54 protein-coding genes and 2 pseudogenes (2 of these 56 cut by a window edge) are annotated in these 55,966 nt (G+C 70.6%); 27 read left to right on the forward strand and 29 right to left on the reverse strand.

The annotated features are described in order from the left end of the window. Window positions 1-236 carry the 5' portion of a PPOX class F420-dependent oxidoreductase gene (locus AB0D31_RS03735; RefSeq protein ID WP_362716484.1) on the reverse strand. It extends 232 nt beyond the left edge of the window, so 236 of the gene's 468 nt are visible here — the first part of the coding sequence; it begins with the start codon at window positions 234-236; the stop codon falls past the left edge of the window. 209 nt (window positions 237-445) lie between these two features. Here AB0D31_RS03735 and AB0D31_RS03740 point away from each other — a divergent pair, with 209 nt between their 5' ends. Both AB0D31_RS03740 and AB0D31_RS03745 read left to right on the forward strand, forming a co-directional pair. Continuing rightward, window positions 446-658 carry a hypothetical protein gene (locus AB0D31_RS03740; protein WP_362716486.1) on the forward strand — a complete coding sequence of 71 codons (213 nt, stop codon included), beginning with the start codon at window positions 446-448 and terminating at the stop codon, window positions 656-658. Between the two features lie 153 nt (window positions 659-811). Beyond that, on the forward strand, window positions 812-1,645 hold the full coding sequence (locus tag AB0D31_RS03745; RefSeq protein ID WP_362716489.1) for a PIG-L family deacetylase: 834 nt from the start codon (window positions 812-814) through the stop codon (window positions 1,643-1,645). 170 nt (window positions 1,646-1,815) lie between these two features. Here the strand turns inward: AB0D31_RS03745 and AB0D31_RS03750 are convergent, their stop codons facing one another. Both AB0D31_RS03750 and AB0D31_RS03755 read right to left on the reverse strand, forming a co-directional pair. After that, window positions 1,816-2,421 (reverse strand): hypothetical protein, encoded by a 606-nt coding sequence (locus AB0D31_RS03750; RefSeq protein WP_362716492.1) that lies wholly within the window; start codon window positions 2,419-2,421, stop codon window positions 1,816-1,818. Window positions 2,422-2,796: 375 nt separating this feature from the next. Further along, window positions 2,797-3,375: a helix-turn-helix domain-containing protein gene (locus AB0D31_RS03755; protein ID WP_362716495.1), complete on the reverse strand. Its 579-nt coding sequence runs from the start codon at window positions 3,373-3,375 to the stop codon at window positions 2,797-2,799. Window positions 3,376-3,461: 86 nt separating this feature from the next. Here AB0D31_RS03755 and AB0D31_RS03760 point away from each other — a divergent pair, with 86 nt between their 5' ends. After that, window positions 3,462-4,343 carry an SDR family oxidoreductase gene (locus AB0D31_RS03760; protein ID WP_362716498.1) on the forward strand — a complete coding sequence of 294 codons (882 nt, stop codon included), beginning with the start codon at window positions 3,462-3,464 and terminating at the stop codon, window positions 4,341-4,343. Window positions 4,344-4,453: 110 nt separating this feature from the next. Here the strand turns inward: AB0D31_RS03760 and AB0D31_RS03765 are convergent, their stop codons facing one another. The 3 genes from AB0D31_RS03765 to AB0D31_RS03775 form a co-directional block, all read right to left on the reverse strand. Then, window positions 4,454-4,690 (reverse strand): chaplin, encoded by a 237-nt coding sequence (locus AB0D31_RS03765; RefSeq protein WP_362716501.1) that lies wholly within the window; start codon window positions 4,688-4,690, stop codon window positions 4,454-4,456. Window positions 4,691-4,829: 139 nt separating this feature from the next. Next, window positions 4,830-6,257: a HAMP domain-containing sensor histidine kinase gene (locus tag AB0D31_RS03770; RefSeq protein WP_362716696.1), complete on the reverse strand. Its 1,428-nt coding sequence runs from the start codon at window positions 6,255-6,257 to the stop codon at window positions 4,830-4,832. A 23-nt stretch (window positions 6,258-6,280) separates the two neighbouring features. Then, window positions 6,281-7,015, reverse strand: coding sequence for a response regulator transcription factor (locus tag AB0D31_RS03775; protein WP_362716503.1), 735 nt, complete (start codon window positions 7,013-7,015; stop codon window positions 6,281-6,283). 191 nt (window positions 7,016-7,206) lie between these two features. Here AB0D31_RS03775 and AB0D31_RS03780 point away from each other — a divergent pair, with 191 nt between their 5' ends. The 4 genes from AB0D31_RS03780 to AB0D31_RS03795 all read left to right on the forward strand — a co-directional run bounded on the left by AB0D31_RS03780 (window position 7,207) and on the right by AB0D31_RS03795 (window position 11,142). Then, window positions 7,207-8,571, forward strand: coding sequence for a ferredoxin reductase family protein (locus AB0D31_RS03780; RefSeq protein WP_362716506.1), 1,365 nt, complete (start codon window positions 7,207-7,209; stop codon window positions 8,569-8,571). Window positions 8,572-8,600: 29 nt separating this feature from the next. Next, entirely contained in the window at window positions 8,601-9,023 is a 423-nt protein-coding gene (locus AB0D31_RS03785; RefSeq protein WP_362716509.1) for an FMN-binding protein, read from the forward strand. Window positions 9,024-9,201: 178 nt separating this feature from the next. Beyond that, window positions 9,202-9,927, forward strand: coding sequence for an FAD:protein FMN transferase (locus AB0D31_RS03790; RefSeq protein WP_362716512.1), 726 nt, complete (start codon window positions 9,202-9,204; stop codon window positions 9,925-9,927). 222 nt (window positions 9,928-10,149) lie between these two features. Continuing rightward, window positions 10,150-11,142: a phospholipase gene (locus AB0D31_RS03795; protein WP_362716515.1), complete on the forward strand. Its 993-nt coding sequence runs from the start codon at window positions 10,150-10,152 to the stop codon at window positions 11,140-11,142. Window positions 11,143-11,332: 190 nt separating this feature from the next. On the opposite strand, the gene AB0D31_RS03800 is transcribed toward AB0D31_RS03795, so the two are convergent. Beyond that, complete coding sequence (locus tag AB0D31_RS03800) at window positions 11,333-12,442, reverse strand: glutamate--cysteine ligase (protein ID WP_362716517.1); 1,110 nt, start codon at window positions 12,440-12,442, stop codon at window positions 11,333-11,335. Window positions 12,443-12,669: 227 nt separating this feature from the next. Here AB0D31_RS03800 and AB0D31_RS03805 point away from each other — a divergent pair, with 227 nt between their 5' ends. Next, window positions 12,670-14,055 (forward strand): HEAT repeat domain-containing protein, encoded by a 1,386-nt coding sequence (locus tag AB0D31_RS03805; protein WP_362716519.1) that lies wholly within the window; start codon window positions 12,670-12,672, stop codon window positions 14,053-14,055. A 21-nt stretch (window positions 14,056-14,076) separates the two neighbouring features. Here the strand turns inward: AB0D31_RS03805 and AB0D31_RS03810 are convergent, their stop codons facing one another. Together AB0D31_RS03810 and AB0D31_RS03815 are read right to left on the reverse strand one after the other, a co-directional pair. Further along, the gene (locus tag AB0D31_RS03810; protein ID WP_362716522.1) at window positions 14,077-15,330 is read right to left on the reverse strand and encodes a DSD1 family PLP-dependent enzyme; all 1,254 of its coding nucleotides are present in this window, start codon (window positions 15,328-15,330) and stop codon (window positions 14,077-14,079) included. 156 nt (window positions 15,331-15,486) lie between these two features. Further along, complete coding sequence (locus AB0D31_RS03815) at window positions 15,487-16,194, reverse strand: PAS domain-containing protein (RefSeq protein ID WP_362716525.1); 708 nt, start codon at window positions 16,192-16,194, stop codon at window positions 15,487-15,489. 114 nt (window positions 16,195-16,308) lie between these two features. On the opposite strand from AB0D31_RS03815, the gene AB0D31_RS03820 reads away from it, so the two are divergent. Next, on the forward strand, window positions 16,309-17,238 hold the full coding sequence (locus tag AB0D31_RS03820) for an aldo/keto reductase (RefSeq protein ID WP_362716528.1): 930 nt from the start codon (window positions 16,309-16,311) through the stop codon (window positions 17,236-17,238). Between the two features lie 130 nt (window positions 17,239-17,368). On the opposite strand, the gene AB0D31_RS03825 is transcribed toward AB0D31_RS03820, so the two are convergent. The 13 genes from AB0D31_RS03825 to AB0D31_RS03885 form a co-directional block, all read right to left on the reverse strand. Further along, entirely contained in the window at window positions 17,369-18,196 is an 828-nt protein-coding gene (locus AB0D31_RS03825; RefSeq protein WP_362716530.1) for a 2-phosphosulfolactate phosphatase, read from the reverse strand. A 6-nt stretch (window positions 18,197-18,202) separates the two neighbouring features. Continuing rightward, the gene (locus AB0D31_RS03830; protein WP_362716533.1) at window positions 18,203-19,117 is read right to left on the reverse strand and encodes a putative PEP-binding protein; all 915 of its coding nucleotides are present in this window, start codon (window positions 19,115-19,117) and stop codon (window positions 18,203-18,205) included. Window positions 19,118-19,204: 87 nt separating this feature from the next. Further along, the gene (locus AB0D31_RS03835; protein WP_362716536.1) at window positions 19,205-19,936 is read right to left on the reverse strand and encodes a GNAT family N-acetyltransferase; all 732 of its coding nucleotides are present in this window, start codon (window positions 19,934-19,936) and stop codon (window positions 19,205-19,207) included. Window positions 19,937-20,003: 67 nt separating this feature from the next. Further along, entirely contained in the window at window positions 20,004-21,320 is a 1,317-nt protein-coding gene (locus tag AB0D31_RS03840) for a hypothetical protein (RefSeq protein WP_362716538.1), read from the reverse strand. Next, entirely contained in the window at window positions 21,317-22,678 is a 1,362-nt protein-coding gene (locus AB0D31_RS03845) for a PLP-dependent transferase (protein WP_362716541.1), read from the reverse strand. The genes AB0D31_RS03840 and AB0D31_RS03845 overlap by 4 nt, the downstream gene beginning before the upstream one ends. Further along, a complete protein-coding gene (locus AB0D31_RS03850) occupies window positions 22,675-23,457 on the reverse strand; it encodes a hypothetical protein (protein WP_362716544.1) in 783 nt (260 codons plus the stop codon). The genes AB0D31_RS03845 and AB0D31_RS03850 overlap by 4 nt, the downstream gene beginning before the upstream one ends. Before the next feature lie 2 nt (window positions 23,458-23,459). Further along, complete coding sequence (locus AB0D31_RS03855) at window positions 23,460-24,275, reverse strand: hypothetical protein (RefSeq protein WP_362716546.1); 816 nt, start codon at window positions 24,273-24,275, stop codon at window positions 23,460-23,462. 24 nt (window positions 24,276-24,299) lie between these two features. Further along, entirely contained in the window at window positions 24,300-25,175 is an 876-nt protein-coding gene (locus AB0D31_RS03860; protein WP_362716549.1) for a hypothetical protein, read from the reverse strand. Continuing rightward, a complete protein-coding gene (locus tag AB0D31_RS03865) occupies window positions 25,172-26,173 on the reverse strand; it encodes a cysteine synthase family protein (RefSeq protein ID WP_362716551.1) in 1,002 nt (333 codons plus the stop codon). Before AB0D31_RS03865 ends, AB0D31_RS03860 begins: the two co-directional genes overlap by 4 nt. A gap of 2 nt (window positions 26,174-26,175) precedes the next feature. Continuing rightward, a complete protein-coding gene (locus AB0D31_RS03870; protein WP_362716553.1) occupies window positions 26,176-27,228 on the reverse strand; it encodes a phytanoyl-CoA dioxygenase family protein in 1,053 nt (350 codons plus the stop codon). Further along, window positions 27,221-28,099, reverse strand: coding sequence for a hypothetical protein (locus AB0D31_RS03875; RefSeq protein ID WP_362716556.1), 879 nt, complete (start codon window positions 28,097-28,099; stop codon window positions 27,221-27,223). The genes AB0D31_RS03870 and AB0D31_RS03875 overlap by 8 nt, the downstream gene beginning before the upstream one ends. A gap of 1 nt (window position 28,100) precedes the next feature. Continuing rightward, window positions 28,101-29,732: a hypothetical protein gene (locus AB0D31_RS03880; RefSeq protein ID WP_362716558.1), complete on the reverse strand. Its 1,632-nt coding sequence runs from the start codon at window positions 29,730-29,732 to the stop codon at window positions 28,101-28,103. Continuing rightward, window positions 29,729-31,009: an MFS transporter gene (locus AB0D31_RS03885; RefSeq protein WP_362716560.1), complete on the reverse strand. Its 1,281-nt coding sequence runs from the start codon at window positions 31,007-31,009 to the stop codon at window positions 29,729-29,731. The genes AB0D31_RS03880 and AB0D31_RS03885 overlap by 4 nt, the downstream gene beginning before the upstream one ends. 450 nt (window positions 31,010-31,459) lie before the next feature. Between AB0D31_RS03885 and AB0D31_RS03890 the strand changes: the two genes are divergently transcribed. The 10 genes from AB0D31_RS03890 to AB0D31_RS03935 all read left to right on the forward strand — a co-directional run bounded on the left by AB0D31_RS03890 (window position 31,460) and on the right by AB0D31_RS03935 (window position 42,908). After that, window positions 31,460-32,419, forward strand: coding sequence for a hypothetical protein (locus tag AB0D31_RS03890; RefSeq protein WP_362716563.1), 960 nt, complete (start codon window positions 31,460-31,462; stop codon window positions 32,417-32,419). After that, window positions 32,416-33,432: an aminotransferase class I/II-fold pyridoxal phosphate-dependent enzyme gene (locus AB0D31_RS03895; RefSeq protein WP_362716566.1), complete on the forward strand. Its 1,017-nt coding sequence runs from the start codon at window positions 32,416-32,418 to the stop codon at window positions 33,430-33,432. Before AB0D31_RS03890 ends, AB0D31_RS03895 begins: the two co-directional genes overlap by 4 nt. Next, window positions 33,429-34,715, forward strand: a complete 1,287-nt coding sequence (locus AB0D31_RS03900; RefSeq protein WP_362716569.1) for a nucleotidyltransferase family protein — start codon at window positions 33,429-33,431, stop codon at window positions 34,713-34,715. The genes AB0D31_RS03895 and AB0D31_RS03900 overlap by 4 nt, the downstream gene beginning before the upstream one ends. Beyond that, complete coding sequence (locus AB0D31_RS03905) at window positions 34,712-35,362, forward strand: class I SAM-dependent methyltransferase (protein WP_362716572.1); 651 nt, start codon at window positions 34,712-34,714, stop codon at window positions 35,360-35,362. The genes AB0D31_RS03900 and AB0D31_RS03905 overlap by 4 nt, the downstream gene beginning before the upstream one ends. A 161-nt stretch (window positions 35,363-35,523) precedes the next feature. Beyond that, window positions 35,524-36,411: a nucleotidyltransferase domain-containing protein gene (locus AB0D31_RS03910; protein ID WP_362716574.1), complete on the forward strand. Its 888-nt coding sequence runs from the start codon at window positions 35,524-35,526 to the stop codon at window positions 36,409-36,411. Continuing rightward, window positions 36,408-37,880 (forward strand): condensation domain-containing protein, encoded by a 1,473-nt coding sequence (locus AB0D31_RS03915; protein WP_362716577.1) that lies wholly within the window; start codon window positions 36,408-36,410, stop codon window positions 37,878-37,880. The genes AB0D31_RS03910 and AB0D31_RS03915 overlap by 4 nt, the downstream gene beginning before the upstream one ends. Continuing rightward, window positions 37,877-39,202 carry an ATP-grasp domain-containing protein gene (locus AB0D31_RS03920; RefSeq protein WP_362716580.1) on the forward strand — a complete coding sequence of 442 codons (1,326 nt, stop codon included), beginning with the start codon at window positions 37,877-37,879 and terminating at the stop codon, window positions 39,200-39,202. Before AB0D31_RS03915 ends, AB0D31_RS03920 begins: the two co-directional genes overlap by 4 nt. Further along, entirely contained in the window at window positions 39,199-39,471 is a 273-nt protein-coding gene (locus AB0D31_RS03925; RefSeq protein ID WP_362716583.1) for an acyl carrier protein, read from the forward strand. The genes AB0D31_RS03920 and AB0D31_RS03925 overlap by 4 nt, the downstream gene beginning before the upstream one ends. Continuing rightward, entirely contained in the window at window positions 39,471-40,931 is a 1,461-nt protein-coding gene (locus tag AB0D31_RS03930) for an amino acid adenylation domain-containing protein (RefSeq protein WP_362716586.1), read from the forward strand. The genes AB0D31_RS03925 and AB0D31_RS03930 overlap by 1 nt, the downstream gene beginning before the upstream one ends. An 84-nt stretch (window positions 40,932-41,015) precedes the next feature. Next, on the forward strand, window positions 41,016-42,908 hold the full coding sequence (locus tag AB0D31_RS03935) for an FAD/NAD(P)-binding protein (RefSeq protein ID WP_362716589.1): 1,893 nt from the start codon (window positions 41,016-41,018) through the stop codon (window positions 42,906-42,908). Between the two features lies 1 nt (window position 42,909). Here the strand turns inward: AB0D31_RS03935 and AB0D31_RS03940 are convergent, their stop codons facing one another. After that, window positions 42,910-43,770, reverse strand: a complete 861-nt coding sequence (locus AB0D31_RS03940; protein ID WP_362716592.1) for an NAD(P)H-binding protein — start codon at window positions 43,768-43,770, stop codon at window positions 42,910-42,912. Between the two features lie 107 nt (window positions 43,771-43,877). Between AB0D31_RS03940 and AB0D31_RS03945 the strand changes: the two genes are divergently transcribed. From AB0D31_RS03945 to AB0D31_RS03955, 3 genes are all read left to right on the forward strand, one after another. Continuing rightward, window positions 43,878-44,249, forward strand: a complete 372-nt coding sequence (locus AB0D31_RS03945; protein WP_362716595.1) for a helix-turn-helix domain-containing protein — start codon at window positions 43,878-43,880, stop codon at window positions 44,247-44,249. Between the two features lie 280 nt (window positions 44,250-44,529). Beyond that, window positions 44,530-44,760 (forward strand): hypothetical protein, encoded by a 231-nt coding sequence (locus AB0D31_RS03950; RefSeq protein WP_362716598.1) that lies wholly within the window; start codon window positions 44,530-44,532, stop codon window positions 44,758-44,760. Between the two features lie 138 nt (window positions 44,761-44,898). Beyond that, window positions 44,899-45,642 (forward strand): class I SAM-dependent methyltransferase, encoded by a 744-nt coding sequence (locus AB0D31_RS03955; protein WP_362716601.1) that lies wholly within the window; start codon window positions 44,899-44,901, stop codon window positions 45,640-45,642. Between the two features lie 13 nt (window positions 45,643-45,655). On the opposite strand, the gene AB0D31_RS03960 is transcribed toward AB0D31_RS03955, so the two are convergent. From AB0D31_RS03960 to AB0D31_RS03975, 4 genes and pseudogenes are all read right to left on the reverse strand, one after another. Beyond that, window positions 45,656-46,306: a class I SAM-dependent methyltransferase gene (locus AB0D31_RS03960; RefSeq protein WP_362716603.1), complete on the reverse strand. Its 651-nt coding sequence runs from the start codon at window positions 46,304-46,306 to the stop codon at window positions 45,656-45,658. 154 nt (window positions 46,307-46,460) lie between these two features. Beyond that, the gene (locus tag AB0D31_RS03965) at window positions 46,461-46,967 is read right to left on the reverse strand and encodes a cytochrome P450 (protein WP_362716606.1); all 507 of its coding nucleotides are present in this window, start codon (window positions 46,965-46,967) and stop codon (window positions 46,461-46,463) included. A 46-nt stretch (window positions 46,968-47,013) separates the two neighbouring features. Then, window positions 47,014-47,676 (reverse strand): annotated as a pseudogene (locus tag AB0D31_RS03970) (cytochrome P450); the annotation flags it as partial. Window positions 47,677-47,702: 26 nt separating this feature from the next. Then, window positions 47,703-48,164: a UbiA family prenyltransferase gene (locus AB0D31_RS03975; protein ID WP_362716608.1), complete on the reverse strand. Its 462-nt coding sequence runs from the start codon at window positions 48,162-48,164 to the stop codon at window positions 47,703-47,705. Window positions 48,165-48,979: 815 nt separating this feature from the next. On the opposite strand from AB0D31_RS03975, the gene AB0D31_RS03980 reads away from it, so the two are divergent. Continuing rightward, entirely contained in the window at window positions 48,980-49,657 is a 678-nt protein-coding gene (locus AB0D31_RS03980) for an SUMF1/EgtB/PvdO family nonheme iron enzyme (protein ID WP_362716610.1), read from the forward strand. A gap of 214 nt (window positions 49,658-49,871) precedes the next feature. Beyond that, on the forward strand, window positions 49,872-51,050 hold the full coding sequence (locus AB0D31_RS03985) for an IS701 family transposase (protein ID WP_362716699.1): 1,179 nt from the start codon (window positions 49,872-49,874) through the stop codon (window positions 51,048-51,050). Between the two features lie 203 nt (window positions 51,051-51,253). Here AB0D31_RS03985 and AB0D31_RS03990 read toward each other — a convergent pair. Next, window positions 51,254-52,489: pseudogene (locus AB0D31_RS03990) on the reverse strand (IS701 family transposase). Between the two features lie 413 nt (window positions 52,490-52,902). On the opposite strand from AB0D31_RS03990, the gene AB0D31_RS03995 reads away from it, so the two are divergent. Together AB0D31_RS03995 and AB0D31_RS04000 are read left to right on the forward strand one after the other, a co-directional pair. Next, complete coding sequence (locus AB0D31_RS03995) at window positions 52,903-53,802, forward strand: GNAT family N-acetyltransferase (RefSeq protein WP_362716613.1); 900 nt, start codon at window positions 52,903-52,905, stop codon at window positions 53,800-53,802. A gap of 858 nt (window positions 53,803-54,660) precedes the next feature. After that, window positions 54,661-54,903: a hypothetical protein gene (locus tag AB0D31_RS04000; RefSeq protein ID WP_362716616.1), complete on the forward strand. Its 243-nt coding sequence runs from the start codon at window positions 54,661-54,663 to the stop codon at window positions 54,901-54,903. 290 nt (window positions 54,904-55,193) lie between these two features. Here AB0D31_RS04000 and AB0D31_RS04005 read toward each other — a convergent pair whose 3' ends face one another. Then, on the reverse strand, window positions 55,194-55,355 hold the full coding sequence (locus AB0D31_RS04005) for a hydrophobic protein (RefSeq protein ID WP_161252934.1): 162 nt from the start codon (window positions 55,353-55,355) through the stop codon (window positions 55,194-55,196). Between the two features lie 441 nt (window positions 55,356-55,796). On the opposite strand from AB0D31_RS04005, the gene AB0D31_RS04010 reads away from it, so the two are divergent. After that, a protein-coding gene (locus AB0D31_RS04010; protein ID WP_362716619.1) for a DUF5133 domain-containing protein crosses the window boundary here: on the forward strand, window positions 55,797-55,966 show its 5' portion. The gene runs 58 nt beyond the window's last position; the window shows 170 of its 228 coding nt (coding positions 1-170); the start codon lies at window positions 55,797-55,799; its stop codon lies off the right edge, out of view.

The following is a 55,966-nucleotide window of genomic DNA, read 5'->3' on the forward strand; positions in this document are numbered from 1 at the left end:
TCCGAGAGCACGATGACGCTGACGCGCCGGTCCCTGCGGGCGTTGCGCGTCTTGGCGCGTTGGGGGTACGTGGACATGACCAGGCGGCCCGCTTCGTCGACGCCGCATGTCAGCGGCGAGCCCTGCGGGCTGCCGTCGGTACGTCGGGTCAGCAGGATCGCCCGGTGTCGCGGGCGGACGAAATCCAGCAACTGGGCACGTTCGGCAGGGGTGTTGGAAGCGATTCGAGGGCTCATGCATCGCACCCTACGACAGGCCGCCGCCACCCCGGGGTGGCGGCGCGCACTCCCGCGGCCCGTTGATGGCGCAACACCCGAGCCCGACACCCGAGCCCGACACGCCAGCCCGACACGCCAGACCCGATGCGCGGCGGGCCCCCAAGTGACCAAGCCAGGAGAACGGGTAGGTAAGACGAACCCACCCGTTAGAGATGGAGAAGCCCCCTGTGACCAGCGACGAGATCATCACCCGGATCACCCGGGTCGAGACCGGACTCGCGCAGCCGACACCGGCTCCGCTGAGCGGCCAGGTCAGCATCCCCCTCGACCCCATTCGCCACCATGCCTACACCGGCGACGGCGGGCCCTGCACCACCATGATCTTCGGCGAACAGTGCGCCGAACCCGCCGACCAGCACGACCCGTCGCTGTCGTCGTAGCCCCCGCCCCCCCCGGTAACGGCGATCAGAGGGCCGGCCGCAGCACGCCCCTGGGGCTTCCAGTAACAATGGGCGGGGAAGACTGAGTCCGTTCCGGCGGTTCAGCCCAGTGGACGGACAGCTGGAAACCCCTTAGCACAGGAGACACGCGTCGTGAACGATCGCCCTTTGACCATCATGGCTGTGCACGCTCACCCCGATGACGAGGCCACCAGCACGGGTGGGATTCTCGCCCGGTACGCGGCGGACGGCATTCGCACGGTCCTCGTGACGTGTACCGACGGCGGATGCGGGGACGGGCCCGGAGGAGCGAAGCCGGGCGACCCCGGACACGACCCGGCGGCCGTCGCCTCGATGCGGCGGGACGAACTCAAGGCGAGCTGCGCGGTCCTGAAGATCAGCCACCTGGAAATGCTGGACTACGCCGACTCCGGGATGATGGGCTGGGCCACCAATGACGCCCCCGGCTCGTTCTGGCGAACTCCTGTGGAGGAAGGCGCTGCGCGCCTCGCGGAGCTCATGCGGCGGTACGAGCCCGATGTGGTCGTCACCTACGACGAGAACGGCTTCTACGGGCACCCCGACCACATCCAGGCGAACCGCATCACGATGGCGGCTCTGGCGATGATCGAGCAGACGCCGAAGGTGTACTGGACGACGGCGCCCCGCATGATGATGCAGCGCTTCGGTGAGGTCATGCGCGAGTTCCATCCGGACGCTCCGGAGCCGGACCCCGCCGAGGCCGCCGCGATGGCGAAGATCGGTCTTCCGGACGAGGAGATCACCACCTGGGTGGACACTTCGGCCTTTGGCGCCCAGAAGTTCGACGCGCTGGCCGCGCACGCGAGCCAGGGGGAGAACATCTTCTTCCTGCGCATGGGTGTGGAACGGTTCACGGAGTTGATGGGCATGGAGACCTTCGTACGCGTCCAGGACACCACCGGCGCGGAGCTCCCCGAGAACGACCTGTTCGCCGGCCTGCGCTGAGCGACACCTCTCACCGGCGGTTGACGGGAGGGTTCGGGGTAGCGAGCGGCGGCCGCGCCTCGCCACGCAGCTGACGGTGCGCCGCGGGACCGGCCGGTCCGGGGCGCACCGTCAGCGGCGTGAGGCCGAGGTCGAGGGGACGGGTACGGCAGGGTCCCCTCGGCCGTTCGTCACGGCCTGAGGCCCGCACGACGGAGCGTGAGTGCCGAAAGGTCGGCGATGACGTCGGGGTCCCCGCGTCGCCAGGCGTCGGCCAGGCCGCCCGGCGGAGTGGGAAGTGCTGCCAGCGGTCGCTGCGGGCCGGTGAGCGCCCGCAGGGCGAGGAGGTCGGCGCCCCCGGGAGAGTCCAGAAGGTGCTGGGTGGTTGCGGTGCGCCGGATCCACCGCACCCTGGGCACGAGCCACAGCAGCAGGATGAACGCGGTCGGGAGCACGATCAGGGCGACCGTGGTCAGCGTGGCGACGTGTCCCACGGTGTCCTGCAGCGACCGCCCGGCATCGGAGAGACTGGTGCCGGCGTGGGCGGCGGACTGGAGCGGTTTCTTCAACGAGCCGCCCACGAAGGGGACCTTGGACGCCGCGTTGCCTGCGTCGTCGAGACTGGAGGCGAGGCTGTCGCCCGCGCTCTGGGCCTTTCGCCCGGGCTCGGCGAGTGTCAGGATCGCGTCCCGCACGACCAGGGCGAACGCCACCGTGACCGCGATCAGAAACAGACCGATCAGATCCGCGATGAGCTGACGGCTTCGGCGCGCTGGGGTCTGGGCGTAGAGACGCATGGACGTGCTCTCCTGTTCCGATGACGACATCGACTCGGCCCGCCGGCCGTGCGGTGGTGTGGAGACGGAGCTCGTGGGAGCAACAGCAGGGCGCGGTAGGTGACTTGACGGTACGGGGGGCGCGGGGGAATGACGAGGTACCCGCGCGCACGGCCTGTCGCGTCCCGCGCCCGGCGGGCGACGGGGCTGTGCCTGACGGCGCGGAACAGCCTGATCGCGATGCAGCCGTGCCGCGCCGACGCGGCCACCAGGCCCGGCCCGACCACCACGGCCAACCCGGCTACCGGGGTCCGACCCGGCCACCAGGATCGGCCCCGACCACCGCGGTCAACCCGGCTACCGGGGTCGGTCCCGGCCACCAGGATCGGCCCCGGCTCAGCCCAGCGACGCGCTCACCGCGCGCAGCTCGTCCAGCGCCGCCAGAACGTATCCGGCCAGTTCGTCCTTGCCGTCGTGCTCAGCCCCGGACCATTGGGCGAACCCGCGCTTGAAGGCGAGGATGCCCAGCTCGCTCGCGAGGGCCGCCGTCGGGTCGGGCAGACCGCGCTCGACCAGGGCGGCCGTCATCGCGGCGGTGAGGCTGATGGTCTTGAGGGCGTCCCGCTCCTGCAACTCGGTGCAGGCCGCGATGGCCGCCTGCACACGCGGGGCGAGGTCGCGGTTCATCGGGCCCATCGCACTTGACGCCCGCACGAGGCCGGCGGCGACCGCCTCCAGTGGGGTGGCGCCACCGGGGGCCTCGGTGATCCCCTCGGAAAGCAGCCGGCTCAGCGTCTCCTGTCCGGCCACCAACAGCTCGCGCTTGTCGGGGAAGTGCCGGAAGAACGTGCTCTTCGTGACCCCGGCACGCTCGGCGATCTGCGCGACCGTCGTGGCGTCGTAGCCCTGCTCCGTGAAGAGATCGACCGCGGCCACGACGAGGCGCTCACGCGCACCCGGTTCCCATCTGCCCATGGGCCCAGCATAAGCGATGGGACTCTTGTCCCATCACCCTGCTACTGTGATGGGACAAGAGTCCCATCACTTGGTGGAGGATTTCCATGCGCGTTTTCGTCACCGGTGCCACCGGCCTGATCGGGTCCGCCGTCGTCGCCGAACTGCTCGGCAGCGGCCATACGGTCCTGGCCCTCGCACGTTCGGACGGCTCTGCCCGCGCCGCCGAGGCTGCGGGCGCCGAGCCTCTGCGGGGAGCCCTCGCCGATCTGGACGTCCTGCGGTCCGGCGTCGCCCAGGCCGACGGGGTGGTCCACCTGGCCTTCGGCAATGACTTCAGCAGCCCCGAAGCTCTCGCGAGAAACGTGTCCGAGGAGAGCGCCGCCCTCGCGGCCCTCGGCGACGAACTCGTCGGCAGCGACCGCCCGTTCGTGACCGTCTCGGGTACGCCCTGGACTCCGGGCCGTGTCTCCACCGAAGCCGATCCGTTGCCCACCGACGGGCCGGTCGGCGGTCGCGGCCGGGCGGTCACGGCGGTTCTCGGCCTCGCCGCGCGCGGGGTCCGCAGTACGGCCGTACGCCTGCCGCGCACGGTGCACAACCAGGGAGCCGGCGGATTCGCGGGTCTGCTAACCGACATCGCACGCCGGTCGGGGGTGTCCGGCTACCCGGGTGACGGCACCCAGCGCTGGCCGGCCGTCCACGCGCTCGACGCGGCGGTCCTCTTCCGGCTCGCACTGGAAAAAGCAGACCCCGGCAGCGTCTGGCACGCCGTAGCCGACGAGGGGGACCGCGTTCGGGACATCGCCGACGTCATCGGCCGCCGCCTCGGGCTGCCGGTCGAGTCGGTTCCGGCGCAGACGTACGGCCCCATCGGTCCGATCTTCGCGAGCGACCAGCCGTCGTCCAGCGCCCATACCCGGCAGTCCCTCGGCTGGGAGCCGAAGCACCCCGGGCTCCTGGAGGACCTGGAGAACATCCAGCCCTGAGCGACCACTGGAGGAACCACCCGGGGCGGAGCACTCGCGTCCCGCGACTCGGTCCGCGCCGCTCGGCCGAGCGGGCCGCCACCAGGACGGCCCGCTCGTTCACCGTTGCGTCAGCCGTTGACGCAGGTGTTGCCGAACGCCGGGTTCAGCGCCGCGGCGGCGCCGATCGAGTTGCCGCAGAAGTTGACCTGAACGTGGACCGGAATCTGGACCACGTTGCCCGACCCCACTCCGGGGGAGCCAACGGCAACGCCCTCGGCGTGCGAGTCGGCCAGGGCCGTGCCCGCGCCGCCCAGCGTCGCGCCGGCCACGAGGGCTGCCATCACGGCAAGAGTGCGGATCTTCATATGTGATCTCCCATCAATAGACGGTGTGACCGCCTATACGACCGCAGGGCAGCCGATATGCCCGGTATTAACCCATCCAGGGGCGAGGCTCCCCGTCGGACGTGCACACACCCGGACGTGCACACACCCGGACGTGCACTCACCGCGGCAGGGTGACACGGAAGGACGTGTGGCCGGGCCGGCTGGTGACGTCCACGGTTCCCTGATGGGCCTCGATCACTGCCGAGACGATGGCCAGTCCGAGGCCGGTGCCGCCGGCCGTTCTCGCTCGGTGGTGGTCGGCCCGGGTGAAGCGCTGGAAGAGCTCGGGCATGAGATCGTCGGGGATGCCGGGGCCGGTGTCCGTGACGCTCAACTCCGTTGTGCCGTCCGGGATTTCGGCGAGCGTCAAGGTTACTTCGGTGCCGGCCGGGGTGTGGGTTCGGGCATTGGCCAGCAGGTTGGCGATGACCTGGTGGAGACGGTGTTCGTCGCCGGTCACCGTGACGGGCTGCTCCGGCACGTCGAGCAGCCAGCGATGGCCGGGGGCCGCGGCCCGGGCGTCACTGATCGCGTCGAGCGCCAGCCGCGTCAGATCGACGGGCTCACGCGCGAGCGGCCGACCCGCGTCGAGACGGGCGAGCAGAAGCAGATCGTCGACGAGGCCGGTCATGCGCTGCGTCTCGGACTGGATCCGCTCCAGCGAGTGGCGCACCGCGCCCGGCACGGGGCCGGGGTGGCGCAGGGCCAGTTCGGCGTGGGCCCGCACGGTGGACACGGGCGTACGCAGTTCGTGGCTGGCGTCGGCGGCGAAGTGGCGCAGCCTCTCCTCACCCGCCTGCCGCCGGGCGAGGGCATCCCCCACGTGCCCCAGCATGCGGTTGAGGGCCGCCCCCACCTGACCGATCTCCGTGCGCGGATCGGTGTCGGGGACGGGGGCCGGCATCTCGATCTCGCCGCTGGCCAGGGGCAGTTGCGTAACCTCCGTGGCGGTGGCGGCGACGCGTTGCAGGGGCCGCAGCGACAGGCGTACCCACAGGGCTCCGGCGACCCCGGTGGCCGCGAGGGTCGCGCCGAACACGATGGCCTCGACCATCTCAAGGCGGTGCACGGTCTCCTCCACCGGCTCCAGCGGAAGACCCGTGATCAGTACGTCACCATCGTCGCCCGCGACCGCCACGACCCGGTAGCGGCGCAGCGTGGACAGCCGGATGTCGTGGCCACGCCCGTCCACCGGCACCCCGGCCAGGGCCGCCCGGTCCCGGGCCGTGAGCGGCACCGGGGCGTCGGCCTGCGCGCGGACCACGGCCGCCTGGGTGGCCTCGCCGCGCAACAGCCGGGCGCCGAACGTGCCGTTCGACTGACCGCGGGTGTCGGGCCGGTTGTCGGCGTCGGGCTTCTCGTCGTGTTCGAGACTGGCCGCGAACCGGCCGCCGGATGCGCTGAGTTGCTGGTCGAGGCGGTTGACGAGGAACCCTTCGAGCGCGAGTACGGTCGTCACACCCACCGCGAGGCAGGCCAGGGCCAGGAGCAGCACGAGGCCCGCCGTCAGCCGGGAACGCAGGGTGCGGGGCAGTCGGGAACGCAGGGTGCGGGGCAGTCGCGGCCGCTTCATGAGGGATCGGGCTTGAGCACATAGCCCGCGCCGCGCACCGTGTGGATCAGCTGCGGCCGGTCGGCGTCGATCTTCTTGCGCAGATAGCTGATGTACAGCTCGACGATGTGGGCGCGGCCCCCGAAGTCGTACGACCAGACCCGGTCGAGGATCTGGTCCTTGGACAGTACGCGCCGCGGATTGCGCATGAGGAAGCGCAGAAGCTCGAACTCCGTGCGTGACAGGTCCACGATCCGGCCCGCCCGGGTGACCTCCATCGCGTCCTCGTCCATCACCAGATCGCCGACGACCAGGCGGTTTCCGCCGGGCTCGCGGGCCATGCCGGCCCGGCGCAGCAGCCCGCGCAGCCGGGCCAGCACCTCTTCGAGGCTGAACGGTTTGGTGACGTAGTCGTCGCCGCCCGCCGTGATGCCCGCTACGCGGTCCTCGACGGAGTCGCGCGCGGTGAGGAACAGGACGCAGACGTCCGGCAGGCCGGCCCGCATCCGGCGCAGCACGGCCAGCCCGTCCAGGTCGGGCAGCATCCAGTCCAGGATCACGGCGTCGGGACGGAACGCGGTCGCTGTCCCGAGCGCGCTCGTGCCGTCGGCGGCGGTGCGGACGTCCCAGCCCTCCGAGCGCAGCGCGTCGGACAGCACCTCGGTCAGGTCCGGCTCGTCGTCGACGACGAGGACACGGACGGGAGTGCCATCGGGTCTGCGGAGCACGGCGGGCGCTGAAGGGTTTTCCATGATGGCTCCAGCATCCCCCAGGCTCCCCGCCTGCGTGGACGGCAGGGCTCTGAGTTTGCTCTGAATCACCTGTGGATCGGGCGCGGGGCCGCTCTTTCAGAGGGAACTCAGAGGTACCGGTGTGAGGCTGGCCGCGCATCATCCGACATGGTGGCGGCCCTCATGGGTCCGTCCCCTGGGAAGGGGGCCACATGGCTGCCGGCACCTATGACACCCGCTCCGTGACACGCGTCCCCCACGCCGCGCCGCGGGGCACCGCCTGGATACCCGTCGCCGCGCAGGTCCTCGTGTGGGGCGGAGCCGCCGCGGTGGTCGCGCTGTGGTGGAGCGACACCACAGCGGTCGTCGGGCTCGAGGGGTGGCTGACGGACGGCGGCCGCATCACCGGCCTGCTCGCCGGGTACGCATGTGCGGTGCTGCTGGCCCTCATGGCGCGGCTCCCGGTGCTCGACCGGGGTGTCGGCACCGACCGGCTGGCCCGCTGGCACGCCATGGGCGGCCGCTACACCCTCTCGCTGGCCCTCGCCCACACTCTGCTCATCATCTGGGGTTACGCCGTCACGTCGCACGCGGACGTGGTGAGCCAGACCACCACCCTCGTACTGCACTATCCGGACCTGTTGAAGGGCACCATCGGATTCCTCCTCCTGGTGGGCACCGGGATCGTCTCCGCGCGCGCCGCGCGCCGCAGACTTCGCTACGAGACCTGGCACTACCTCCACTTCGCGACGTACCTGGCGGTCTTCCTGGTCTTCGGGCACCAGCTCTCCAACGGCGCGGACTTCGTCGGCAACGGTTCGGCGCAGCTCGCCTGGTACGCCTTGTATCTCGGGGTGGCCGCGCTCCTCGTATGGTTCCGGTTCGCCGTCCCCGTCCGCCGCGGGATACGCCACCGGATGCGCGTCGCCGAGGTCCGCGCCGAGTCGCCCGGCGTCGTGTCCGTGTACCTCACCGGCGAACATCTCGATGAACTCGGCGCGGAACCAGGGCAGTTCTTCCGCTGGCGCTTCCTGACCCCGGGGTTGTGGTGGGCCGCCAACCCGTACTCGCTCTCCGCTCCCGCCCACCCCCGCTATCTGCGCATCACCGTCAAGGCCGCAGGCGACCACAGCACCGCACTCGCCCGGCTGGCTCCCGGCACCCGCGTCTGGGCCGAAGGCCCCTACGGCGGCTTCACGGCGGCGCGCCGCACCACGAGCAAGACCCTGCTCCTGGGCGGAGGCGTCGGCATCACCCCGCTGCGGGCGCTCCTGGAGACACTGCCGGGTGACATCACCCTCATCTACCGCGCCCGCCGCCCCGAAGACCTCGCGCTGCGCGGCGAACTCGACGCCGTCGCGGCCGCTCGCGGCGCCCGTGTCCTGTACTCGGTCGACGAGCCCGCCACGCACTGCATGCCGCTGACGGCGGCGGCGCTGCTCCGTTACGTACCCGACCTGCGGGAGCGGGACGTGTACCTGTGCGGCCCGCCCGGTATGGCCGACGCGGCCCTGCACGCCCTGAGCGGCGCGGGTGTGCACCGCCGCCGCGTCCACCACGAGTCCTTCGCGTTCTGAGCGCGGCCCCAAATCCGAGGAGACCTGTCGTGCGCCGAGTCGCCGTCACCACCCTGTCGACCGCCGCGGGCGTCATCCTGCTGCTCGCGCTCAAGCCCCACCAGAGCCACCCGCCGGCCGTGTCCGCGCCCAGGCCCGCCGCCTCGACCTCGGATACGCCGGCCGACGGCACCCGGACCGGAGACTTCACCGGTGACGTGATCGACACGCGGTACGGTCCGGTGCAGGTGTCCGTCACCCTCGCCAAGGGACGCCTCACCGCCGTCCACGTCCTTCAGGTGCCCTCGGAGCGCGGTCGCGACCAGGAGATAGCCGCCCGCGCCGTGCCCCGCCTCACCGAGGAGGCACTCGGCGCGCAGAACGCCCAGATCGACGCCGTGTCCGGCGCGAGCTACACCAGCGAGGGCTACATCCAGTCCCTGCAGAGCGCACTGGACAAGGCCGGTGCCTGACATGGCTCGTACCGACGAGGGACCACACGCGGCTCGTACGGACCAGGGACCACAGGCGGGTCGTACGGGACAAGGACCACACGCGGCTGCGGCGGGGCACGGGCCGCGCCCGGCTCCTTCGGGGGCCGGGCCGCAGACGGCGCTTCGGGCCGACGGGCTGCGCCACGCCGAACAGGTCATGGGCACCGTGTTCTCCTTCGACATCCGTGACCGACCCACCCCCGCCATCCACCGAGCCCTCGCCCAGGCCGTGCGCCACCTTCACCGGGTCGACGCCGTCTTCTCCACCTACCGGGCCGACAGCCACATCAGCCGTCTCGACCGCGGTGAGATCCGCCTCGCCGACTGTCCGCCCGAAGTCCACGAAGTCCTGTCCCTGTGTGCGCAGGCGATCCACGACTGCGACGGCTACTTCAGCGTCGTCCCCGCCGGCCTCCTCGACCCGTCCGGACTCGTCAAAGGGTGGGCCACGGAGGCCGCGTCGCAGCTCCTGTACGAGGCCGGCGCACGCAACACCTGCGTCAACGGCGGCGGCGACCTCCAGCTGCGCGGCCGGACAGCCGGCTGTGCCCCGTGGCGCGTCGGCATCGCCCACCCCCTGCGCCCCGGGACACTCGCCACCGTCGTCACCGCCCACGACGATCTGGCCATCGCCACCTCCGGTACCGCCGAACGCGGCGCCCACATCCTCGACCCGCACACCGGCACGCCCGTCACCGCGTACGCCTCCCTCACTGTCGTCGGCCCACGCCTGACCATGACCGACACCTACGCCACGGCCGCCGTCGCCCGGGGCCATGGAGCCCGGGACTGGCTGGAAGGGCTCGACGGCTACGAGGCCCTCGCCATCCTGCCTGACGGGCGGCAGTGGCGGACCTCGGGCTTCGGCAAGTACGGCTCATAAGGCCGATGCGGTGCCGGCGCACGTGCGGCCCCGGCCGCGCCTCCCCCGGACCCGCGCACCGAACCGCACAACTCCCTTTCGGCCAAAGGTCGTTGCCGAGGGAATGTGGGTCCCCGCACGAGCAACGTAGGGAGCACGTACTTCATCTAGTGGTTCGGCACGTCACCTCGGGTGCCGTGCCGACGGGGGACACTCCCACCACCATGTGAAGGGGTACGTTTCTTGACCGCTCATCTTTACAAGAGCACCGGACTGCGGGGGCTGCTGGCGCTGTTGACCGCGTTGTGCGCGATCACCGGAGTCGCCGTGCTCGGCGCGGCGTCGCCGGCGTCGGCGGCCGACCAGCGGCACGCCATCTACGCCATCGCGCACCGCGTCGACACCCTGGACGGCGTCGATGCCGCGCTCAAGCACGGCGCCAACGGCATCGAGATCGACGTCTGCTCCTGGTACAACCCGAACGAATGGCGCGCCTACCACGACTGTTCCTCGGCCGGCGAGACCCGGCACGGCCCGAGCTTCGACAGCATGATCGACCGGATCGTCTCCAACGCCAAGGCAGGCCGCAAACTCGCGTTGGTCTGGCTGGACATCAAGGACCCCAACTACTGCGGCGAAGCGCCCAACCGGGCATGCAGCGTCGCCGGTCTGCGCGACAAGGCACAGTGGCTGACGGCTGCCGGAATCCAGGTGCTGTACGGGTTCTACGAGTACCACGGCGGTAGCACCCCGGATGTGGGCGGTAGGGGCTGGCAGAGTCTCCAGGGCAAGCTCGGCCCGCTGGAGGGCATCACGACCACCGGGACCCGCGACCAGGTCCTGGGTGCCTTCAACCGGTCCGGCTCCGGTTTCCCCAACGGCCGCCGGGTCATGGACTACGGCGACACCGACATCACCAACGGCTTCGGCAACTGCACGGAGCCCGACCGCAAGACGTGCGCGGAGCTGAAGAAGGGCGCCGGGGACCGTTCGGCCAAGCGGCTCGCGGCAACGTTGTCGTGGACGACCACGTACAACGACCCCTGGTACGTGGACAAGCTGCTCGGTGACGCCCGGGTCGACGGGATCATCGCGGGCTACGGCGCCTTCACGGGTGTGCGTGAGTACGACGACACCTGGAAGTGTGCCAACGCCATCGGCCTCATCCGTGACTGGGTGGGCAAGCACAGCTCCACCCACCGCATGGCCACCAGCGCGGACCGCCTCTTCACGTAACCGGCACACGGCGGAACCCGCGCCGTACGGGTCGTCGTCCCGCAGACCGCCGGCCGGGGTTTCCGGCCGGCGGCCCCTGCACTCGCGTACGACTGGGCGACTGCTCACGCCCGCGGACGACTGCGTACGGTGCGTACTCCTGCGTACTCCTGCGTACTCCTGCGCCGTATTACCGGAGGCGCCGCGTCGTTCAGTCGCTGTCCTGGCCGGTGCCGACGGCGGTTTCCTCCGTGATGAAGTCGATCAGCGAAGCCATGCCCCCGCGCTCCAGGACGTGGCGCTGCCGGTCGGCTCCCGTGCCCTCGCGCAGGAGGCGGTGGATGAGGGGCTCGACGTGGCGGCTGTCGCCGTGTTCGTCGAGGGCGTGCCTGATGTGTTCGGCGAGTTGGTACAGGACGTCGCCAGCGGCGTGGGGCCGGCCCTTGATGTCGAGGAGCGTGGTGTTGAGGCCGTGGCGTGCGGCGTGCCACATGGCGGCCTGGAGGAGTTCGGGCTGGCACTGGGGCTCGGGCGCGGCGTCCTTGTGTTCCCGCAGCGCGGTCGCGGCCAGGGCGCGGACGATGCCGGCGAGCATGACGGCGTCGTCGACGCGGAGCTGGACATCCATGCAGCGCACTTCCAGCGTGGGGAAGCGCTCGGAGAGCCGGGCCTGCCAGTACAGCTGTCCGGTGTCGGCGATGGTCTCCGACGCGAGCAGCGCGTCGATGCGCTGCTCGTAGTCGCCGAGGTCCGCGAAGTGCGGCGGCGGGCCGCTGACCGCCCACCGGCTGAAGACCGGTGTGCGCCAGCTCGCGAACGCGGTGTCGTGCCCTTCCCAGAACGGGGAGTTCGCCGACATCGCGAGGAGCGTGGGCAGCCACAGCCGGATGCGGTTCAACACCGCCACACCGGTGTCCCTGTCCGGCATCCCGACGTGTACGTGCATCCCGTTGATGAACAAGTCCTCGGCGAGGCGGCCGCCCTGATCGCGCAGTTGCATGTAGCGGCGCTCGCCCGTCACGGGCACCTGGGGCCCGGTCACCGGAGCCGCGCCGGTCGCGGCGAGCCGGCAGCCGGCGCGCTCGGCGGCGGTACTCAGCGCATGGCGCAGCCGCAGGAGGTGGCCGGCCGCCTCCGTCAGCTCCTCGCACACCGGAGTGGCGACCTCCACCTGGGCCTGTAGCAGTTCCGGCTGCACCTCCCCCTCCTCGGCCAGCTCCCCCAGCCCTGCGGACCGACGCACCTCCTCGGACATCGGCACGGGGTGCCCGGTGGCCGGATCCAGCAACAGGTACTCCTCTTCGACCCCAATTGTGATCATGGATCCTGCCTACCCGTCCTGAGCCCTGCCCTATCGGTTCACTGCACAAGTCGGCGGCGGGGCGCTGCGCCCGCCCCCAAGCTTCGATGGTGCCTCGAAATTCAGGTGCCCGCCGCTTCCGGCTTCTATACGGTCGGGCCGAGGATCACCCGGGGGGACGGATGGGGGTGGATCACCCAGGGGGGCGGATGGCGGTGGCAGCGCGACCTGAACGGACCGACGGGCTCGTGGCAGCCCTGTATGCCAAGGACGCCGGGTCGGTCCGTGATCTTCTGCGCGCCGGCGCCGACCCGAATGCCCGGACCTCCGACGGCCTCCCCCTGCTGTGCATCGCCGTGGCGGGTTTCGACCACGAAAGCGCCGAAGCCCTGGCCAACGGCGACGCCGACCCCGATGCGGCGCTCCCCGACGGCACCACACCGCTGCTGCGCGCCGTCGACCTCGGCTCACCCGCGCTGGTCAGCGCCCTGTTCATCAATGACATACAGCCTCGGCACGGCGAAGACGCCCGTCGGCGGCTGCTCGACCTCGCGCGGCACTGGTGCGAGACGGGCGTGGAGGAAGAACTGCGCCGGCGCACCGGAGCCGTGGGCGCGGCCACCCGCCGTCTCGTTTCCGATGAGTACTCCCTGGTCGAGGAGGTGAGTCTGGGAGGCCACACGGTCCGGGCCGGCCACAGTGCCATCCTCACCACCCTGGAGCAACGGTTCGGCATCCGGACGCCGGTCGCGGAGCTGGTGGCACGCGCCGTGCCGTACCACGTTGCCGAGGGGCTCCATGCCAACTGGTTCGATTGCCACTACGCCCTGGCCGGGCGCCGTGACCCGCAGGACTGGTCCGAGCTGAAGACCCTTCGTCACCACCCCGACCCCGTACACCGCGTCCTCCTGGCCGATGTCATACACAGCCGGTGGCAGGACGCGTTCTGGAACCAGCGTCGGGACACCGTGCACGACGCCGAGTTTCTCGCCGCCTGGGTCCTCGACGAGCCGGATGGCATGGTGCTGGCCCGGCTCCTGGACGTCTACGGCGACGACCTGTACCCCGACCAGGAGGCCATCGGATTGTTGTACGCCGACCACCCCGACCCACGGGTGCGCCGCCAGGTTTCCGGCTTGTTCGTCGGGGACGCTCCCCGCCCGTACGAACGGGACTGCCCGCCGAGCGACGCCGTCGCCGCCACGCTGCTCGCCCTGTCGCGCGATCCCGACCCCGAGGTTCGGTGTTCCACCACCGTCGAGCTGGCCGCGCATCTCACGCCGGTGTTCCGCGCAGCGCTGCTGGGCCTCATCCGGGATCCTGACCCCGGTGTCCGGGGGCAGGCCGGCATCGCGCTGGGCGCCAGCGCCGACCGGACGGCCGCCGTCACCGACGCCCTCGTCTCCTTGCTGGACGAGGACGAGCAGCTCCTGCGTCTGGAAATCGTCTACGCGCTCGCCCGCCGCGACGACCCCCGTACCGGGGAGGCCTGGAATCGCGTCGGCGAACTTCCGCCGGACTTCGGCGTGATCCACGGGCAGCAGGAGGACCATCGCGTTGTCGCCTACCAGGCCTACACGTGGCGCCATCGGCCCGCCGAACCCTCCTCGTCCGACCGGCGTTCGCAGCCCTGAGCGGACCCCGGTCCGGGCCGGTCACCAGCCGGCCACGCGCTCCCAGAAGTCCTGGATCCCCGGTGCGGCGACCGTACCGGAGGCGCTGTCGACGACGTGGTAGCCGCGGTGTTGGGCGGCGGTGGCGCAGGCGTGGTTGGGCAGGATGCGCACACGGGTACCGATGGGCAGCTCGGGCAGGTGGGCTCCGTCGCGGGCGGTGAGCGTGCCGTGCTCCTGGCTTGCGGCCGTCATGACCAGCCCGGGGACCAGCTCGCCGACCAGGTCGGTGACGAGTCCGTACCCCTGGTCACGCGCCTGGGCGGACGTGCCGCGGTCGCGGGACATGGCCATCCAGCCGCCGTCGGTGATGATCCATCCGTGGTCGGGGCGGTGTCCGATGACGGTGACGACGACCGACAGAGCCAGGTCCTCGACGCGACAGACCCCGATGCCGGCCATCACCAGGTCGAAGAAGACGTAGTTGCCGGCGCGCAGTTCGGTGACGCCGGTGAGGTCGTCCGCCGCGTGGGCGGTGGGGGTGGAGCCGACGCTGACGGTCCTCGCGGGCAGGCCGGCCGCGCGCAGGCGCTCCGCGGCATCGACGGCGCGGTCCCGTTCGTTCCGCGCGGCCCGTCGCAGTTCGTCGTCGGTGTAGGCGAAGTACGACTCCCCCGCGTGGGTCAGCACGCCGGCCAGGCAGGTCGCGGCCTGCAGAACGCGGCCGATCCGGACGAGTTCGGGTGCGTCGGGTGTGACGCCGCCGCGGTGGCCGTCGCAGTCGATTTCGATCAGCGCGGGGATGGGAACGCCGGCCCGGCGGGATGCCTCGGCGACGGACTGGGCCTGTTCGACGCTGTCGAGCAGAACGCTGAGGGTGACTCCGCGGCGCAGCAGGGCCAGTACGCGCGGGAGTTTGTGAGGGTCGATGCCGACGGCATACGTGATGTCGGTGTAGCCGCCGTCGGCGAACGCCTCAGCCTCGGCGAGGGTGGAGACGGTCACCGGGCCCGGCGTGCCGTGGTGCAGGAGCGCGGCCACGTCCAGGCTCTTGGCCGTCTTCACATGGGGCCGCAGCGCAACTCCCAACGTTTTTGCACGTGTTGCCAGCCTCTCGATGTTGCTCCGGACCTTGGCTACGTCTACGACGGCGAAGGGCGTATCGGGGTCGGCGAGGGTATGAGGGCCAACATCCTTACGACCGGCGCGTGTTGGAGCGTTCGCCGATGGGTTCGCGGCACTGTTGTCGGGAGCGTCGAGCGTGCCGGGAGTGCCGGGCGTATCGGGCGTGTTCACAGGTCGATGTCCATCTTCTTCAGGAGGCGAGGCCAAGTGCAGGCCTTGCAGGCCGAGTCCGGAGCTGGAGTGAGCAGTCGGGTGCGGGCGCGGGTGCGGGGTTGGGCGCGGGGTTGGGCGCTGGCAGGGAGTCGGAGGTCGGTCCTGCGGCACTCATCACTTGCCCGCTTGCCTGGTGTAGTTGTAGACGGTCGCCCGCGAGACGCCGAGCAGGTCCGCGATGGTCTGGGCGGCGTCGCGCGGGGCGAAATGGCCGTCCTGATGCAGCCTCCGCACCATCGCCTTCTTGTCCTCGCGTCCCAGCGACCGGGGAGTCGCCCCCCGCTCCGCGGCCATGGCTTCCACGGCCCGGCGCAGTGCGCGCGCGTTGCGGTCGCGCAGGGTCTCCAGGGGCTGCTCGCGGTGATCGGCGTCGGCGTCAGTGCCGCTGCCGGTATGGGGCTCGGTGTCGGGCTCGGTGGCCACGAGGTTCGCCAACGCGAGCGTCATCGGTGAGAGCACCGACACGTCGAGGTTCAGGCAGAGCGCCGCGATGTACTGTCCGGCCGCGTTCTTGATCCCGATGGACGTGCTCTTGGCGGGGCGTCCGTCGGGGAACCGGTTCGGGTAGTTCTGGATCACGCTCGGGTAGTCGGGGTCCTCGATGCGCGCGAGGCCCAGCTCCGTGACGGAGTCCCCGACGCTGCGGCCCGACAGGTTGTTCTCGATCGCCCGGATGGCGTGTCGCGGATCCCGCAGGTCGTGCAGCACCACTTCGCACAGCCCGGGGAACATACGCCCCAGCGCACCAGCGATCTTCTCGGCCTCGCGGATGAGGTGCTCGTCCGCACCGGCCGAGTCATCGCCGCCGTCACTCGTCGCCACACCATCTCCGCCCCTTCGACGCGCCCATCGGACCCTGAGCCGCACGCCAGCTTAGACTCTTGATCCAGATGTGGATAGTTGATCCAAAACGACGCGATCATCCAGGATGGCCCCATGAAGACCATCGCCTTTCCCCAGACCGAGCTTCGCGCCTCCAACATCGTCCTGGGACTGATGCGCATCGCCGAGCTGTCGGACGAGGACATCCGTACGCTCTACGGCAGCGCCCGCGACGTCGGCGTGAACACCTTCGACCACGCAGACATCTACGGCCCCTCGCGCCACGCGTGTGAGGAGCGCTTCGGGCAGGCCGTCAAACTCTCGGCCGCCGAGCGCGAGTCGATCGTCATCCAGAGCAAGGTCGGCATCCGGCCCGGCTTCTTCGACTTCTCCCGAGAGCACATCGTGCGCACCGTCGACGAATCACTGACGGCCCTCGGCACCGACTACCTCGACATGCTTCTGCTGCACCGTCCCGACACCCTCGTCGAGCCCGAAGAGGTGGCGGCGGCCTTCGACGAGCTGCACGCGGCAGGGAAGGTCGTGAACTTCGGGGTCTCCAACCACACCCCGGGCCAGGTCGAACTCCTCAAGACCGCGGTACGGCAGCCACTGGTGGCCAACCAGGTCCAACTCAGCATCACGCACTGCCCGTTGATCGCCACGGGGATCGCGGCCAACATGGGCGGACTCGACCAGTCGCTCGACCGTGACAACGGACTGCTCGACTACGCGCGGGTGCACGGCATGACCCTCCAGGCCTGGTCGCCGTTCCAGAAGGGGTTCTTCGACGGGGTCTTCATCGGCGACCTCGAGCACTACGCGGAGCTGAACTCCGTGCTCGACGAACTGGCCGCCACATACGAGGTGACTCCGACCGGGATCGCCGTCGCGTGGATCACCCGCCACCCCGCGAACATGCAGGTGGTTCTGGGCACCACCAACCCGGGCCGGGTCGCCGAGTCAGCGGCGGGTTCGGAGATTCCGCTGACCCGGGAGGAGTGGTACCGCCTCTTCAGCGCCGCCGGCCACACGATCCCGTAGGGCCCGGCCACGAGATCCCGTAAAGCCTCCGCCACGCGACCCCCGTCAGGCCCGGCCACCCCGGCCGCATGTTCTGGCGCGAATCGGCCGCCGGCCATCGGCGACCGTCCGCTGCCCGACGGGCGGTCTCTTACGAGGATTTTGGGCGGCCGACGAACAGGCGGCCGCTCGGGTCGCCGGCTTCGCGGACGGGGACGGTGGCATCGGCGTCCACGGCCAGCGCCAGGTCGACGTCCTCGGTGAAGCCCGCGGCCACCAGCTCACGCGCGGACACACATTCGCGCAGGTCGTCGGGGGTGGCCCAGGCGTCGGCCGCGATGCGGGCCTCGGTCGACAGAACCAGGCCGAGCGCCCGCAGCTCGCGGCAGACCAGCCCGGCGCCGAGCCAGTCCTCCACTCCCGGCCGTACGCCGCCGGTGCCCGGCGACACCGAGCTCCACTGCTCGCCGCAGGCGATGACCGTGACGCGGCGCGCGAGGCCGTCGTCGAGCTGGCCGGCCAGTACCGCGGCGGCCGCCGTGGCGTTGCGCGGCCCCGCGACGACCACGGCCGGCGCCGCGGCGGCGGCCGACACCACTGCCGCGCCGTTGAGCGAGGTGAACAGCACGCGCTGGCCCGGTTCCGCTCGCAGGATGCTGGCAGGCGAAAGCGACACCGTGCCCGGCGCGGTACTGCGCTTCTTGCTCAGCGGCCGTGCGCCAAGCCGTACGCCCGCCGCCTCGGGGCCGCCGAGCCCGGCGATTTCGGCGCCGCTGTACACCAGGCACGAGAAGTCACGGGCGCAGGCGATCGACATCGTCGTCGAGAAGGAGAGCACGTCGACGACGGCCACGGCGTCGCCGCGTTCGGCGGCCAGGGCCGCGCCGGTCACCCCCCATTCGAGGTGGACCTGGCGGTCGGGCCACGGATCGAAGTCCTTCGGCGCCAGGACGTCCGAGCCGTATGAGGAGTCAGTCACCGTGCTTCAGGGCCTTTCCGTTCGGGGTGTCACGGCATCGAGGCCGAGCCGTTCGCGCAGCGCCCGTTCCTCGGCCAGGGCGATCTGTTCCCGGGTGAACGCCTTGGTCCGGGCCACGAGGTCGATGTCGGGCAGCGCATTCTCGTCCCAGCCCAGGAGTTTGGGCAGTTCGCTGTAGTGCATGCTCACATACGGAACGTCGGCGAACTCGGCGCGCTCGATCACCGCGGGACTCAAGTTACCCGCAACCCCCCACTCCCAGGACGCGCCCTTGGCCAGTGAGGCGACCCGGTCGATCGCCCACCACACGCTCGGGTGCAGCTTCATGTCCCAGAATTCACGGGTCGTGGCGGTGAGCGTCGAGGACAGGTCGTTCAGGCCCAGAAGGAAGTTGTCGGCCCCGAGGGACGCGAACTCCTCGATGTCGAACAGAGCCGACGGGATCTCCACCATCGTGCCGAAGCGGTTGGGCCAGTTCAACCGGTCCAGGGTGTCGGCGACGAAGGCGAGGTCCTCGGCGTCCCGCACGAAGGGGGCGAGCACGTGCAGGTTGGGGTGGTCGGCCGCGACCTCGGCCACGACACGCAGCTCCGTCTCGAATGCCTCGGGCGTCTCCCGCGCCCGGCGCACCCCGCGACGGCCTTTCATGAAGTCGGCCTCGGTGTACGTCCGGTCGACGCCGATCAGGGTGTTGGCCTCCTGCGAGGTCATCTCGCTGGTCCGGTACCAGATCGGCTGATCGGGCACGGCCCGCGCGACGGCCGCCACGTACTCCCGCAGGGCGTCCTGTGTGCGCCGGGCGGAGATGAAGTGGCCGCCGGCCCGGATGACGTACTCGCTGCGGATGAGCCCGACGCCGTCGAACGCCTCGACGACGGAGGCCGGGGGGATCTCGCCGCTCAGGCTGAGCCGTTGACGCATGTGCCCTCACTTCGTGGTGGGTGGGTGAGCAGGTGAGTGGGTGGGCGCCCATGCGTCCGGCCGGTGCGGCGCGCGACGGCCCCTTGCTCACGCGCCGTACCGGTAGAGATGCGCGACCGAGTCGGGTCGCCAGCCCAGATGTTGGAAGAAGCGCGCCGACTGCGATCCGGCCTCCACAAGCGCGGCCGCGCGCCGCCCCGCGGTGAGTGCTCGTACGCACTGTGCGGCCGCACCCTTCTTCCGGTGGTCGGGCGATGTGGCGACCGCACACATCAGGATCCGTGCTCCCAACTCGGTTATGGGATGGGGAAGTTGCTGAGTGGATGCGGTGGCGACGACATGTCCGGGAGGGTCGAGTGGGTTGAAGCAAAGGGCGTGGGTCCAGGACGGGTGGTCCCGCGCGCTCCCCGCGAGCACCGTGATCCCGGTCGCGCGCCACAGCTCCACCATCTGGGACCACTGCTCCGGCGTCGGGGTAGCGCTCGCCGCGGGTGTTCGCCCGTCCGGGTCGACGGTCCAGACGGTCACGGTCTCGTGTGCCACGTCGCCCACGAGGGTGTCCGGGAACGGCACGCCGAACGCGAGCACCCGGGCCCCGCTGTGCAGCACGGCGTCCGCCAGCTCCGTGCCGGCACCCTCGATGAGCGCCGGCCAGGTCAGCACCGAGCGGTGGTGGGACTGGAAGCCGGGCAGGGCGGCCAACCACTCCCGCCCGCCCGCGCTCGGCTCCGTCGCGGCCAACCACTCCCGCCGGGCCGCACCCGCCTCAGTCGCGGCCAACCACTCCCGCTCCGCCGCACCCGGCTCGATCACGGCCATCCACTCCCGCTCCGCCGCAGCCGGCTCGGCCGCGGCCTGACCGCTCCCCTCCCGGGGCCCGCCCGCGCTACTCACCGAGCAACTCGAAGATCTGCCGTTCGTCCAGCTGGGCGAAGTGCTCGGCGTCGTACAGGCCGAGGCCTTCGAGGATCCGTCCGGCCTCCTCCCGAGCCGCGTCGGCGGCCCGGGCAAGCCCGCCGGACGGATGGTTGCGCTCCAGAAGCCGGCGTGAGTCCCGCAGATGCATGGTCTCGTCGGAGGTGATGAAGCCGAAGGCGTGTGCGATCCGGTCGTCTCCGCGCCGGTGGGCCTCGCGTGCCAGGGCGCGCATGGGCCCGATGATGCCGAGTTCGCCGAAGACCGTGATCTGCGTCCAGGCGGTCCAGCCGTTCATCTGGCCGCGGACCCGGATTCCGATCATGCTGCACTCGTGGGCGTAGGGGTCGCCGAAGCGTTCGCGGAGGAGTTCCTGTCCGATGGCCGCGTGTCTCGCCTCGTCCCAGGTGAGCCGGGCGAGGTGGCGCAGTGACTCCAAATCGGCCTCCGCCACCAGGTCGAACAGGGCCAGGGCGAAGGTTTCCAGGGCGTCGATCTCGTCCCGGTTGACGCGGACCAGTTCGAGCAGATCGTTGTCGTACGGCGATCCTGCGTCGTGCCAGTCCGCCGCGCCGCGGTAGTCCCGCGTGTTCTCGAACGTCGCGAACCGCTCGTCCCGCCGTCCCATCGTGGGCCGTCGGGCCGTGCGCACGGCCGGCGGAGAGGCATGGAGGCCGGCCTCGGCGGGTGCCGTCCCGGCATCGGCGAACTGCTCCTGCCCGCCTGCGAGTTCGAGCTGCTCGCCCGTCTCGACGAGCCAGCCGAACGCGTCCTTGAGGTCGCTGAGGCCGCGGCGGCGCACGCGCTCCGACGGGCCGTCCAGGAGCGCGTCGAAGGTCCGGTCCTCGAACATCGCGATCAGCGGGAGCAGCCACTCCCGGGGCAGCCGCGCCAGCCGTTGGCCTGGCGGTGCCGCGAGCGCCGCGGCGAGCCGCACCTCGCGCTGGTCGGCCGCATCCGCCCTGTCCGCGCCCAGCCGTTGACCCGGCTTCGGCGCGGCGCCCAGCTCGCCGGCCCGCTCCTCGCAGCTCGCGGCGACCTCCACGACGGCGTGCACCGCCTCGGCGAGCGCCAGCTTCGCCTCGAACTCGGCCACATCGAGGGTGCTCGCGGCGAGGAGCCGCGTCACGGTCCAGGCCTCGCCCGCCAGCTCGACCAGCCTGTCACGGCTGTCTTCGGGACTGGCCGCCGCGCCGTGGGAGCGGAACCGCTCGGGCCAGGGGAGCCGGGGCGTGGCGGTCGCGCGCTCCTTCGGCGCTGCGGATGCGCGTCCTTGACGTTCCGTCACGAGCGGTCCTCCGCAGCGCCGAGTACGTCGCGGGCCGCGCGGGCAAGACCGCGTGCTTGGGCCACGATGCCGTCCTCGTCCTCGATCCCCACGCTGATCCGGATGAAGCACTCGCCGAGTCCGGTGTTGAGGGCGTCACGGCCGTAGGAGCGCCCTGTGGTGGCGGTCCAGCCGAAGCCGGCGCGCACACGGTCGGTTGCGAACCCGGCCGCCCAGCGGGCGATGACGTCACGGTGCAGGGTCTCGGCCCGCGGGTCATCGGGGTCGGTGAGGCATACGAACACCATGCAGCCGTCGGCCCCGTCCTGCACGGCGCGGGCCAGGCGGTCCCGTCGTGCGCCCGCGCCCGACAGCGCGTCCGTCACGGCAGCCTGCGGCAGGTGTTCTCGCAGGGTGGCGACGAAGAGGCGGCGCCGCGCCCCGTGCAGGGCCGCTCGTTGCGCGCAGGCCCGGATCTCACCCCCGCGGATCCAGTGCAGGGCGCGCCCCTGGAGCTGTTGGCCGGTGCGGCGGGCGCCCGCGCGAATGTCGTCCATCCAGGCGCCTTCGCCGTATACGACACCAACGCCCGTCTTCCGCGTCAGGTACTTCATCCCGGACTCGATGTAGACGACGTCGGCACCCTCGACGAGATCGGCCGGGCGCACGCTGTGTCCGAGCGCGGAGAAGTCGAGGAGCAATCGCATCCCCGACTCGGTCAGCGGCTCCAGTACGGGTATGTCGCAGCGCGGGCCGTTCAACGCCAGCTCGGCCACGGCCAGCCTGGGGCGGTGCGAGGTGATCGCGTGGCGCGTGGCGCCTTCGTCGCGCAGGTCGGCGTGGACCGCCTCGATCCCCCACGGGCCGAACACATGGGTCAGCAGGTCGTGGGTTTCGAAGTACATGCGGTCGTGGACGAGGACCGAGTTGCCGGGCCCGACGCCGGAGGCACGGACGGCGACGTCGAGCGCCGACATGCCGGCGTTGACCAGCACGGCCTGCTGTGTCCCGAAGGCGTCGGCGAGGTCGGCCTCGACGCGGCGGCGGGCGCCGTTCTCGTAACTGTCCCAGTAGGCGTTGGGGCTCGTGCCGGTCTCCTGGGCGTGTGCGTCGCTCCAGAAGGCCTCCATCGACGGATAGGCCTGCGCGGGCTGGAAGGTGGTGCCGAGCAGGCCCGCGAGCGCGTCGGCGCCCGACTCGTACGCTTCGAAGGCCGCCGTGAAGGAGGGTGCCTCAACCACCGTGCCCGGAAAGCCGGTTGGGGCTTTGAGGCCGTTTTGCCGGCACTCCTCGACGACGTCCCGGGCCAGCCGGTCCAGATAGTTCCGGCCGCTGGGCGCCACCGCGTCGCCGTGACCTGCCGCGTGGGCCGCGGTCACCGGTCGAGCACCATCAGCGTGTACGGGAACGGCATGCCCGGCACGTCGCCGCGGGTCTCCTCGTGTGCGACGGTGCCGTAGCGGGAGAGCAGGTCGCGCCATTGCTCCGCGGTGCGGTGCTGGTGCACGCACGGCACGTCGAACGTGTTGAGGCAGCGGTTGAAGAACTCGTCGACGTAAAAGTGGAAGTCCTCGTCGTTCGCCGGGTCGAGGCAGTTCTCCACGACGATCCACCGGCGGGCCCCCCGGCGGGCCACCGACGCGAGGAACTCCTCCGTCTCCGGCTCGTGGTGCAGCACCGTGCAGATGAGGAAGGTGTCGAAATCACCGGCCGGGAGCGTGAGCCCGGGCCCCAGGTCGTAGGCCGGGAAGGGCAGCGCCGTCCAGTCCGTGGTGTACGCGGCCGCGCGTTCGCAGCCCACGACGTCGGCGGCGGCGAGCCCGGTGTCCACCAGGGCCCGCAGCACCGTGAAGTCGCCGCCCAGGACATCGAGCACGCGGCCTTGCAGGTGTGGCGCGAGCCAGCCCGCCAGGAATTGCGCGCGCCGCTCCGCGAACACCTTGTTCCAGGTGGCGCGGATACCCAGTTCCACCAGGGCGTGGGCCGCCGGCGCGAAGCTCGGTCCGTCGAGGAGCCCGCGGATCAGGCCCGCGGTGCCCGCCGGGTCGGCGAGCCCGAAGTCGTCACGTGCCCAGATGTCCACCAGGCGTTCCTGGAAGGTGTCCAGCACCCTGCCACTGAGGTGGCTCGCCCCGTCGATGCCTTCGATCACCGCCACGACTACACCGCCGCAGCCATGCGCTTCGGGTCTGCGATCGCCGCGACCACCTCGTCGACGAGTTCCTCGGCCCGGCCCTCGTCGAGATCGCGTTCGATCCCGTGCAGGAAGTCGAGGACGTAGTCCACGGTACGGCGGTCGTAGTTCCAGTCGAACCGCGTACACAAGGTCAGCGCGGCGAAGTCCTCCGGATGCTCGATGCTCGTGGCCCACGAGCCGTACTCGGCCATGGTCCGGGCCAGAACCGCGTCCGGTTCCTTCGTGTACCCGCCGGCTTCGGCAAGCACGTCCTTGACGAGCCCCGCCGCCCACAGCGGGTCGTCGAGCCTGGCCAGACTGCGTTTGAGGGCCGTCTCGCGGGGGCTGTTCGCCACCTGGCCACCAACCCTGAAGTCGAGCGCGCACTCGACCGATGTGTGGCCGAAGTCGCGTTCGAGGTGCTCTCTGGTGTCGTGCTCGCGCGGGTCGCGGTCGGTGAGTCCCATCGCGAGCGCCCGGTCGAAGAACCTGTCCATCCGCTCGATCGCCAGGTGCATCTCCTGGTAGGCCCATCCCGTCCGCTCGGCCTCGGGGGTGAGCTTGGGGCCGAAGTGGATGACCCAGTCGGTGATGATGTGGCCTTCTATGAGCTTCGCGGTGTGGCTCTGCTCGATCCCGCCCTCCGCTCGCTGCCGTGCCGCGCTCCTGAGCGTCCTGTACGCCCACTCGTGGCAGTGCGCGAGGTTCGGGAACAGCGCGAGGACCGCGTCGTCCTGCCACACCTCCGCGCCCTCGATACCGGCGTGCTCGATGACCGCCAAGTGTCCGATGATGTCCATGAAGACTCCCCCTTCAGCGTGCGATCAGGCGACGGGTTGGTTTCCGGTGCGGCCGGGATGGGCCGCTCGTACGAGGTCGCCGGGCGGCGTTCCGGCGTACGTCGCGAACGTCTTCTTCAGTACGTCGACATGGCGAAGGAGATCAGCGGGCTCCAGGACGGGACGGAGCCGGATCTCGCGGTACCAGTCGTCGATCCAGGACGGCAGCAGAGAGAGGTAGCGCAGCCGCCACTTCCAGCGCGTGAGCGAGTGACCGGCGTGGAAGATCATCGCGTCGACCAGGCTGTCCGCCGCCCAGCACAGCTTCAGATACGCCTCGTCGGGCCGTTCGTCCCGCAGGCTGCTGGGGATGCCCTTCGTCGCGTCCCGTACGTTGACGAGCGCGGCGTCGCGCTTGAAGGCCTGGTACGCGGGCCACGAGATCCGGTCGTGGAGCCGGCCGAAAGCGTCGGCGCCGGCGACGGGCACGCCCCATCCCAGAGCGTGGAAGAGGTCGGTCCCCACTTTCACGTCGAGCCCGCCGACCCGGGTGAAGTCGGCCTCGACCTCCTCGATGGAGCGGATCTCGCCGCCGATCGTCTCGGCCGCGGTCACGAGCCGGCGCTCCGGCCACACTTCGATGTCCATCTCCTTGGCGTTCGGGAGCTGCACATAGCTGATGGCGAACTCGTTGGCTGCCTGCTCGGTCTCCCGTTCTCGCTCCCGGCTCCCCGCGAAGCCGAGGTAGCGGTCCTCGACCGGGGTCACGAGGACCAGGTCGATGTCTCCGCCGCGGGTGGGGAAGGGCAGGGTGGCCGAGCCAGTGAGGATCAGCGTTTCGCCGTCCTTCAGGCCGAGGTCCGCCGCGCATTCCCGCGCTGTGCGGAGGTCGTTGGAGAGGCGATCGCCGGCAGTGGTCATCGGACGGACTCCTTGGGGCCGAATCCACGGTGGGTGCGCCACGTCGGGTCGAAGAGGGTGGCGGAGTAGCGGGAGCCGCTGTCGGGGAGGACGACGACGATGTTCGAGCGCGGGCCGGGCAGTTCGGCGGCGAGCCGCAGCGCGGCGGCCACGGCGGTGCCGGACGACCCGCCGACCCACAGCCCCTCCTCGGCCTGGAGGCGCAGGCACATCGCGATGGACTCGCCGTCGCTCACCTCGTAGGCGTCGTCCAGGAGTTGGAGGTCCAGGAGGTCGGGTACGAAGTCGCCGCCGATGCCCTCGATGGCGTATCCGCGGCCGGGCTCGTGACCGCCCCGTAGCCGGTCGGCCAGGATGCTTCCGGCCGGGTCCGCGAGGACCACCCTGGCCGGTGAGCCGGCCGCCCGCAGGGCGCGCGCCACGCCGGTGATCGTGCCGCCGGTGCCGGCTCCCGCGACGAACGCGGCGACCTGGCCGCCGGTCTGCGCGATGATCTCGGGGCCGGTGGTGAGTTCGTGCGCCTCGCGGTTCCAGGGGTTGGCGAACTGGTCGACGTAGTAGCTGTGCGGGGTCTCGTCGGCGATGCGCCGGGCGGTGTTGATGAAGCTCTCGGGGCTCGTCGGCGGCACGTCGTAGGGGCAGCGGACCACGTCCGCTCCCCAAGCACGCATCATCGCCTCCTTGTCCGGGCCCATCTTGCTGCTCATCGTCACGACGACCCGGTAGCGGCCCGCCGCGGCGCAGGCCAGGGCGACACCGGTGTTGCCGGCCGTGGCCTCGACCAGGGTGCTCACGCCGGGGACGAGCAGGTGTCGCTCCTCGGCGCGGCGGATGATGTGGTGCCCGATCCGGTCCTTGACGGAACCCGCCGGGTTGAGGAACTCGCACTTGGCCAGGATGCGGTGCGGCAGCCCGGCGCCGATCGCGGCGAGCTCCACCAGAGGTGTGCCGCCGACCAGGCGCGCGGCCGCGCTGTCGGGGAGTGTTCCGAGCGGCATGGTCATCGGGTCCTCGCACGCGGACATCGGTCGGGGGCGGCGGGGTTCGCGCCCGCGGTGCTGCCTGCCGGGTCGTGGACCAGGCGCGCCGGGCCCCTCGAGGGGCCGGTCGTGACGGTCCGTACCTGGACGGGGGTGTCCGGTTCGACCCAGCGGGTGTTGGACCAGCCCTCGGTCAGCTCGGTCCAGCTGGGCAGTTGACCGGCGGAGAACCCGTGCGGCAGCAGCGCGGCGAGCTTCACCGGCTCATCGGCCGACTGGAAGCGGCAGTCGATCGAGAGCCGCAGGACATCGCCCCGGTTCGGGGTGGTCGTGTGGACGGTGCGGCTGTGGAACAGCATCACGTCACCGCACTCATAGTCGTCCCCGATCCACTCCTGATGGGTGTCGGGCAGAGCTACGGCTTCGCCGCCGAGGCCATGGGCGGGTGACACCGGCAGCAGGCCGAGGTTGGCGCTGCCTCGCAGCACTTTGAGGGTGCCCTGCTCCTCGGAGTAGTCGCCGAGCGGAATCCAGGCGGTGACGACATCGGTGGGCGTCTGGTTGAACAGCGCGTCCTGGTGCGGCGGCGTCGGGAAGTCGATGGCCGGATACGAGATCCTGGCGATCTTGCGCGGGTGTACGAGGACGGGCGTCCCGAACAGCGTGCCCACAGCCTCGACCAGGGCGGGGCTGTGGGCGAGCCGGTGCAGCGCTTCGAGCGACTGCACCGCGGTGTAGCCCTCGCGCCACCCGGCGTCGCGAACCCTGCGGTCCCCGATGACCCCGCGGTCGTGGTGGACGGTGGCGCCGGGGACGGCGAGCATCGGGTCGGTGTCCGGGGCGAGCCAGGACACGCGGTGGAGCCGGTTCACCACGCGCCTGCGGACGTCCTGGACCGTGTCGCGATCCAGGAGTCCGCGGAAGTAGAGAAAGCTGTCCGCCGCCATACGGTCGGCGAGCTCTCGTGGGGGCAGACCCGTGCTGTCGAAGTCGATCGCTCTCAACTGGGTGGTGATGCGGGGCGAGTTGACCGCCGATACCGGCCCGTGGCCAACGCCGGACTCGTCAGCCATGGGTCGTCTCCTTCGTGGGGGCGTCTGCCGACGGCACCGGGTCGGTGCCGTCGGGCCCCGCCCAGCGGTGCGCGGTGGGTTGCAGCCGCTCCGCGTAGGCCGCGATCTCGACGGGGTAGCCGAAGCCGACGGGGTCCGCCGTCACGGCCGAGAGGGAGGTGAGGACGGACCGCATCTCCTCGTCACCGGCCGCCCCCCATATCTCGCGGAGCCAGCCGCGCAGCCATGCGATGCTCTCCGGCGACTCGGCGATCTGGAACTTGACCGCGAGGCCCCGCAGATGCAGCTCGTCCGGCTCCCGGGAGCGCGAGAGAGCACCGCAGTAGCGGTAGGGCTGGCATTCGACAGGGCGGGCCGGGGTGATGACGTGCTGTGCGATGAGTTCGTGCACCCAGCCGAGGTCGACTGCCGTGTCGTCGGCGGCATTTCGTACGGCGGCGAACAGCTCCGCCACGTCCATGCGGTCGGCGATCCACTGGTCGATGGAGTACTCGACCATGGTGTGGGCCCAGCCGCGCCGGCTGTCGCGTGCCAGTCCCGCGAAGCGCCAGCCCCGGCTCTCGGCGTGCTCGTAGAAGGCGTCGTAGCGGCGGGCCACCAGGCCCATCCGCAGATAGGCCCAGCCGCTTTTGCGTTCAAGGCCCCGCCAGCGGGTCCCGTAGTGGACGACGGCGTCTCCCAGCATGTGGGCCAGAACCAGGTCCGACCGCTCCCCCGCCCCGGCGATCGACCAGGCCTTGCTGTAGCCCCAGTCGTGGCAGCTGAGCAGGTCGGGCACCATCACCGTCATCGCGTGCTCGCCGCGGCGCAGGTCGATCTCCGGGAACACGCCGGAGTCGTGCGCGCTGATCACATGTCCCAGGACGTACATGTCACACCCACCCACCGTCCGTCTCGGCACCGGCCGCCGCCACACCGCTCAGCAGGCCGACGGCGGGTCCTACACCCAGCCCCCACCTGTGGCAGTGCCGAAGCCGGCCGTCGCTCATCCGCTGGAACACGTCCATGTCGGTGTAGCGCCGTCGTCCGTCGTCCGTGTCGGTCACACTGCCCGCGATGAGGACACCGCCGTCGACCAGACCCATGCCGAGCCGGTCGAGCGCGAGGGCGATGTCCTGGTCCGAGAAGTACGATTCGGCGTCCACGTCGGGGCGTTGGCGGCGGTAGAGGAGCCCGCACACACGGATCATGTGCGCGCCCCGCCGTTCGGCGTCGAAGACGTCGTGGGGCCGGAACCGCAGCCGCAGGCCGGCGCCCTCGCAGTCGCCGGCCTGCGGTGTCACCCAGTCGACGCGCCGCCCGCCGCCCGCCTTCGCGAGGCGCGCCGCCGCCGGCTCGTCGTCCGTGGGTCTGTGTGCCGACGGAAGGACACCGCAGGCCGCGTCGTCGACCTGGATGCATCGGCCCTCGTGGTCGAGCGCGCCGGCGGTGCCGTCGGGCAGTTCGACGAGCCACATCGACGACCAGCGGTCCCCGCCGACGACTTCGCCCGTCACTCCGCGGCGCCGTAGCGCCTGCCACAGGTCCACGGTGGCGGCGCCGTCGGACACCGCCTCGTCACGGATTATCAGCTGCCCGGTCGGCCCGAGTGCGGCGCCGAGCAGGCCGGTGTCGACGCCCGCGTACGCGCCTGTCCTGCCCGCGTCTCCCTCCACCGGCCGGCCGTTCACCGCGATCGCCGCGCCCTCCATCGGGCGGGCCGCCACCGCGAGCGCCGCCCACTGGGCCATCAGCCCGTCGACGCGATGCAGCCGGCCCTGGTGGGTGCTGCGCCGGATCCGCGTCACGGCGCGCTGTTCCGGAGCGGGCAGGGCCTTCTTGCCCACCAGGTGGTGCGCTTCGCTCAGCACCTGACGTACCTCGGCCGAGTCGGCGTCGCGGTAGGCGTCCGCCAGGTCGGGCAGCAGCCACAGGGACGCCGCCGCGGTGCCCGCCTGCCTGAGCGCGACCCGGGACCGCGCCGGCTGGGGATGCGCGAGAGCGGCGACGTACGCACGGCGCACCGCGTTGCGCAGGACCGGCCGCGGGCAGCCACGCAGGGCGCCGAGCACGTCGTCGGCCGTCTCATCGGCTGCGAGGAGGACCGCGGCGAGCACCTCGGCCCGATCGCCGTCCGCAGGCAGCAGCGGGGCGGGTGCGCCGCCGGGTCGCACTTCCCAGCACCCGCTTCCACCGAGCGCAGCCAGAGCCAGGGCGCCTGTCAACACGCTTGCAGTCAGGGAGAGTTGGGGATCGTCCGGGGCGGCGGCCAGGCCGGGCACGCACCGGTCACCGAGCGAAGCGAGCAACGCGGCGGGGGCCTCGACCGATCCGGGTGACCAGTGCAGTGCGTCGCCCACGGCCCCGGTGCGGCAGACGACATGGGTGGTGCTCCTTGCGCGCCGACGGCTGAGCGCGGCGGCCGTGTCGTGGGCCTCGGAGCGCAGCGCGGGTCCCCACGGTGCGCTCGCCAGCCAGTCGTCGCGGGTGGCGGGGGCCCGATCCGTCGCGGCTTCGGCGGTCATGCGGGTTCCTCGCTCTCCACTGCGCCGAGGGAGGTGCCGGGTGCGGCGGCGGGTTCCGCCCCCGGAGTCGGCTCCGGTCCCGAGAGGAGCCGGCGGGCGAACACCCCGGCGATCAGGAAGACGCCACAGGCGACGGGCAGCCCGATCGTGCCGGAGGTCACAAGCACCGTGGCGAGGACCGGTCCGATCACTTCCTGGATGCCGAGGCCCAGGTTGAACACCGCGAGGTACTGGCCGCGCGCCGTTGCGGGTGCCAGTTCGAGGGAGCTGCCCCAGGCGCCGACGGCGTGCTGCATCTCGCCGGTGGTGAACACCACGACGGCGCACGCGAGGCCGGCCCAGACCACGACCGTCATACGGTCGGTGACCAGCGCGAGGATGACGAGGGATGCCGCGAAGGCGATGCCCGACCGGGCGAGCATCCCGCCGTAGGCGTGCAGGGTTGTGGCGCCCTTCGACAGGCGTACCTGGAAGCCGATGACGATCGCCGAGTTGACCAGCATGGTGAGGGGGACCGCCCAGCCCGGCAGATCCGTGCGCGTCAGGATCCACAGGGGCAGCCCGAGGGCGAACAGCGCCGCGTTCATCGACAGGATGGCGTTCGCGCCGCTCAGATACAGGTAGCGCCGGTCGCGCCGGACCAGGTCGGCCAGGGCGCTGCGCACCCGGGCGGGGTCGACGTTCGGGCGGCGCTGACCGTTGAGAGCGAAGGCCACGAACGCCACGGCCACGAAGGAGAGGGCGTTGGCCAGCACGAGGACGCGGTACACCGACGGCCCGTCGACGCCCACGACCAGGGCGGACAGGGCGAGCGCGGAGGCGAAGCCGACGTTCTCCCACACCCGCAGCCGGGCCATCAGCGGTACGCGTTTGTCGTCCGGCACCAGTTCGGCCATGAGGGCCTGGCTCGCGGGCGGTGCCGTCCGGTCGGCGAGCGCGATGATCGCGGCGAGGACGATGAACTCGGGGAACGACGGGGTGAAGAAGTACAGCGTGAACGCGACCGCGCGGACGATGTGCGTCACCACGAGCACCGTGCTCGAACCCCGCAGGTCGACCAGGGTGCCGGCGGGAACGCTCCCCAGCAGACCGACGAAGGCCGCGACGGACAGGCCCACGCCGAGCCGGTGCGCGGAGAAGCCGACCACCTGGGTGAAATACAGCACCGAAACCGACAGGTACAGCGCCGTGCCGAAGGAGTTGACGAAGAAGATCGTCCCGAACGCGGCGGCAGGGCGTGCGCGCACCGCGGAGGCAGCACGAGAACCAGGCTTCATATGGCTTCCCCCTGAGAACCCTGAGAAAGGGACGTCGAGCCGTGCACCTGACCCCGGGCACCCCACAGGGGCCGGGAGATCACAAGGGCCGAGCAGGTCCCAACACCGCGGACACAAGTGTCAGTTGAGCCGCCCGCCGGACCGTCCGACGGATGTCCGAATGAGAACCACGTCGTGCGAAGTGCCTCATGCTAGGAGCAAACTTCTGAACGGGAGCCGTCGTTGTTCGGCCATCTTGTACCCGCATTCAGCCATCTTTTCGGGTCGGTGCCGGTGCTTGACACCTCCAGTCGAAACTCCACAGAATTCCAGCGGCTGTCGTCAGCCGGTCGGCTCGCCGACTGCTCCACCGGTCCTCGGTCAGGAGGGCACCATCCGCATGTACGACTCTCGGGCCGAGGCCGCTGCGCCCAGCGTTTGCTTCCGCACCCCACCCGTCCGGCGCCATCGGTGAGCGGCACGCTCTCCCCGCGACTGGGCATCGCGGTCCTGACTCCGGATCTCTTCATCACCGGCGCCTGGCCCGCTCTGGCCGAGCTCTTGACGGCCCGTCAGCTGCACGTCGCCGCCTTCACTGTCGTCGACGCCACCAACGCGACGATGGCCGCGCTGTACGAAGGCAATGTGTTCAAGGCCGGCCGCGCCCGTGTCACGTCGACCCTGGGCCGCACCCTGCCGCTGCTCGACATGAATGTCGCCGTGGCGCTCGCGGGACCGCCCGGCCACGATGTTCCCTCACTCCTCGACGAGGCCAAGGGGCCCAGCCAGCACGGCACACGTTCTTGCGACGCCCTGCGTGAGGCGAGCCCGATCGCGCATCGTTGCATGTCCCTGCTGCACACCCCGGACCCCGAGCTCGCAGGCCGGGATGCCGCGCTCCTGTTCGGCCCGGACGCCGTGCACCGTCTGGATCCGGGCGCGCGGGTGGATCACGGCGTCATCGGTGATCTGCGCGGCATGCGCTGCCCCGCCGACGAGCCGCACCCCTACGACATCGTGTGCCGCACCATCGTGCGGATCACCACCGTGTTGTCGCTCGACGCGCTGCTCGCGCTCGCGGGTTCCGAGGACCTGATGGCCGACCTGAGCCGCCGTGCGAAGGCGCTGGCCACGCAGTTGGCTGAGGTGAAGGCCGCGGATCTGCCGGGCGACCTCCGCTCGCGGCTGCACCCCCTCGCCGATCTGCTGCGGTCGGCCCCACCACGTCTGTCCGCGCCGTTCACGCAGGCCGGTGTGGTGGGAGCCGAGCTGGTGCGGGCCCTCAACGTCCTGCTCGATACCGCGAGCTGGTCCGAGCGCTCCGGTGAGCTGGTGGTGGCGGCGCTGGCCCGTGCCGGGCTCTTCGTATCGCCCTGGGAGCGGCACATGATCCTGGTCGCTCTCACCTTTCTGCCCCGGCCGCCCACATGAGCGGCCCGGCCGCGTCACTGGATCTGCGCGGCGCGCCGGGACCGTGGCCCGAGGCCCTCGCCCGGCGGTTCACCACGTGCCTGGCGGAAGCCGCCGCCGACGGATCGCCCGCCCGGGGAGCGCCACACTCAGGAAATGTCGCGCTGCGCGAGTGGCTGGCCGACAGGGAACAGGCCCCCGTCGACAAGCTCGTCATCACCACGGGTGTCCGGTCGGCGGTACGGGGCCTGGTCGCGCCGCACTGCTGCACCGTACTGGAGACGCCTACATTCTCCGGGGTGCCGATCTCACTGCGCCAGTTGGGTCTCACCTACCGCTGCGAGACGTGGGACGCGCTGCCCCAAGCGGTCCACGACGGGTGCGCCGTGTGGGTCACCTCCCCCTTCCGGTCCCCACTGGGCGATTCGCTCACCGATACGCAGCTGCGCCGGCTCGCCGAAGCCGCGCCGGGTGTCACCGTGGTGCAGAACCTGAGTTACGCGTGGATGGCTCCCCCGGCCGCTCCCCCGGCCGCGAAGCTCGACGGCGTCGCCTATGTGTCGGGACTCCACAAGATCGGCGGGCCCGGCGCACGCCTGGGATGGGCCGTCGCGGACGACGCCTACGCCCGTCTGGCGCCGGAGCTGCGCGGTGCCTCACCGGCGGCGTTGTGGCAGGACACATGGCTGCGTTTCCTGCGGGGCGGCGGCTTCGATGAACTCGTCGACTGGCGCCGCGCCATGGTCCAGCGCAACCGGCTCGCCTTCGTCGAAGCGCTGGGCGACTGCGCGAAGTACGCCGTCGAGGGCGAAGGCCCCAATCTGTCGATCGTGCACCCGGCCCTCGGTGAGACAGGCATGCGGTACGTCACCGAGGAACTGGCCGGCAGAGCCGTTCAGGTGTCTCCCGGCGGGGACTTCGCGCTGTCCTGCGGAATCCGTGTGAACGTCGACAATCTGCCGACCGAGACCTGCGTCCGCGCCGCCGAGGAGATCGAGTCCGCCGTCGTGCGGGCAGAAGGGAGATTTCTGTGAATCCCACCTGGCAGGACGCCGCCGACATCGGTCTCATGATGCTGCCGCCCCGGTCCGCAGTGGCGGCGGTGGAGCGCTGCGCCGACCAACTCGCCGCACTGGCCTCCCTGGTGGTCGCCCAGAAAGTGGCCGGCTCCGCACGGTGCCGCCTCAAGGAAGGCCCTCCGTCGGCAGCGGGCGAGAAGTTCCTCGCGCTCGTCGACGACGAGCGCGAAGCCGCGGACCGCCGGATGGCGACCATCCCCGCGCTCCTCGACGCCGTCGCGGCCGCAGCGGGCGCGTCCGGCATCGAGTGGTCACCCATGAAGGGCTGCAGCATCCGGCAGAGCTACCGGGATCCGCGGATGCGGGACGTGGGCGACGTCGACCTGTGGGTGCCCAGCGCCGACGACGCCTGGACGCTGTCGGAGACCCTGCTCGCGATGGACTACGTCTACGCCCCGTGGGAACTGCCCTGGTTCAAGAAGTCGGCGTCCGGCGAGCTCTACGGCCAGGTCAGAGTGGTACGGCTCGAACGTGACCGGGCCGCGGTCGACTTCCACATCGGGGCGTACTCGGTACGCCACTGCGGGACGATGCCGCTCGGCCGGCACCGCAAAGGACGCTTTCTCCCCGAGGACGACATCGCCGCCGTCTTCGGCAACGCCGCGGGCGACTGCATGCTGGACCTCAAGTCCGTCAACGACCTGCACGTGCTGCTGCCCCAGGTCACCAACGTCGCACGGATCCACACGCTCCTGGACCACGGCGGTCTTCTCCCCTTCCTGCGCGGCTGCCTCACCCGCATCCGCGGCCTCGCCGGTCTGCCCGCGAGCCTGACGGAGTCGCTCGACCGTCTGGAGCCCGCGCCCGGCCCCGAGGAGGACGTCCAGGTCACTCCCGCGCAGGCGGACCGGCTGCGGATCGCGCAGACCGTCACCCACGCCACGGAGATCGCCCTGCGCGACCACCCCGGGCAGGTCCGCGCGATCGTGGCCTCCGCCGCCGACGCCTACGGTTACGAGCATCCGCTCACGGTCCTGCCCCGGCCGGCCTACCGCGTGGGCCCCCTCGTGAGCTGGGAGTGCGTACGGCTCGTGCCCGTACAGGGGTCGGCACGACAACTGCCCGCCGGGACGCGGGCGGCCGACGTCGAGCATCCGATCCGGCTGCTGTCCCTCGACGACGGGGATCTCGTCACCGTCGGAGACCGCGTCTTCATCCCCACGGTCGACTTCCGCGTTCCCGAGGGCCTCGTCGCGGCCCTCCACGGTGCCGGACTCTCCGTCGACGTGGACGCATGACCGGCGTACGGTCCTGGTACGACGAGCGGCTGGCCGACGCCTACGACCGGGCCAACCCGTCGACCCGCCCGGGACTCCTTCCTGCCGCGGCCTGGCTGTCGGGCAGTGTGCCCGCCGGGGGGACCCTGCTCGACCTCGGCTGCGGAACGGGACGGGACCTGCCCGCCCTCACCCGCGACGGCGTCCACGTCATCGGCGTCGACATCGCCCTGCCGATGCTGCGTCTCGCCAGACGGCGTCAACACGCCTTGCTCTGTGCCGACTTGACGCGTCTGCCCCTGAGGGACGCGGTGGCGGACGCCGTGTGGTGCGTCGCCGCCTGGGTCCATGTCCCGCACCGGGAGCTGCCGTTGGCGGCGGCCGAGGTGGCCCGGATCCTGCGGCCTGGCGGGCACGCCGTGATCGGTGTGCAGCGCGGCTCCGGAGGAAACGTCGAACTCGACCCCTACCTCGGGGAAGTACCGAGGCTGATGGTGCGCTACGAGGAGGCCGAACTGATCTCGGCGCTCGGCGAGGCGGGACTGCACGCACTGCCCCTGGCCACGCAGGACGCCGAACTGCGCAAGTGGGTGACCACGCTCGTGGGGAAACCCCATGGCGCCGCGCAACGACCTGGCACCACACCCGAACCACAGGACACCGGATGACGTCACCGAGTCCGCCGCATGCGCCGTGTCGACGCCTCCGCACCGCAGGGCGCCGTGTCACCGCGTCCGCCGTACGGCGCCGGTCCAGCCCCGTACGACGCCCGCACCCTGTCCCACTACGTAAGGAACCCGCACCACGTCCCCCTACGTAAGGAAGGCGCATGCTCGCAACCTCATCGCCCCACCCGGTGCTGGAGACCCTGTCCAGCCGGAATCTGCTGCCCGCGCGGTGCCGAGCCGTCTACCTGACCGGGTCGCGCGTCCGCGGCTGGGACAACGTCGCCAGCGACGTCGATGTCGTCGTCGTCTCGCCCCAACCCTTCACGCCGCCGGTGGACGCGGCCGAGCTGGTGGGACAGGGCGCCCTGCGGATCCGGCACGCGAAGGTGTCCATCGAGGGCCGCGACCACGACCTCGAGTACTGGACCGAGGACCAGGTCGGCGCGCTCCTGCGGAAGGTCTCGTGGCAGGTCTTCGAGCTGGGGCAGGGGCAGGAACGCCAGTTCATGGTCTACGAGATCAACTTCCTCGACCGGATCACGCATGCCCTCGCCCTGCATGGTGAGCCGGCCCTCCATGCGTGGCAGGAGACCCTGCGGGCCTCCGCGTTCCGGGCCGCGCGCGTCGCCTACTGGCTGCACGAAGCCCGCAACTACCGTGCCGCCAGCCAGGGGCAGCTCGCATCCGGTGACGTGCACAGCGCGACCCTGTGCGCCCGGCTCACCGTCGAGTGCGCCGTCGACGCGCTGCTGGCCCGGCACGGCCAGCTCAGTGCCAGCGGAAAGTGGCGCGCCCGCCGCTTCATGGAGATATCCCCCGGCACGCTCAGCTTCGAGCGGTACTGGCGCCTGCAGACACTGGACGGCTTCGACGACGCCCACCCCGAGGCGTGGATATCTGCGGCGCTGAACGAGGTGTCCCCCGTCGTCGAGGAGACCGACGCCTGGCTCCGCGCCGAGCACGCGCGCAACCACGGTGCCGCCTGCGGTACGGCCGGCGCGGCGGAAACCGCTTCGGATCACGACGAGACCGGTGAGGTGCGGCCATGACCCAGCGACCCGACACACATCCGAGCCGTTGCTCGGTGACCCAGGAGCACCGTCTGCTCTTCAACCGCCGGATGAACGACGGCCGCACCCAGCCGGTGTGTGCCGCCTACGTCATCGACGGACCTCTCGACGTCGCGAAGCTTCGGGCGGCACTGGGGACACTGGCCCGTCGGCACGACGCACTGCGCATGTACTTCCCGGTCGGCGACGACCCGCTGGCCATGGCGGTACGCCCCGACGACGAGGCGTCCTGGCCGCTGGAGGTGGTGTCGCTGCTCGACCTGCCCTCCGGTGACGAGCGCGACGGCCGCGCCCAGACGCTTCTGGAAGCCTTCTGCGACCGGCCGTTCGACCTCGCGTCGGGCCCCCTGGTGGCCGCACTCCTCATCCAGATCTCGGAGCGGCGGAACATCCTGGGCCTGACCCTCGAACACCTCGTCTGCGACGGCATCAGCCAGACGCTCCTGTTCGAGGAGCTGAGCGGCCTGATGGCCGGCCCCGCCCCCCTGACCTCGGCCTCGTCCGCCTCCTCGACCTCGTCCTCGGTCTCGACCGGACAAGGCGGCCCGGCGGCATGTTACGCGGCGTACAGCGAGAAGCAGCGCCACGCCCTGGGCCCGGACTCGGCACCCGTACGGTTCTGGAACGAGCAGTTCCATCAGCACGGTGTCTATCCGCCGACACTGCGCCCGAGCGACAAGCTCGCCCCCGCACCACTCACGACCGGGCCCTCCGCACATGTCGAGGTCGAGCTGCCCGCCGCGTTCTCCGAACACCTCAAGGAGATCACGGCGGCCACCCGCACCACCCCCTTCATGGTCTACCTCTCTCTTCTCACCTACGGCCTCCGCGACGGCCTCCTCGACGACTGGCTCGGCGTGGTGTTCATGGAATCCGGTCGCCGGGGCGCGGAAACCCGGCGGCTCATAGGCAACTTCGCCTTCGAGCTCTGCGCCTGGACCCCGCTCGACCCCGACGACGGCATCCATGACGTACTCGGCCGGGTGCGCGACTCGGTGGCCACGTCGATCGGACACGCCCTGCCGCTGTGGTGGGCGACTCGCCGCTATGTGTCGCGGGAGGGGGCCCGCGAGACGTTCGACCCGTCGCGCCTGGACGAGCGGTTCACCACGCCGTGGATGTACTTCTCGGTCTCGGATCCCCGGGCCAACCCCCTCAAGCTGCCCGACGCGCAGGTGGAGCCCTATCCGGCTCGGGTCGAGATTCCGTATATGAGGACCCCGCTGCTGATGGCGACCGCGGTGGCGGGGGATGCGTCGACCAAGCTGTCGTTCGACTTCGCGCAGGGCGGCTACGACCCGGCCGCACTGGAGTCCGTCCTGGCGTCGGCAGCCGCCGCGGCGGCGGAGTTGGCCGCATCGCCGTCACGGTCGGCGTCACCAGCGCCACCTTCGCCGTCACGGTCGGCGTCACCATCGTCACCGCCGTCACCGCCGTCGGTCCGATGATCATCGTTCCGTACGCTGCCGGGGGTTCCGCCTCGCCGACCGAGACGGCACGGGCGTGCGCCCCCTACGGCGGCCCGGTGTTCGTCGTCGGCACGTCGAGTCCGCTCGACGAGCAGGCCCGCACCGTCCTGGCGCGCGCGGGCCGGGTCATCGTGTCCGACGATCCGGCCGAGGTGATCGCCCTGCTCGCGGACACCCCGGTCGACGGCGTCGTGACGTTCGCGGACGCGGCCCTGGAGGTCGCCGCCGGACTCGCCGAGTTGCTCGGTCTGCCGTACCACACCCCACGGACCGCGGCCCTCCTGCGGGACAAGTCGGCCCAGCGGCGGCGCCTGAACGAGGCCGGCGTCGGGCACGTCCCCGTCGTGTGGTCGGGCCCCGGCGCCGAACTCATCCCCTTCGGCCCAGGGGCGTACCCCGTCGTTCTCAAGCCACGCAACGGCGCGGGCAGCGAGCAGTGCATGATCCTCGAAGGCCCGGAGAGCCACCGTACGGCGGCCGCACAGCTCGATCCGGCGCGCGAGTATGTCGCCGAGGGCTACATCCCCGACGGAGCGCCGCTTGCCCGGCACCTCGCCAACTTCCTCTCCGTCGAGAGCGCCGTGCATGACGGACACATCGTCCACCTGGGGATCAGCGGCCGGCTGCCGCTGGCGCCACCGGTCCGCGAGAGCGGCTGTGTCTTCCCCGCACCGCTCTGCCCCACGACGGCCGCGCAGGTCACAGCGCTGGCCAGCCGCGCGATCCGAGCCCTCGACATCACCCTCGGTATGATCCACACCGAGATCAAGCTCGCGCCTGAAGGACCCGAGATCATCGAGGTCAACGGCCGTCTCGGCGGCTACTTCGGGGTACTGATGCCGCTGGTCGGGCTGGCCGAACCGGTCGCACTCGCCGTCCGGATCGCCGCCGGGGGCCCGCCGCCGGAGCCCCGGACCGCCGAAGGCAGTGCTTTGGTCCTTCTGCGGCAGCCGCCGATGGAGGCCCGCACCGTGCTCCGGGCGCCGGCGACCCGTGACGTCGTCGCGATGCCGGGCGTCGTCCGCGCGAAGCAGTGGGCGCGGATGGGAAGCCCCTTGGACTGGCGCGTCGGCACCGCCGGCATGGTGCTTCAGGTGTGGATGCGGGGTGCGGACTGGTCCGGCCTGAGCAGCGACTACGTGCAGCTGACGGACTTCCTCGACCGAAGCCTGTCCTACGGGTACGCGAGTGACGGGGATGCAGGTGACGGGGATGCAGGTGACGGGGATGCAGGTGACGGGCACGCCAATGACACCGGGACAGCGCCCGTGCACGACATCAGCGAAGGGATCAGAGGATGAGCGGCGAACCGGACCAGTACGTACCGGAGATGTGTGAGATCTGGGGTGCCGTCCTCGACGGTCCCGTCGGCCCAGACGACGACTTCTTCACGCTCGGCGGCGACTCGCTGGTGGCCGTGGAGATCGAGATCCAGGTGGAGCAACGGCTGGGCCTGGAGATCGACTTCGCCGACTTCTTCGCCGCGCCCACTCCCCGTCAGCTGACTCTGACCGCCCACGCCCGCTCCATCGACGGTAACCAGACCGGCGCCGGCCTGGGACAGCCCTGATGGACCGCCTCACTGAACTGCTGTACGCGCGGGCGGATTCGGACCCCGACGGTGCCGCGCTCGGCGAGCGGGGGCGGTCGCTGACGTATCGTCAGTTACTTGTCGACGTCGTGGATCGTGCCGCGAAGCTGACCGCACTCGGGTATCCGCCCGCCACGCCCGTGGCGGTGAGCGTCACGCGTGACATCGACTCCGTACTGACGATCCTGGCAGTCCTGGAGGCGGGCTACGCGTATGTACCGGTCGACGCCCAATGGCCGTCCGCCCGGCGGGAGTTCGTGCTCGCGGACGTGGGAGCGGCCGCGTTCATCGACCCCGCCACCGGGCAGGTGACCGAGCTCCCGAGGTGTGCGCGGACCGGCCTGGACCCGTCGACGGCCTACGTCCTGTACACCTCCGGGTCCACCGGCCGCCCCAAAGGCGTGGCGGTGAGCCACGCCGGCGTACTGTCGCTGCTGCAATCAGCCACCCCGCTGTTCCGGTTCAAGGCCTCGGACGTCTGGACCGTGTTCCACTCCCTGTGCTTCGATTTCTCCGTCTGGGAACTCTGGGCACCGCTGTTCACCGGCGCCCGCGCCGTGATGGTGGGTGGCCGGGAGGCGAGGAGCCCCGCCAGGCTGTGCGACCTGGTCCGGTCCGAGCGGGTGTGCGTCCTGAACCTGGTCCCCTCGCTGTTCCACCGTTTCATGGACGCCTGCGCCGCGCGCGAGTGGCCCCAACTGCCTTTGCGAACTGTCGTATTGGGCGGTGAGGCCATCGACCGGCAGCAGTGTCTGCGGTGGATCCGGCATCAGCCGCACGTCCCGCTCGTCAACATGTACGGCATCACCGAGGCAACCGTGCACACCACTTTCAAGCGGCTCACCGAGGACGATCTGTCCGGCCCCTCCGCGCACACCCCCATCGGTCGCCCGCTCGACACCCTGGATGTCCGCCTCGTCGACGAAGCGGGGGCCGCCGTGGCTCCCGGGCGGGTCGGAGAGATCGCCATCTCGGGGGCCGGGGTCGCGGTCGGCTACGTGAACAATCCCGAGGAGAACCGGCGCCGGTTCGTCGAGCTGGACGTCGACGGCACCCGTGCACGCTACTTCCGCACCGGCGACCTGGCCCGCTCCGAAGGGCTCGAACTGTTCTATGTCGGCCGCGCGGACGCCCAGTTGAAGGTGAACGGGCACCGGATCGAGGCGGGCGAGATCGAGGCCGCACTGCGCGCGCACCGCGCCGTACGCGACTGTGCGGTCCTGGGCACCGCCGGCCCGAACGGCACGGCCCGGCTGGCCGCGCTCATCGTCACCGACGGCCGGGAGGTGACACCGGCCGAACTACGTACCCACCTCTTGGACCACGTTCCCACCTACATGATCCCCAGCGTGATCACCTTTGTAGACGCGCTTCCCCTCGGCGAGAACGGCAAGCTCGACCGCACGGCGTGCGGACACTTGCTTGACGGGCCTGGCTGAGGCGTACGCCTGGACACGTACTGGACCCGCACTCGACCTGAGCCGACCTGACGGCAGAGCCCTCGGAAGCGAGATCGGATGGACATGGCCGCAGACTCCGTTGTGTTGGCGTACCGCATCGCCGTGGTCGGCAGCGGACCTCGCGGGCTCGCCGTGCTCGAACGACTCGCCGCCCGGCTCCTCGACTGCCCGGCCGGCGGCCCGGTCGAGCTCTTCCTGATCGACGCGCACACGCTCGCGGGGGGCCGCGTGTGGCGGCCCGATCAGCCGGACTGGTTCCTGATGAACACCGCGGCGCGGGAGATCACCATGTTCTCGGGCGCGCCGGACGGTGGCCCCGCGCGCCCCGGCGCCGGCCCGTCGTTCGCCGAGTGGTGGGCCACCGCGGACCCGGCGTCCGCGAGACCGGACGGCTACGCGCCGCGCGCCCGGTACGGGCACTACTTGCAGTACCTCCTGGACGCGGTCGCCGGATCGCTCCCTCCACGTGTCCACCTCCACCAACTCCGGGACCGCGTCGAGGACTTGGCGCCGGCCGGCGCGGGTTACGTGCTGTGCCTGGCGCAGGGCGGCAGCCTGGCCGTCGACAAGGTCGTGCTCGCCACCGGCCACACCCTTCCGAAGCTGGGGCCCGCGGAACAACGACTGTACGACTTCGCCCGGGAGAGACCGCACCTTCATTACATGCGGGGTGACTCGGCGGCCGACATGCCGCTGGACGCCGTTCCGGCGACCGCGACGGTGGGGATCATCGGGCTCGGCCTGTCCTTCTACGACGTCGTCATGGCGCTGACGGCCGGGCGTGGCGGACGGTTCGCCGAGACCGCCGACGGCGCGGTGACCTATCACCCCAGCGGGGCGGAGCCGGTGATGCTGGCCGGCTCCCGCAGTGGGATGCCGGTGTTGGCACGCGGCTTCGACCAGCGGCCGGCGGACGCGATCCGCAAGCCCCTGCTGTTCACCGAGGAGAGGGTGCTGGCAGGCGCGGACCGAAGATCCCTCGACTTCCGCCGTGATGTCTTTCCCCTGCTGGTGGCCGAGATGGACCTCGCCCACCACGCGACCGTGCTCCGCGGCGCTCGCGGCCCCGCGGCGGAGGCGGAGTTCCTGCGCGAAGTCTCCGCCACCGCCGAGCACGGCCATCCGGACGTCTGCGTTCTCGCCGGGCGCCACGGCATCGGCGTACACGAGCACTTCGACTTCGAGGAGTCGCGGCGCCCCTTCACTGGTCGGCACTTTCCCGATCAGCACGCCTTCCGCAGAGAGCTGGAACGCCACCTGCGCACGGACATCGACCGTACGGTGCGCGGCAACTACCTGGACCCGTTCAAAGCGGCGGTCCAGGTCATCCGCGACGCCCGCTCCGTGATCCGCTCGCTGGTGGACTACGGCGGCCTGAAGGCGTCCTCCCACGAACACGATCTGGTCCGATGGTTCTCCCCGGCGACGGTGTTCCTGGCGGCGGGCCCTCCCCTGCACCGCGCGCGTGCCCTGTTGGCGCTGGTGGAATGCGGTGCGCTGCGCGTGGTCGGCCCGGAGGCCCGGTTCACCGCGGAGCCCGCGTGTGGTCGTTTCGTCGTGGAGTCCCCCCAGGTCGGCCGGTCACGCACCGAGGTCGACATCGTCATCGACGCGCGCATCCCGATCCCGAACGTGGCCGCCGACACCTCGCCCCTCACCCGGCGGCTGCTCGAACGCGGGATCTGGACCGAGTTCGTCAACAGCCGTGGTGCGCCGGGATCGGAGGCTTTTCGCTCCGGCGGGGTCGCGATCACGGATGTGCCCTTCCACCCGCTCGATCGGACCGGAGTTCCCGACACCGGGCTCTACGTCATCGGGATTCCCACGGAACACACCCGCTGGGGCACCCAGGTAGGGAACGGCACACCCGGCCCGTGGAACAAGTTCATCCGGCACGCCGACGCCATCGCCGAGCACGCACTGGCCCCATGCCGCGAGCGCGCCGAGCCGGCCTGACCTATGCGGGGGCGACGCCGTCCTGGCGGAAGGCGTCGATGGTGCGGGCCACCCAGTCTCCGAACGAGCCCGGAGCACGACCGAGGACGCGTTCGACGTCCGGGCTGATCTCGAGTTCCGCGGCGTTGGGTGCGGAGATGATGTCCAGGGTGTCGTCGGCGAGTTCCGCCGGTACGAAGCGCGTCATCGCCTCCTTGGCTTCAACACGGCTGAGTTCATGGAACCGCACCGGTGTACCGAGTGCGGCGGCGATGGCCTCCGTCTGATGACGCGGCGTCACCACGGCTGGACCGGTGAGGGTGTAGACGCCGCCGGCGTTCCGGTCGTCCAGCAGGCAGGCTGCCGCGACGTCGGCGATGTCGGTCGGGTCGACGACCGGAACCCCGACGTCGCCGAAGGGCGCGGCGACCACCCCGTGCGAGCGGACGGACTCCGCCCAGACGAAGGCGTTGGAGGCGAAGCCACCTGGCCGCAGGATCGCCCACTCCAGACCCGACCCCCTCAGTTTGTCCTCCAGGGCGCGCATCGCGACCCTCGTCGGGCCGAGCGGCCTGGTGGCCACGCCCTGCGAGGACAACAGGACGACCCGGCGAACGCCGTGGGCCGCGGCGAGGTCGACGATGTCGCCCGGCCGGGCGTCGGAGGCGTGCAGGTCGCCGGAGAGCAGGAGGAACACCGCCTTCGCCCCGTCCAGCGCGGGCGCCAGGCTCGCAGGCTCGGCGAGGTCTGCCGTCAGATGCCGAACCCCGTCCGGCATCGCTGCGGCGCGTCGCGACACCGCCGTCACCTGCTCGCCCGCCTCGGCCAGCGCCTGCGTCAAAGGCCGGCCCACGTTCCCGGTCGCCCCAGTCACCACAATCATGTTCAGCTCCTCATCCGTGGCGCACCAAGTCGTTGTGCACCAAGGGCGTTGACGCTAGGAGGAAGGCTTACTTTTCGTAAGGACATACCCAGAGGTAAGCTCCGGACATGACGGAAGGCGCGCAGCTGACGCAGGTCGAGACGGGCCCCCGGTATGACGTGTTTCACACGGACTGCCCCGCGCGCACCGTGGTCGACCATGTGACCAGCAGGTGGGGCATCTGGGTACTGATCTCCCTGCGCAGCAACGACCTCCGATTTTTCGAGCTGCGCGACAGCATCCGCGGCATCAGCGAGAAAATGCTGTCCCAGACCCTGCGCGCCCTGCTCAAGGACGGCCTCATCCGTCGCGAGGTCGAGCCGACGACGCCGCCTCAAGTCACCTACGGGCTGACGGAGTTCGGCCAGGAACTCGGCGAGCCGCTGACCGACCTCTTCGACCGGATCACCCGGCGGTTGCCTCAGCCAGGCACGGAGTAGCCCCGTCCCGCCGACGGCGGAAGTCGGCGGAAGGCGCCGGATTCCGGGGGCGGGACGATGTGCGGCCGCGCAGGCGATGGACCCGTCAGCCCGGGTTCCGGCCGAGCGAGTCGGGCGTGCGGCAGGGTGAGCGACTACATCACTGCCGGCCCCGCCCCGGCGAGTACATCACTGCCCACCCCGCCACACCAGGGACCGTCACGCTCGGTCACGGCTACCTCACCCGCAACGCGGCAGGTCGGCTTTGCATCGTAAATCGAACATGCGATCTAATCGAGCCATGAACCCCAGCGCCTTCCCCAGCGACCTCGTGGAGGCTCAGACCGCCTGGTACGCCACGTACTGGGAGCTCGCCACCGCCGCACCCGCCGTCAGTACCGCCGCGCACCGCCGACGCCTCCAGGACCTCTCCCGGCGCATCGCCGGGCACCCCTACTGGCAGACCCCCGCAGGAACGCCCGCGGCCCGGATGGCCCTCAAGGAGCTCGCCCGCGTACGGGTCCAGCCGTGAAGCGGCGCCCCGGATTCCCCGCCGCCTCCGGGAACGATGTCATCCGCCGGACCATGTCGTCCCCGCGGAAGGGCGGGGCAGCGAGGGGAGAGTAATTGCCTCGACAGCGTGAGTCCGGACGCGGCACAGTGGCCGGTCGTGACCAGCAGCAAACTGTGGACCCGTGCGACCGCCGACCGCTACGACGCCGAGGAGACCGAGATGTCCTCGGCCGCCGTACTCGGCCCGACCCTCACCTTCCTCGCCGAACTCGCCGGAGACGGGCGGGCGTTGGAGTTCGCCATCGGGACCGGACGGGTAGGCGTCCCACTCCGTGAACGCGGCGTGCCCCTGGCCGGCATCGAGTTGTCCGAGCACATGGCGGCGGCCCTGCGGCGCAAGATCGACGAGGACACGCTTCCGGTGACCATCGGGGACATGGCCACCACCGTGGTCCCCGGCGAATTCACCCTGGTGTACCTCGTCTACAACACGATCACGAATCTGCTCACCCAGGACGAGCAGGTCGAGTGCTTCCGCAACGCCGCACGCCATCTGGCGCCGGGCGGCCGATTCGTCATCGAGGTGGGAGTACCGCCGCTGCGGTTCCTGCCGCCCGGCCAGGTCGCGGTCCCCTTCGACGTGTCCGAGCGGCATCTCGGCTTCGACACCTTCGACCTGGTCGAGCAGGTGCTCGTCTCCCACCACTACAGCCGCGACGGGGACGGCGGCCACTACCGAGGCGACACCTCCCGGCACCGATACGTCTGGCCGGCCGAGCTCGATCTGATGGCGCGGATCGCCGGGCTCGCCCTGGAACGCCGTGTCGCGGACTGGCACGGGGCGCCGTTCATCCAGGACTCCACGAAGCACATCTCCGTATGGCGCAAGCCGGCTGCCTGAGTCGGCCTTCTGCTCACTGGGACAGGTGTCGATCCCCATCGGGGCGCAGGCAGAGATAGCTCCAGGTCACACCCTGGCGTCCATGGGGATCCTCGCGCTCGGCCCGGTGGACGAGGTCCAGTCCGTGTGAGCGGGCCAGCTCCACCGTCTCCAGCGCGGAGACGGGGAACATGCGGCGGCCGGCCGGAACCGGGCCGTGGCGCAGGGAGAGGATCACTCGACCGTCGTGACCGAGGAGACCGGCCAAGCGGCTCATGGCCGAAGCGCGTTGCCGTGCGTCGAGGTGCATCCACACGGCGGTCAGCAGGATCAGTCCGAAGCGGCGGCCCCGTGCGGTGAGAGCGGGCAGATCCGGAAGTGCGTCGTCGACCCATTCGATCTGCCGGTCGGCGTGGAGAGTTCTGCCGAGAGCACGCAGCTCGGCCGTGGGTTCCGCGGCCACGACCTCGTGTCCGAGGGCAGCCAGCGCCGCCGCGTCCCGCCCGCTGCCCGCCCCGATGTCCAGTACCGAGGTCGGTGTGGTGGGGAACAGCTGAAGTACCTCGCGGTGCACCTCCTCGAAGGTGACGCTCTCGTACAGCGCGGCGAGGGCCTCGGCGGCCTCGCCGTATCCGGCGGTGCCGGGAACGTCCGGTGGCCGCTCGCTGGTTGTCCCACTGTCCATGGTGACGAACCTTACGTCGTGGCCGGACTCCGTGGCGATCGCAGCGACACCGGGGTCATGCGCAGCCCCGCCGGCGCGAGCGCGAGCCGGGCGTGCGGACGTACGCGGCTTTTCGGCGCCGGGAGCAGTCGCCGGCGGGACGCGATGGCGCTGATCAGGATGTGCCCTCGGCCAGCGCGAAGGTGTCGCCAAGACACTTGCGGCGTCCGGAGCTGAACGGGATGTAGGCGTGGCGGGTGGCCGGGCCGGGCGGAGTGTTCCAGCGATCGGGGTCGAAGCGTTCGGGGTTGGGGAAGCTCGGGCCGTGGTGGAGTTGGTAGGCGCTGAAGAAGAAGTCGGTGCCCGCGGGGAACCGGTGCCCGTCGAGAGCCATCTCGGCGGTGCTCACCCGGGTCAGCAGCGGGGCCGGCGGGTACAGGCGCAGCACTTCGAGCAGGACGTTGCGGGTGTACGGCAGCGACGGAAGGTCGGCGGCGGTCGCCGTGGCGCCCGCCAGGACGTCTTCCAGCTCGGCGTGGAGGCGGGCCTCGACGTGCGGGTGCCGCGCCACGAGGTGGAAGAGCCACGCCACGGTCGCGGCGGGGGTTTCGGCGCCGGCGATCAGCAGGGTGATGACCTGGTCGCGCAGCTCCTCGTCGGTGAACCCCGGGCCCTGCGGCATCCTCCGCGGCCAGCAGCGTGGTCAACGCCCCACCCGCCGAAGGGGACTTGCGTGCCGCGGCGACCACGTGGTCCGCGGCGGCCCGCGCCGCGTCACGGGCACCGTTGAAGCGCCGGTTGCTCGCGGTGGGCAGCTGGTGGAGCCAGGGGTGGGGCAGGGCCGCGCGGAGGAAGACACCGGCGATCAAAACCCTTATGTGGGTGGAGAGTTGGTCTGCCTCATGAGGATCGATGGTGGGCAGCAGGGCGCGGATCAGGACCCGCATCGTGGTGGTGGTCAGGTCGGCCAGGAGATCGACCTCCTCCGCAGGTCGCCAGGACTCGGCGAGAGTCTCGGCCTCCTCGCCCATCACGGTGGCATAGCCACCGATGCGGGCGGCGCCGAAAGCGGGCTGCATCAGGCGGCGTTGGCGCCGGTGGTTGGCGTCGGTGGCGGTCCCCAGGTCGTCGCCCAAGAGGTCGCGGCCCCGGTCGAGCAGGGGGCCGCCCTTGTCGAAGGCGTGGGAGAGGAGCAGGGTCTGTACCAGGTCCGGGCGGCAGATCAGGTAGGCGGGGCGGGGACCCACCTTCAACCGCTGGACCGGGTCCCCTCCCCCGCACCGGATCAACCAGGGCAGCGAGCCGTACAGGAGGCGCGGGGTGTGTCCGAGCAGGGGCAGGGCACCCGGCGCGATCGAGACCCCGTCGCGCGTCCGGCGTTCACGTGTCATCTCTGGGCTCCTGGGCCTGCGTAGGGTCACAAGGTGATGGACGCGGCGACCACGATGGCGGCGTACCAGTACTCGAAGCGCCGGTAAGTGCCCTGGTCGTAGGCGGAGTTACGGCGTCGCGGGACGCGCCAGGCGATGGTCCAGCACAGAGCCGCGGTCACGGTTTCGGCGATCCATGCCTTGGCGTCGCCGGTCGAGGCACGGATGATCAGGAAGTGGTCCGCGAACGGGAGGAGCACGAAGCCCACGCAGAGGAATGTGCGGGTGAAGGGCTCTCCGAAGGCGAGGGGGAACGTCGTGCGGCCGGTGGCCGCGTCGCCGTGCAGGTCGCGCAGATCCTGGACGGGGATCAGGAAGAAGGCGGACACGGCCAGGGTCACCACCCAGCGCCAGGCTTCCCCGGTGAGCGGGGCGGGGCCGAGCATGAGGGGGATGCCGAGGCCGATGACGGCGTTCTTCACCACCCAGCGCCGAGCGCCGAGCGCCACCCAGATTGTGCAGCAGGGTCACGGCTTCCCAGACCAGGGCCCACTGCCACACCCCAAGTGCCCAGCCCACCAAGGGAAAGACCAAGAAGGTGACCACAGCGCGCCGAATGGTGGCCCGCCGAGTGGCCTCTCCCGTCACCAGCGGGCGGAAGGGCTTGTTGAGCTGGTCCTCGCGCAGACCTGCCAGCTGATTGGTCAGGCAGAAGGCGTAGAGGTAGAGCCAGAAGTAGACAACGGAGCCCGCGACGACGGCAGCGATGCGCCCGGCCGGAAGGTGGTGGTGAACCGCCACCCCCAAGGTCATCAAGGCCCTCGGACAAAACCCGGACTACACAACGTTCCTGACGAACCGCCAGCTCAGCCACGGCTCGCGGCGCAGCTGTCGCAGCAGGGGTCGGAGGGTCCCCGGGTGCCGAGCGGTGGGCCGCCCGCGTCACGGGTTTCCCGAGCGTCAACACGTACTCGTCCATCGTGATGCACTCCCGCAGCACCCTCGCGCACTACTGCCCCCAAGACATCCCCCCGCCACACTTACGCACGCAGGACATACCCCGTAGGCCGGGCCGGCAAAGCGTCGCAGCGGGGGCGCTCGCGGCGCGGGGGTGGCGGGAGGAACCTCGCAGCGCGGGCCGCAGCGGGGGAATGCGCAGCGCAGACGGTGCTCGCCACGCCCCTACGGGTCCCCGGCCGTCTATGCGAACTACCGGCGGGGGAAAGTGGATACGAGCCCCACATGCGTATGGGTACGAGCCCCGCATGTGTGTGGGCACAGATCCCGCTTTCCTCCAGAACTCGCCTCGATGCGATCATGTGCCATGGACGCAATTGCGGTGAAGACGATCGCCATCCCGCCGGGACGGGTAACGCTGTCGGACCGGCGGACGCAGCGCAGCTGGTCGGTCGAGCTCGCGCCGTACGAGCTCGCGGCGTTCCCGGTCAGCCAATCCCTGTACGCACAGGTCACCGGCGAGCGGCCGAGCGCGGCCCAAGGGGACGGCCTACCCGTGGAGAGCGTGTCCTGGTGGGACGCGGTCCGCTTCTGCAACGCCCTGTCCCGACGCGCGGGCCTCACACCGGCGTATCACCTCCACGCCAACGGCGAAGACATCGAGTGGGACGCGTCCGCCGACGGCTACCGGCTGCCGACCGAAGCCGAATGGGAGCACGCCTGCCGTGCCGACACGACCGGTCCCCGCTACGGCCCCCTGGACGAGATCGCCTGGCACCGCGGCAACTCGGACGAGCGGGTCCACTCCGTGGGCGGCAAGCGACCCAACCCCTGGGGCCTGTACGACATGCTCGGCAACGTGTGGGACTGGTGCTGGGACGTCTACGACGCCGAGGTCTACGGCGCGTACAGGGTGCTGCGCGGCGGTGGCTGGTTCGACGAGCACTGGAGCTGCCGTGTCTCGGCACGACGCCGCAGCCACCCCACGTTCCAGGTAGACGATGTGGGATTTCGCGTCGCGCGTTCCTGTGGCCCGACCGTCTAATACTCCAGCAGTACTTCGTGGCTTGACCTGGGGAAACGTCGAGCGGTGGGAGTGTAGCGGGCAGGATGCCGTCACGGACTGCTTCTGCCCGCATGCCCCTCGAAGGAGTGCCCACGACGGTAGGGCCGACCTGCGAGCTGGGAAGCCTCGGGTTGTGATCACCGAACAGGCAGCCGAGACCTGGGACCGCGACCTGGACCACCTCTTCACCACCATGGGGCACCACTTCGGCCGCGTCGAACCACGCCGCCGCATGCGGGACTACGTGCGCGCACTGCTCGCCCCGGTAGCCCGCAAGAACAGCTGGCAACTTGCCGAACACGCCGGTCATGCCACCCCGGACGGACTGCAGCACCTGCTCTCCCGGGCCCGCTGGAACCCCGACCACATCCGCGACGACCTGCAGACCTACGTTGCCGAACACCTCGGCCGCCCCAGCGGGGTACTGATCATCGACGACACCGGATTCCTGAAGAAGGGCACCACCTCCGCCGGCGCCCAAAGGCAGTACTCCGGCACCGCAGGCCGCACCGAGAACTGCCAGATCGGCGTCTTCGCCGCCTACGCCAGCGCAGCTGGCCGCGCCCTGGTGGACCGCGAGCTCTACCTGCCCAAGTCCTGGACCGACGACCGCGACCGCTGCCGCGCGGCCAAGGTCCCCGAGCAGAGAGAGTTCGCCACCAAGAACGCCCTCGCGGCGACGATCGTCCGCAGGGCGCTGTCCTCGCCCCTGCCGATCGCCTGGGTCACGGCAGACGCCGCTTATGGACAGGACAACCGCTTCCGCCGGATGCTGGAAACATCCGGCGTCCGCTACGTCCTGGCCGTCCCCAAGTCCCAGTTCTCCCTGGCCGGCCCACGCATCGACAGGGCCTTCGAGCAGGCCCCCGACCAGGCATGGGAACGCCGTTCCTGCGGCGCGGGCGCGAAGGGGCAGCGTGAATACGACTGGGCGGCTGTCCAGTTGCGCCCAGTGGCCGAGTACGACCACCAGGACGGCGCGCTCAACCGTCGACGGTGGGCGCTGGCACGGCGCAGTCTGAGCCGGCCGGACGAGATCGCCTACTACCTCGGATACGCACCGTTGGATGTCGGAGTGGATGAACTGGTGCGGGTCGCCGGCGCCCGGTGGGCGATCGAGGAATGTTTCCAGGCAGCGAAGAACGAGTGCGGCCTGGACGAGTACGAAGTCCGCCGCTACGTCGGCTGGTACCGACACATCACCCTGGCCATGCTCGCCCACACGTTCCTCGCGGCGATGAGCGCGCGAGCAGCCGAAAAAGGGGATCCGCCAGTGAGGCTGCCGTGGTCATCGAGCTCACCGTGGCGGAAGTGCGGCGACTGCTGGCAGCTCACGCACCCCGAGACCTTCGCACCCGCACCCATGCGTTGAGCTGGTCGCACTGGCGCCGCCGACGCCAAGCAGTGGCCCGCTGCTGCCACTATCGCCGTCGTGGGCACTCCTTCGAGGGGCATGCGGGCAGAAGCAGTCCGTGACGGCATCCTGCCCGCTACACTCCCACCGCTCGACGTTTCCCCAGGTCAAGCCACGAAGTACTGCTGGAGTACTAATACTCCAGCTGTAGATCGTGATCTTCATGTCTGGGATGCGGCTTGTCGCTGGTAATGGCTGGTGCTTGATCGCTTTTGATGGCGACGTCTCCAGTCGGACCGACCGAGCCGGTGGGCCGCAGCGTGGAGAGGCCGGATGGCGAGGGTGATGAACAAGCGCTGGATCTCGTTGCAGGACAGCGGGATCAGGTCGTCAGAGGTGGACTGTCGGGCGTGTTCGTCCGCACGGACCACCGCGAGGAAGGCGTGGGCGAGCATCGCAAGGGTGACCCAGCGGATCCAGGAGGGGTAGAGGCGGACCTGGTGCTCATCGAGGCCGGTCAGCCCTTTCTCGCTCTGGAAGGTCTCCTCGACCCGCCATCTCGATCCCGCGACCCGCACCGTCGTCGTCAGCGGCACCGGATCCGGCGAGTGGCAGCGGTAGTAGGCGAGTTCGCCGCTGGTGCGGTTGCGGCGGATCAGCAGCTGGCGGTGACCCGGGCAGGGATCGGCCAGGTCGATGATCGCCCAGTCGTAGAACCGCTGTCCCTTCGCGCCGCGTCCGGCCGAGAGCTTCTGCCAGGCCCGCTTCGGCACCTTCCGGGCCAGGGCATCGGCGCGGAACGTGCCCGCACCGGTGATCACTTCGGCCGAGCAGGCCACCGCGAGGACATAGCCCATGCGGCGTTCCTCCAGGGCGGATCGCAGATTCGGGTTGCCGCCCTAGACCTCGTCACCGGTGACCCAGTCCACGCGGTGGCCGGCATCCATGAACCGTTCGATCATCGTGCGGGCCAGTTCCGGCTTGGTCGCGAAGACGGTTTCCTCGCCGAGCCCTGCCGCCCGGCAGCGGTCCGGGTCGCCCGTCCAGGAGCGCGGGACGTACATCCCGGTCCACCGCCACATGTCCCCGGGCGCCGGCGTAAACGAGTAGACGGCGACCTGGGAGTTCTCGATCCGTCCCGCGGTGCCTGTGTACTGGCGTTGGACCCCGACGGTGTGGGTGCCCTTCTCCACGTCGCCGGTCTCGTCGACGACCAGTACCGCTGCATCGTCGTGGAGGTGCTCGACGACGTATTCGCGGACGTCGTCGCGGACGGCATCGGCGTTCCAGGACGCCCGGCACAGCAGGTGCTGCATGCCGTGCGGGGTTGCCTCGCCGGCCCACTCCGCGATCGTCCAGCAGTTCCTGCGCGGCAGGTCCGACAGCAGGCCCAGCACCAACCGCCCGGCCCGTAGGCGAAATTCATAGCGGGCGAACCGGCCCGCGATGCGCCCCATGGCCACCTCAAACGCCTCCCGCCAACGTGCGGGATTTATGCTGTGACCAGTGGCCACCGTCTCGTCGTCAGTCCACACACCCACGATGATCAACGGCTGCCTATCTGTTCCCGTAACGGCCCCACCAGCAAGATCACAATCCACACAGCTGGAGCACTACAGTCCGCTTACGGCCCCGCGGGACTTTGAGAGCGCTCTGCATCGTCCCGTGAACCCCTCCTTCAAGGGGCGCGGGAATCCGTGGACGGACCCGCGGAAGATCACGTACTGTGTGGCTTCACGCTCTGAGATGGATGGAAGGAGGCGAGTGCCGTGCAGTTCAACCTTTCCAGCGCTCCCTCTTCCGCTGTCCCGGCGTAGTTCGTCAGTTCTGACCGGGAGCGCTCCAAGCAGCCTGCATCCCGGAGGAATCCATGACCGATACGGTCATCCGCGCGCTCTCCGCGAGCGACACACATCTTTTCGACGCACACCCCGACCCCCTCGGCGCCGGTGAAGGCCACCGGCGTACCCGGTTCCGCCCCGACTGGAAGCGCGTCGCCCTGCGCGACGGCGAGGTCGTCGCACGCGGTGCGTGGTGGGGCGGCCCCGACGACTCGGAGCCCGTCAACATCAACTGGTTCGACATGGCCGAGGGCGAGGAGGAGGCCGGGGCCGAACTCCTGCGCTCCGCTCCCTGGCAGGTCGAACTCGAGATCAACCTGCCCGGCGGCTGGCGGGATAAGACCGACCTGCGCGCCGGAGCCGAGGCGCGCTTCGCCGCTGCGCGAGCCGCAGGGTACGAACTCCTGGTGGAACGCTTCCTGTACCGCTGGACCCCCGAGCGAGGTCTGCCCGAGCGGCCCGGACGCCTGCGCTTCAGCGCCGAACCCGACGACACCGTGTTCTTCGACGCGTTGCGCCGCATCCACTCCGCCACCCTGGACGCCCACGCGCTCAGGGCCATCGAGGAGGGCGGCCTCGACCAGGCTGCCCAAGAGGAACTCGACTTCTTCCACTGGTGCCCCTCCCCACGGGAATGGTGGCAGATCGCACACACGCCGGAGGGCGACCTGGCCGGCATCCACATCCCAGCCCACAACCCCTCCGGCCCGACCATCGGCTTCATCGGAGTCGTCCCGGAACAGCGCGGTCGCGGCTACGCCTACGACCTCCTCGCAGAGTGCACCCACCTCCTCGTCGAGCAGGGCGCAGAGTTCGTCAGCGGAGCGACGGACCAGGCCAACTTCCCCATGGCCGCGAACTTCGCCAAGGCCGGCTTCCCCGTCATCCGTGAACGCATCAACTTCCACCCGGCGGGCCAAGCGGCCTAGCGAGGAGTAGCACTCGGTGAGCGGTCCGGTCCGAGGGCAGGCCCGGACCGCTTGCTGGTGCCCGGCGGCATGCCGGCCGGCAGTGAACGTGCAGGATCTACGCTGTGGAGTGGCCACCGTCTCGTCGTCAGTCCACACCGACGATGATCAACGGCGGCCGCGCCCGTTCCCTTACAGGCCCCACCAGCAAGATCACGATCTACAGCTGGAGTACTAACGGTCATCCTTCGACGGCCGATCCGTGGAAAGGATGAGCATTCCCGTCCTCGTGGTCACCACGAAGAGGGGAGCAGCAGCGCTTGCGGCCATGACTGGCCCTGGTGGCGCCCAATCGGTAGGAGCACGGAAAACATCAGAACGCACAGGATTGCGGAGTGCACGGCTATCCGTCGCCAACTCATGGGTGTCTACTACCCCGCCGCTCCGCACTGGCTGATGCGCAACTGGAATCGGTCCGTCGACTGGAACCGGCCCGTCCCCCTGGAGTCCGGCCGTCTGCCGACGCCAGTCCGTCGACCGGAACCGGCCCGTCCACCGGCGCCGGTCCGTCCGTCCCTCCGCCCCCATTGACCGTGGCAACACCTCACGATTGGCTTTCTCTGACTGAGTGGACCGAGTAGTACTCCAACCACCGCTTCAGCAAGGGGAGTTGCTCACGCCACTCAAGACGCACGGCCGTCGTGGCGGCGGCGTTTCCGGGAACCTGCAACGGCCGCGCTGCCGGCGTCCGCCGCAGCGGACGGGCACAGGGGGCACACCGAGCGGGTGAGCGTCGCTGCCGACGGCACCGAGGCGAACGGGCGAGTCGGGGCAGGCGACGATCAGCGCTGACGGCCACGTCGTCGCCTTCCTCTCCACGTGCGGCGACTTGGTGCCCGGAGACACAACGACAGCAACGAGGACGTCTTCGTACGCGATCTGCGCACCGGAGTGGTGGAGCGCGTCAACGTCGCGTCGGACGGGACGCAGGCCAACGCGTTCACGTTGAACTTCAGCGTTGATGCGGCCGGACGTACGGCGGTGTTCGACAGCACGGCGAGCGATCTCGTCCCCATGGACGCCAACGGGGTGAGCGCCGTGTTCCTGCGGCGCCTGCGCTGAGCCGGACGGGGTGCGCTGCGGGGAACATGACGTGCCCCGCGGCGCGGGCCGTGGCGGCGGCCTGGGTGGAGGCGCGGTTTCCCTTGCGAGCAGGCCGACGCCACGGCCACTGCGTACGCGCCTACCCCCAGAAGTCGCTCGCAATTGCACCTGTTCTCACTCGTACAGACAGGGATTCCTCGTGTGATCCCGGGGCGCACACCGGCGACCACACATGTGTGGGCTCCACACCGCTTTCCACGGTGTGGAGCCCACACATGCGAACCACACATTCAAAGAAGTACCAACGGCTACCAGCGGTACCAGCGGCCGCTACCTCCCTTGGGGCGGGCGATGAAACCGACCAGCCACACGACCAGCACAATCACCGCGATCCACCACAGGGCCTTCAGGGCGAAACCCGCACCGAAAAGGATCAGAGCCAGCAGGAGAACGAGAAGCAGGGGAACCATAGTTATCAACCTCCAAGCCATCGAATGCCCCGCGAGTACCGACCCACACGCCTGTGACGCCTCTGTTTATGGACTCTTTATGCGGGCATCCTCACGCCCCTTCGCTGACCGTCGTCCACTGTCGTCCGCCGTCGTTCCCCGTCCTTCCCCCATCGTCCGCCGTCGTCCGCCGTCGTCCGTCACAGACGGCGGTCGGGCCTGTCGGCGCGGGGTACGCCCTGGTCATTGTCCCGGGCCGGGTGCGGGCCTCAGTGCGGCGACGCTCCAGGCGGCGTCCACCGGTCGCGCGCAGAGTGTGGTCCCGCCTGGCTCCCGCCTCGGCCGTCCACGCGAGCACGCGCGTACTCGCGTACTCGCGTACTCGCGTGGCTGACAAACGCGGACGGCCGGCAGGTCGGTCGGCCGCATGCCCATGTGATGTGAACCGGAGGACGACAGCAGATGCTCATGGCCCACCCCGCAGTACTGCGGAACCTTATGGACCAGTACGACGTGCTGCGCATCCTGCACGCCGAGCACGGCACTGCCGAGGTCCGGCGGCGGATGGACGACACCATCTACACCCTCTGCGTGTTGACCGGAACCCGCGACATCGATGCCGCTCTCCACAC

This window comes from Streptomyces sp. NPDC048361, from assembly GCF_040651795.1.
GTDB lineage: Bacteria > Actinomycetota > Actinomycetes > Streptomycetales > Streptomycetaceae > Streptomyces.

Excerpts from the sequence above, each read along its gene's own strand:
- AB0D31_RS03750 (WP_362716492.1), bottom strand. The coding sequence starts at position 2,421 with ATGCGTCTCTACGCCCAGACCCCAGCGCGCCGAAGCCGTCAGCTCATC.
- AB0D31_RS03755 (WP_362716495.1), bottom strand. The coding sequence starts at position 3,375 with ATGGGCAGATGGGAACCGGGTGCGCGTGAGCGCCTCGTCGTGGCCGCG.
- AB0D31_RS03760 (WP_362716498.1), top strand. The coding sequence starts at position 3,462 with ATGCGCGTTTTCGTCACCGGTGCCACCGGCCTGATCGGGTCCGCCGTC.
- AB0D31_RS03765 (WP_362716501.1), bottom strand. The coding sequence starts at position 4,690 with ATGAAGATCCGCACTCTTGCCGTGATGGCAGCCCTCGTGGCCGGCGCG.
- AB0D31_RS03775 (WP_362716503.1), bottom strand. The coding sequence starts at position 7,015 with ATGGAAAACCCTTCAGCGCCCGCCGTGCTCCGCAGACCCGATGGCACT.
- AB0D31_RS03780 (WP_362716506.1), top strand. The coding sequence starts at position 7,207 with ATGGCTGCCGGCACCTATGACACCCGCTCCGTGACACGCGTCCCCCAC.
- AB0D31_RS03790 (WP_362716512.1), top strand. The coding sequence starts at position 9,202 with ATGGGCACCGTGTTCTCCTTCGACATCCGTGACCGACCCACCCCCGCC.
- AB0D31_RS03800 (WP_362716517.1), bottom strand. The coding sequence starts at position 12,442 with ATGATCACAATTGGGGTCGAAGAGGAGTACCTGTTGCTGGATCCGGCC.
- AB0D31_RS03820 (WP_362716528.1), top strand. The coding sequence starts at position 16,309 with ATGAAGACCATCGCCTTTCCCCAGACCGAGCTTCGCGCCTCCAACATC.
- AB0D31_RS03830 (WP_362716533.1), bottom strand. The coding sequence starts at position 19,117 with ATGCGTCAACGGCTCAGCCTGAGCGGCGAGATCCCCCCGGCCTCCGTC.
- AB0D31_RS03835 (WP_362716536.1), bottom strand. The coding sequence starts at position 19,936 with ATGGCCGTGATCGAGCCGGGTGCGGCGGAGCGGGAGTGGTTGGCCGCG.
- AB0D31_RS03855 (WP_362716546.1), bottom strand. The coding sequence starts at position 24,275 with ATGGACATCATCGGACACTTGGCGGTCATCGAGCACGCCGGTATCGAG.
- AB0D31_RS03860 (WP_362716549.1), bottom strand. The coding sequence starts at position 25,175 with ATGACCACTGCCGGCGATCGCCTCTCCAACGACCTCCGCACAGCGCGG.
- AB0D31_RS03865 (WP_362716551.1), bottom strand. The coding sequence starts at position 26,173 with ATGCCGCTCGGAACACTCCCCGACAGCGCGGCCGCGCGCCTGGTCGGC.
- AB0D31_RS03870 (WP_362716553.1), bottom strand. The coding sequence starts at position 27,228 with ATGGCTGACGAGTCCGGCGTTGGCCACGGGCCGGTATCGGCGGTCAAC.
- AB0D31_RS03875 (WP_362716556.1), bottom strand. The coding sequence starts at position 28,099 with ATGTACGTCCTGGGACATGTGATCAGCGCGCACGACTCCGGCGTGTTC.
- AB0D31_RS03880 (WP_362716558.1), bottom strand. The coding sequence starts at position 29,732 with ATGACCGCCGAAGCCGCGACGGATCGGGCCCCCGCCACCCGCGACGAC.
- AB0D31_RS03885 (WP_362716560.1), bottom strand. The coding sequence starts at position 31,009 with ATGAAGCCTGGTTCTCGTGCTGCCTCCGCGGTGCGCGCACGCCCTGCC.
- AB0D31_RS03895 (WP_362716566.1), top strand. The coding sequence starts at position 32,416 with ATGAGCGGCCCGGCCGCGTCACTGGATCTGCGCGGCGCGCCGGGACCG.
- AB0D31_RS03905 (WP_362716572.1), top strand. The coding sequence starts at position 34,712 with ATGACCGGCGTACGGTCCTGGTACGACGAGCGGCTGGCCGACGCCTAC.
- AB0D31_RS03910 (WP_362716574.1), top strand. The coding sequence starts at position 35,524 with ATGCTCGCAACCTCATCGCCCCACCCGGTGCTGGAGACCCTGTCCAGC.
- AB0D31_RS03915 (WP_362716577.1), top strand. The coding sequence starts at position 36,408 with ATGACCCAGCGACCCGACACACATCCGAGCCGTTGCTCGGTGACCCAG.
- AB0D31_RS03920 (WP_362716580.1), top strand. The coding sequence starts at position 37,877 with ATGATCATCGTTCCGTACGCTGCCGGGGGTTCCGCCTCGCCGACCGAG.
- AB0D31_RS03925 (WP_362716583.1), top strand. The coding sequence starts at position 39,199 with ATGAGCGGCGAACCGGACCAGTACGTACCGGAGATGTGTGAGATCTGG.
- AB0D31_RS03930 (WP_362716586.1), top strand. The coding sequence starts at position 39,471 with ATGGACCGCCTCACTGAACTGCTGTACGCGCGGGCGGATTCGGACCCC.
- AB0D31_RS03935 (WP_362716589.1), top strand. The coding sequence starts at position 41,016 with ATGGCCGCAGACTCCGTTGTGTTGGCGTACCGCATCGCCGTGGTCGGC.
- AB0D31_RS03940 (WP_362716592.1), bottom strand. The coding sequence starts at position 43,770 with ATGATTGTGGTGACTGGGGCGACCGGGAACGTGGGCCGGCCTTTGACG.
- AB0D31_RS03945 (WP_362716595.1), top strand. The coding sequence starts at position 43,878 with ATGACGGAAGGCGCGCAGCTGACGCAGGTCGAGACGGGCCCCCGGTAT.
- AB0D31_RS03950 (WP_362716598.1), top strand. The coding sequence starts at position 44,530 with ATGAACCCCAGCGCCTTCCCCAGCGACCTCGTGGAGGCTCAGACCGCC.
- AB0D31_RS03960 (WP_362716603.1), bottom strand. The coding sequence starts at position 46,306 with ATGGACAGTGGGACAACCAGCGAGCGGCCACCGGACGTTCCCGGCACC.
- AB0D31_RS03965 (WP_362716606.1), bottom strand. The coding sequence starts at position 46,967 with ATGCCGCAGGGCCCGGGGTTCACCGACGAGGAGCTGCGCGACCAGGTC.
- AB0D31_RS03980 (WP_362716610.1), top strand. The coding sequence starts at position 48,980 with ATGGACGCAATTGCGGTGAAGACGATCGCCATCCCGCCGGGACGGGTA.
- AB0D31_RS03985 (WP_362716699.1), top strand. The coding sequence starts at position 49,872 with ATGGGGCACCACTTCGGCCGCGTCGAACCACGCCGCCGCATGCGGGAC.
- AB0D31_RS03995 (WP_362716613.1), top strand. The coding sequence starts at position 52,903 with ATGACCGATACGGTCATCCGCGCGCTCTCCGCGAGCGACACACATCTT.
- AB0D31_RS04005 (WP_161252934.1), bottom strand. The coding sequence starts at position 55,355 with ATGGTTCCCCTGCTTCTCGTTCTCCTGCTGGCTCTGATCCTTTTCGGT.